53 protein-coding genes (2 of these 53 only partly in view) are annotated in these 56,288 nt (G+C 58.6%); 37 read left to right on the forward strand and 16 right to left on the reverse strand.

Features of this window, described 5'->3' with window-relative positions; genetic code table 11:
• Window positions 1-110: the start of a DUF2231 domain-containing protein gene (locus tag ACTJKV_RS03805; RefSeq protein ID WP_111847695.1), read on the reverse strand. 322 nt of this gene lie to the left of the window's left edge; the window shows 110 of its 432 coding nt (coding positions 1-110); it begins with the start codon at window positions 108-110; the stop codon falls past the left edge of the window.
• Window positions 111-358: 248 nt separating this feature from the next.
• On the opposite strand from ACTJKV_RS03805, the gene ACTJKV_RS03810 reads away from it, so the two are divergent.
• On the forward strand, window positions 359-853 hold the full coding sequence (locus tag ACTJKV_RS03810; RefSeq protein ID WP_274103862.1) for a DUF805 domain-containing protein: 495 nt from the start codon (window positions 359-361) through the stop codon (window positions 851-853).
• 228 nt (window positions 854-1,081) lie between these two features.
• Here the strand turns inward: ACTJKV_RS03810 and ACTJKV_RS03815 are convergent, their stop codons facing one another.
• Window positions 1,082-3,247: a transglycosylase domain-containing protein gene (locus ACTJKV_RS03815; protein WP_440598459.1), complete on the reverse strand. Its 2,166-nt coding sequence runs from the start codon at window positions 3,245-3,247 to the stop codon at window positions 1,082-1,084.
• Window positions 3,248-3,430: 183 nt separating this feature from the next.
• Here ACTJKV_RS03815 and ACTJKV_RS03820 point away from each other — a divergent pair, with 183 nt between their 5' ends.
• From ACTJKV_RS03820 to ACTJKV_RS03845, 6 genes are all read left to right on the forward strand, one after another.
• Window positions 3,431-3,910, forward strand: a complete 480-nt coding sequence (locus ACTJKV_RS03820) for a YcgN family cysteine cluster protein (protein ID WP_062425774.1) — start codon at window positions 3,431-3,433, stop codon at window positions 3,908-3,910.
• A 273-nt stretch (window positions 3,911-4,183) separates the two neighbouring features.
• Window positions 4,184-4,969 (forward strand): class D beta-lactamase, encoded by a 786-nt coding sequence (blaOXA, locus tag ACTJKV_RS03825; RefSeq protein ID WP_440598483.1) that lies wholly within the window; start codon window positions 4,184-4,186, stop codon window positions 4,967-4,969.
• A gap of 8 nt (window positions 4,970-4,977) precedes the next feature.
• Complete coding sequence (locus tag ACTJKV_RS03830) at window positions 4,978-5,589, forward strand: class I SAM-dependent methyltransferase (protein WP_440598460.1); 612 nt, start codon at window positions 4,978-4,980, stop codon at window positions 5,587-5,589.
• Window positions 5,590-5,776: 187 nt separating this feature from the next.
• Complete coding sequence (locus ACTJKV_RS03835; RefSeq protein ID WP_440598461.1) at window positions 5,777-8,305, forward strand: heavy metal translocating P-type ATPase; 2,529 nt, start codon at window positions 5,777-5,779, stop codon at window positions 8,303-8,305.
• Window positions 8,302-8,730, forward strand: coding sequence for a Cu(I)-responsive transcriptional regulator (cueR, locus tag ACTJKV_RS03840; RefSeq protein ID WP_440598462.1), 429 nt, complete (start codon window positions 8,302-8,304; stop codon window positions 8,728-8,730). The genes ACTJKV_RS03835 and cueR overlap by 4 nt, the downstream gene beginning before the upstream one ends.
• Window positions 8,723-8,923 carry a heavy-metal-associated domain-containing protein gene (locus tag ACTJKV_RS03845; RefSeq protein WP_440598463.1) on the forward strand — a complete coding sequence of 67 codons (201 nt, stop codon included), beginning with the start codon at window positions 8,723-8,725 and terminating at the stop codon, window positions 8,921-8,923. The genes cueR and ACTJKV_RS03845 overlap by 8 nt, the downstream gene beginning before the upstream one ends.
• 42 nt (window positions 8,924-8,965) lie before the next feature.
• Here the strand turns inward: ACTJKV_RS03845 and ACTJKV_RS03850 are convergent, their stop codons facing one another.
• From ACTJKV_RS03850 to ACTJKV_RS03860, 3 genes are all read right to left on the reverse strand, one after another.
• Window positions 8,966-9,214: a hypothetical protein gene (locus ACTJKV_RS03850; protein WP_062599547.1), complete on the reverse strand. Its 249-nt coding sequence runs from the start codon at window positions 9,212-9,214 to the stop codon at window positions 8,966-8,968.
• Between the two features lie 29 nt (window positions 9,215-9,243).
• Complete coding sequence (locus ACTJKV_RS03855; protein WP_165456988.1) at window positions 9,244-9,414, reverse strand: hypothetical protein; 171 nt, start codon at window positions 9,412-9,414, stop codon at window positions 9,244-9,246.
• A 65-nt stretch (window positions 9,415-9,479) separates the two neighbouring features.
• On the reverse strand, window positions 9,480-11,195 hold the full coding sequence (locus ACTJKV_RS03860) for a GH32 C-terminal domain-containing protein (RefSeq protein WP_440598464.1): 1,716 nt from the start codon (window positions 11,193-11,195) through the stop codon (window positions 9,480-9,482).
• A 256-nt stretch (window positions 11,196-11,451) separates the two neighbouring features.
• Between ACTJKV_RS03860 and ACTJKV_RS03865 the strand changes: the two genes are divergently transcribed.
• From ACTJKV_RS03865 to ACTJKV_RS03875, 3 genes are all read left to right on the forward strand, one after another.
• Entirely contained in the window at window positions 11,452-12,912 is a 1,461-nt protein-coding gene (locus ACTJKV_RS03865) for a protein adenylyltransferase SelO (protein WP_440598484.1), read from the forward strand.
• Window positions 12,913-13,033: 121 nt separating this feature from the next.
• Entirely contained in the window at window positions 13,034-13,954 is a 921-nt protein-coding gene (locus ACTJKV_RS03870) for a dihydrodipicolinate synthase family protein (RefSeq protein WP_440598465.1), read from the forward strand.
• Between the two features lie 57 nt (window positions 13,955-14,011).
• Window positions 14,012-14,749, forward strand: coding sequence for a polysaccharide deacetylase family protein (locus ACTJKV_RS03875; RefSeq protein WP_440598466.1), 738 nt, complete (start codon window positions 14,012-14,014; stop codon window positions 14,747-14,749).
• A 17-nt stretch (window positions 14,750-14,766) separates the two neighbouring features.
• Here ACTJKV_RS03875 and ACTJKV_RS03880 read toward each other — a convergent pair whose 3' ends face one another.
• Window positions 14,767-15,936, reverse strand: a complete 1,170-nt coding sequence (locus tag ACTJKV_RS03880; RefSeq protein WP_440598467.1) for an AI-2E family transporter — start codon at window positions 15,934-15,936, stop codon at window positions 14,767-14,769.
• 152 nt (window positions 15,937-16,088) lie between these two features.
• On the reverse strand, window positions 16,089-16,949 hold the full coding sequence (locus tag ACTJKV_RS03885) for a VOC family protein (RefSeq protein ID WP_440598468.1): 861 nt from the start codon (window positions 16,947-16,949) through the stop codon (window positions 16,089-16,091).
• Between the two features lie 219 nt (window positions 16,950-17,168).
• Here ACTJKV_RS03885 and ACTJKV_RS03890 point away from each other — a divergent pair, with 219 nt between their 5' ends.
• The 3 genes from ACTJKV_RS03890 (at window position 17,169) to ACTJKV_RS03900 (ending at window position 18,965) form a co-directional block, all read left to right on the forward strand.
• Window positions 17,169-17,579 carry a universal stress protein gene (locus tag ACTJKV_RS03890; RefSeq protein WP_112952257.1) on the forward strand — a complete coding sequence of 137 codons (411 nt, stop codon included), beginning with the start codon at window positions 17,169-17,171 and terminating at the stop codon, window positions 17,577-17,579.
• 116 nt (window positions 17,580-17,695) lie between these two features.
• Entirely contained in the window at window positions 17,696-18,367 is a 672-nt protein-coding gene (gene trhA, locus ACTJKV_RS03895) for a PAQR family membrane homeostasis protein TrhA (RefSeq protein WP_062438134.1), read from the forward strand.
• A gap of 97 nt (window positions 18,368-18,464) precedes the next feature.
• Window positions 18,465-18,965: a GNAT family N-acetyltransferase gene (locus ACTJKV_RS03900; RefSeq protein ID WP_274103850.1), complete on the forward strand. Its 501-nt coding sequence runs from the start codon at window positions 18,465-18,467 to the stop codon at window positions 18,963-18,965.
• Between the two features lie 58 nt (window positions 18,966-19,023).
• Here the strand turns inward: ACTJKV_RS03900 and ftrA are convergent, their stop codons facing one another.
• Window positions 19,024-20,052 (reverse strand): transcriptional regulator FtrA, encoded by a 1,029-nt coding sequence (gene ftrA, locus ACTJKV_RS03905; RefSeq protein WP_274103849.1) that lies wholly within the window; start codon window positions 20,050-20,052, stop codon window positions 19,024-19,026.
• A 90-nt stretch (window positions 20,053-20,142) separates the two neighbouring features.
• Between ftrA and ACTJKV_RS03910 the strand changes: the two genes are divergently transcribed.
• Window positions 20,143-20,538, forward strand: a complete 396-nt coding sequence (locus ACTJKV_RS03910) for a rhodanese-like domain-containing protein (protein WP_274103848.1) — start codon at window positions 20,143-20,145, stop codon at window positions 20,536-20,538.
• A gap of 44 nt (window positions 20,539-20,582) precedes the next feature.
• Here ACTJKV_RS03910 and bioB read toward each other — a convergent pair whose 3' ends face one another.
• The 3 genes from bioB to msrB form a co-directional block, all read right to left on the reverse strand.
• On the reverse strand, window positions 20,583-21,578 hold the full coding sequence (gene bioB / locus ACTJKV_RS03915; protein WP_274103847.1) for a biotin synthase BioB: 996 nt from the start codon (window positions 21,576-21,578) through the stop codon (window positions 20,583-20,585).
• Window positions 21,571-22,146, reverse strand: coding sequence for a biotin transporter BioY (locus tag ACTJKV_RS03920; RefSeq protein WP_113179354.1), 576 nt, complete (start codon window positions 22,144-22,146; stop codon window positions 21,571-21,573). Before ACTJKV_RS03920 ends, bioB begins: the two co-directional genes overlap by 8 nt.
• Before the next feature lie 428 nt (window positions 22,147-22,574).
• Window positions 22,575-22,985 carry a peptide-methionine (R)-S-oxide reductase MsrB gene (gene msrB, locus ACTJKV_RS03925; protein WP_062425754.1) on the reverse strand — a complete coding sequence of 137 codons (411 nt, stop codon included), beginning with the start codon at window positions 22,983-22,985 and terminating at the stop codon, window positions 22,575-22,577.
• Window positions 22,986-23,161: 176 nt separating this feature from the next.
• Between msrB and ACTJKV_RS03930 the strand changes: the two genes are divergently transcribed.
• The 8 genes from ACTJKV_RS03930 (at window position 23,162) to ACTJKV_RS03965 (ending at window position 29,990) form a co-directional block, all read left to right on the forward strand.
• Window positions 23,162-25,546, forward strand: coding sequence for a putative monovalent cation/H+ antiporter subunit A (locus ACTJKV_RS03930; protein WP_440598469.1), 2,385 nt, complete (start codon window positions 23,162-23,164; stop codon window positions 25,544-25,546).
• Window positions 25,543-25,962: a Na(+)/H(+) antiporter subunit B gene (locus ACTJKV_RS03935; protein ID WP_062425752.1), complete on the forward strand. Its 420-nt coding sequence runs from the start codon at window positions 25,543-25,545 to the stop codon at window positions 25,960-25,962. The genes ACTJKV_RS03930 and ACTJKV_RS03935 overlap by 4 nt, the downstream gene beginning before the upstream one ends.
• Window positions 25,962-26,339: a Na+/H+ antiporter subunit C gene (locus ACTJKV_RS03940; protein ID WP_112359495.1), complete on the forward strand. Its 378-nt coding sequence runs from the start codon at window positions 25,962-25,964 to the stop codon at window positions 26,337-26,339. Before ACTJKV_RS03935 ends, ACTJKV_RS03940 begins: the two co-directional genes overlap by 1 nt.
• Window positions 26,340-27,923, forward strand: a complete 1,584-nt coding sequence (locus ACTJKV_RS03945; protein ID WP_274103845.1) for a Na+/H+ antiporter subunit D — start codon at window positions 26,340-26,342, stop codon at window positions 27,921-27,923.
• Window positions 27,920-28,399, forward strand: a complete 480-nt coding sequence (locus ACTJKV_RS03950; RefSeq protein WP_274103844.1) for a Na+/H+ antiporter subunit E — start codon at window positions 27,920-27,922, stop codon at window positions 28,397-28,399. The genes ACTJKV_RS03945 and ACTJKV_RS03950 overlap by 4 nt, the downstream gene beginning before the upstream one ends.
• Complete coding sequence (locus ACTJKV_RS03955) at window positions 28,396-28,812, forward strand: cation:proton antiporter (RefSeq protein ID WP_274103843.1); 417 nt, start codon at window positions 28,396-28,398, stop codon at window positions 28,810-28,812. The genes ACTJKV_RS03950 and ACTJKV_RS03955 overlap by 4 nt, the downstream gene beginning before the upstream one ends.
• The gene (mnhG, locus tag ACTJKV_RS03960; protein ID WP_112952269.1) at window positions 28,809-29,150 is read left to right on the forward strand and encodes a monovalent cation/H(+) antiporter subunit G; all 342 of its coding nucleotides are present in this window, start codon (window positions 28,809-28,811) and stop codon (window positions 29,148-29,150) included. Before ACTJKV_RS03955 ends, mnhG begins: the two co-directional genes overlap by 4 nt.
• Window positions 29,151-29,561: 411 nt before the next feature.
• Window positions 29,562-29,990 (forward strand): MucR family transcriptional regulator, encoded by a 429-nt coding sequence (locus ACTJKV_RS03965; protein WP_062425746.1) that lies wholly within the window; start codon window positions 29,562-29,564, stop codon window positions 29,988-29,990.
• A 179-nt stretch (window positions 29,991-30,169) separates the two neighbouring features.
• Here ACTJKV_RS03965 and ACTJKV_RS03970 read toward each other — a convergent pair whose 3' ends face one another.
• Window positions 30,170-31,270, reverse strand: a complete 1,101-nt coding sequence (locus ACTJKV_RS03970; protein WP_440598470.1) for a saccharopine dehydrogenase NADP-binding domain-containing protein — start codon at window positions 31,268-31,270, stop codon at window positions 30,170-30,172.
• A gap of 122 nt (window positions 31,271-31,392) precedes the next feature.
• On the opposite strand from ACTJKV_RS03970, the gene ACTJKV_RS03975 reads away from it, so the two are divergent.
• Window positions 31,393-31,824, forward strand: coding sequence for an Lrp/AsnC family transcriptional regulator (locus ACTJKV_RS03975; RefSeq protein WP_062425744.1), 432 nt, complete (start codon window positions 31,393-31,395; stop codon window positions 31,822-31,824).
• A gap of 42 nt (window positions 31,825-31,866) precedes the next feature.
• Here the strand turns inward: ACTJKV_RS03975 and ACTJKV_RS03980 are convergent, their stop codons facing one another.
• Window positions 31,867-33,528 carry an alpha/beta hydrolase gene (locus ACTJKV_RS03980; protein WP_274103841.1) on the reverse strand — a complete coding sequence of 554 codons (1,662 nt, stop codon included), beginning with the start codon at window positions 33,526-33,528 and terminating at the stop codon, window positions 31,867-31,869.
• Between the two features lie 747 nt (window positions 33,529-34,275).
• On the opposite strand from ACTJKV_RS03980, the gene ACTJKV_RS03985 reads away from it, so the two are divergent.
• From ACTJKV_RS03985 to ACTJKV_RS04050, 14 genes are all read left to right on the forward strand, one after another.
• Window positions 34,276-34,584, forward strand: coding sequence for a Dabb family protein (locus ACTJKV_RS03985; protein WP_062598356.1), 309 nt, complete (start codon window positions 34,276-34,278; stop codon window positions 34,582-34,584).
• 418 nt (window positions 34,585-35,002) lie between these two features.
• Window positions 35,003-35,272: a hypothetical protein gene (locus tag ACTJKV_RS03990; RefSeq protein WP_062438111.1), complete on the forward strand. Its 270-nt coding sequence runs from the start codon at window positions 35,003-35,005 to the stop codon at window positions 35,270-35,272.
• Between the two features lie 89 nt (window positions 35,273-35,361).
• Window positions 35,362-36,033, forward strand: a complete 672-nt coding sequence (locus ACTJKV_RS03995) for a response regulator transcription factor (protein ID WP_062425741.1) — start codon at window positions 35,362-35,364, stop codon at window positions 36,031-36,033.
• On the forward strand, window positions 36,023-37,423 hold the full coding sequence (locus ACTJKV_RS04000) for an ATP-binding protein (RefSeq protein ID WP_274103840.1): 1,401 nt from the start codon (window positions 36,023-36,025) through the stop codon (window positions 37,421-37,423). Before ACTJKV_RS03995 ends, ACTJKV_RS04000 begins: the two co-directional genes overlap by 11 nt.
• Before the next feature lie 123 nt (window positions 37,424-37,546).
• Window positions 37,547-38,011 carry a hypothetical protein gene (locus tag ACTJKV_RS04005; RefSeq protein ID WP_440598471.1) on the forward strand — a complete coding sequence of 155 codons (465 nt, stop codon included), beginning with the start codon at window positions 37,547-37,549 and terminating at the stop codon, window positions 38,009-38,011.
• Window positions 38,012-38,249: 238 nt separating this feature from the next.
• On the forward strand, window positions 38,250-39,395 hold the full coding sequence (ccmI, locus tag ACTJKV_RS04010) for a c-type cytochrome biogenesis protein CcmI (RefSeq protein WP_274103839.1): 1,146 nt from the start codon (window positions 38,250-38,252) through the stop codon (window positions 39,393-39,395).
• Complete coding sequence (ccmE, locus tag ACTJKV_RS04015; RefSeq protein WP_062425737.1) at window positions 39,392-39,859, forward strand: cytochrome c maturation protein CcmE; 468 nt, start codon at window positions 39,392-39,394, stop codon at window positions 39,857-39,859. Before ccmI ends, ccmE begins: the two co-directional genes overlap by 4 nt.
• Window positions 39,856-41,847 carry a heme lyase CcmF/NrfE family subunit gene (locus tag ACTJKV_RS04020; RefSeq protein ID WP_274103838.1) on the forward strand — a complete coding sequence of 664 codons (1,992 nt, stop codon included), beginning with the start codon at window positions 39,856-39,858 and terminating at the stop codon, window positions 41,845-41,847. Before ccmE ends, ACTJKV_RS04020 begins: the two co-directional genes overlap by 4 nt.
• The gene (locus ACTJKV_RS04025) at window positions 41,844-42,308 is read left to right on the forward strand and encodes a cytochrome c-type biogenesis protein (protein ID WP_274103837.1); all 465 of its coding nucleotides are present in this window, start codon (window positions 41,844-41,846) and stop codon (window positions 42,306-42,308) included. The genes ACTJKV_RS04020 and ACTJKV_RS04025 overlap by 4 nt, the downstream gene beginning before the upstream one ends.
• A gap of 156 nt (window positions 42,309-42,464) precedes the next feature.
• Window positions 42,465-44,015 carry a Do family serine endopeptidase gene (locus ACTJKV_RS04030; protein ID WP_274103836.1) on the forward strand — a complete coding sequence of 517 codons (1,551 nt, stop codon included), beginning with the start codon at window positions 42,465-42,467 and terminating at the stop codon, window positions 44,013-44,015.
• Between the two features lie 205 nt (window positions 44,016-44,220).
• Window positions 44,221-45,003, forward strand: a complete 783-nt coding sequence (locus ACTJKV_RS04035; RefSeq protein WP_274103835.1) for a response regulator transcription factor — start codon at window positions 44,221-44,223, stop codon at window positions 45,001-45,003.
• 3 nt (window positions 45,004-45,006) lie between these two features.
• A complete protein-coding gene (locus tag ACTJKV_RS04040) occupies window positions 45,007-46,419 on the forward strand; it encodes a sensor histidine kinase (protein ID WP_113225312.1) in 1,413 nt (470 codons plus the stop codon).
• A gap of 93 nt (window positions 46,420-46,512) precedes the next feature.
• Entirely contained in the window at window positions 46,513-49,488 is a 2,976-nt protein-coding gene (locus ACTJKV_RS04045) for a bifunctional [glutamine synthetase] adenylyltransferase/[glutamine synthetase]-adenylyl-L-tyrosine phosphorylase (RefSeq protein ID WP_274103834.1), read from the forward strand.
• A 155-nt stretch (window positions 49,489-49,643) separates the two neighbouring features.
• Window positions 49,644-50,759: a metallophosphoesterase gene (locus ACTJKV_RS04050; protein ID WP_274103925.1), complete on the forward strand. Its 1,116-nt coding sequence runs from the start codon at window positions 49,644-49,646 to the stop codon at window positions 50,757-50,759.
• A 45-nt stretch (window positions 50,760-50,804) separates the two neighbouring features.
• Here the strand turns inward: ACTJKV_RS04050 and ACTJKV_RS04055 are convergent, their stop codons facing one another.
• The 3 genes from ACTJKV_RS04055 to pepN all read right to left on the reverse strand — a co-directional run.
• Window positions 50,805-53,201 (reverse strand): PAS domain-containing sensor histidine kinase, encoded by a 2,397-nt coding sequence (locus tag ACTJKV_RS04055; RefSeq protein ID WP_274103833.1) that lies wholly within the window; start codon window positions 53,199-53,201, stop codon window positions 50,805-50,807.
• 175 nt (window positions 53,202-53,376) lie between these two features.
• Window positions 53,377-53,685, reverse strand: coding sequence for a carboxymuconolactone decarboxylase family protein (locus ACTJKV_RS04060; RefSeq protein ID WP_062425731.1), 309 nt, complete (start codon window positions 53,683-53,685; stop codon window positions 53,377-53,379).
• Window positions 53,686-53,805: 120 nt separating this feature from the next.
• Window positions 53,806-56,288 carry the 3' portion of an aminopeptidase N gene (pepN, locus tag ACTJKV_RS04065; protein WP_274103832.1) on the reverse strand. It continues 166 nt past the right edge of the window, so only the last 2,483 of its 2,649 coding nucleotides appear in the window; its start codon lies beyond the right edge, outside the window; the stop codon is at window positions 53,806-53,808.

A 56,288-nucleotide genomic window follows, 5' to 3' on the forward strand; every position in this document is an offset into this window, starting at 1 on the left:
CAATAGGCAATGTCCGTCGCAAGCGTCAGCGAAAAGCAGACAAAGGGAAAAGGCACGAACAGCAACTGAAAAGGATAGGCGGAAGCTTCCCCGTGGGATGCATCACTCATGTCTTGGCTCCAACCGGTATTGAGGGGAGCGCCCAAGTCCCGATGGGCGCTTTTGTGCTCTTGCAAACGGTTGGAGGTGCGATTTGGTTGCAAGAGTTTGGGAGTTAGAAGCGGAAGCAGGTCACGTCATTTAGGTTAGGTGTGGAAAAGGTTTAATCCAGATGCACGCGGAGGAAATATTGTTTTGTTTAGCGCCTGAACAGCCGTAGGTCGTAATCGGGGTTTCTCAGTTACATCCGGGGGTTTGAATGGGTAGTTTTTCTCTTTGGCACTGGTTGATATTGCTTGGCATTTTCGCACCTATCCCGCTCTTCTTCGTGTTTAGGCGCGCGCCTGCGGGCCCTAACCGATTTGCGGGGCTGCCATACGCTATGAGCTTCGGAGAAGCGATATCGAGTTTCTTCAAAAATTATGTGAACTTTTCATCAAGAGCGAGCCGATCAGAGTTTTGGTATTCAATGCTCTTCATATTCCTGACGTCGATTGTGGCCGACCTAATCGATCGATCGGACATTCTCGGCACCATATGGTACCTAGCAACGTTATTGCCGATAATCGCGGTCAACACGCGTCGGCTACACGACCTTAATCGAAGCGGATGGCTTCAGCTTTTTTGGTTTCTCTTTCCCATCGGCTGGCTGATTTTGATTATATGGTACTGCTTCCCGGCTGCCGACGGACCCGCATTGAAAAGAGGGACAGGCCCGCAACTCGGTAAGGATCCAGCTGAAACTTTCCGGTAATCACAGGGTCACCTTCAATGCGCTTATCCTCCAACGCCGAAGCGGCTACGCTTCGGCTGGAGAAGTCTCTTCATTTTCAAAAACTGCTTAAGCTATGCAATAGCGATGGACTTCCGGAAAGAGTTCGAGGGCGAGAATTGCGTTCTAAGTATATCCCCGAGCCGTCAACAGTGAGACAGGGCTTATCGGTCTTGACAATCGAAATGTGGTGACCGGGTGCTCTGCGCGTCAGTTTCCAACATCCGCCACCTTCTGCGGCGACAAGGTCGGCGCAGACGCCTCCTTCAACTGCTGGCCGACTGCGCGAAGAACGCGTGTGGCTTCTGCCGAAAGAGAGCGAGGGCGGGTGAGAGCCGGAAGCGCATTGGCGTCAGCTGAGGCCACCTGAGCGCCATTGGCGGCAGGTTGCGGGCGCGAGCCGGTTGGCAGCGGGTTCTGGATGCCTGGAATAGGACGCAGTTCCATGCCTTGATGGGCATAGTCCATCAGCCGCTTGAAGGTCATAGCGGGAAGGGCGCCGCCGGTCATGTTGTTCATCGAGGTGAAGTCGTCGTTACCGAACCATACCGCCGTTGTGTAGTTACCGGTGAAGCCCACATACCAGGCGTCGCGATAGGCCTGTGACGTTCCCGTCTTGCCGCCGGAAACGATGCCATTGTCCAGCGCTCCACGCCGTGCGGTACCTTCCACCGGGATAGTGACCAGCATGCGGTTCATCTTCGACGTCGCTTCTTCTGAAAGCACACGATGCGCCGGCGGCTCGTCGCGATCGAAGTCGTAGAGCACTTTGCCCTCGTAATCGAGAACCTGCTCGATGCCGTGGCGGCGCGATTGCATGCCGTTTGCCGGGAAGACGGCATAGCCCGTCGCCTGATCCAGCACCGTCAATTCAGAGGTGCCGAGCGGAATGGTCTTGTCGCTGCGAAGCGGCGTGGCAACGCCCATGGCCTTTGCGGTGTCGACGATGATCTGCGTGCCGAGCACATCCTTGGCAAGCCGCACCGGCACGGTGTTATAGGATTTCGCCAGCGCGGTCTGCAGCGTTACCTTGCCGGCATAGGAACGGCCGTAATTCTGCGGCGACCAGCCCCGCCATGTGACAGGCGCGTCGGAAATCAGCGTTTCAGGCTTGTAGCCCTTCTCCATCGCAGCGGAATAGGTGTAGACCTTGAAGGAAGAACCTGGCTGACGAAGGGCTGCCGTTGCGCGGTTGAACTGGCTCTCACCATAGTCACGACCGCCGACCATGGCGCGGATGCCGCCGCCATTTTCGATCATCACCATTGCGCCTTGCTTAACCTTGTAGCCTTCGCCGAATTCACGAAGGCTGCCTTCCATGGCCTGCTCTGCCGCCTGTTGTAGGCCGGTGTCGATGGTGGTGCGCACCACCACGGTGTGATCCTTGATCTTGCCGTCCCTGGCCAGGCGCTGCACTTCGTCGAAGGCCCAGTCGAGGAAGTAATCGGGTGCCTGAACCTCTTCGCGGTCGATGACCGTTGCCGGGTTTCGACGTGCGCCGACCACCTGGCCTTCGGTCATCAAGCCGCCCTGAACGAGGTTGGAGAGAACCGTGTTGGCGCGTGCGCGTGCCGCCGGCAGGTTCACATGCGGCGCGTATTTCGCCGGAGCCTTGAACAGGCCTGCAAGAATGGCGGATTCCGCCAGGGTGACGTCCGTCAGATTCTTGCCGAAATAGAATTGTGCAGCCGCCGCCGCACCGAAGGTGCCACCGCCCATATAGGCGCGGTCGAGATAGAGCGCGAGGATTTCCTTCTTCGACATGTTGGCTTCCAGCCACAATGCCAGGAAGGCTTCCTTGATCTTGCGCTCCAGCGAGCGCTCATTGGTCAGAAACAGGTTCTTGGCAAGCTGCTGCGTCAGCGTCGAGCCGCCCTGGACGACGCCACCTGCACGCGCATTTTCGCTCATGGCGCGGGCAAGGCCGATGAAATCGATGCCGAAATGGTCGAAGAAGCGTCGGTCTTCCGTTGCCAGAACCGCCTTGATGAAGTGATCCGGCATCTGGTCGATTGGAACGGAATCTTCGTGAATGATGCCGCGATGGCCGATCGTGTTGCCGTAGCGATCGAGGAAAGTCACAGCAAAGTCGCCGCGATAGCGCCAGTCCTTCTTGGTTTCCTCGAAGGCGGGCAGCGCCAGCGCCAGCATGACGACGGAGCCGGCCGTACCGACGGTCAGCGCGCTGCAGGTCATGTTGACGAGAAATTTCTTCCAGCCGCGCACATGCAGCTTGCGAGAGGCGATCGTCACCTCTTCCCAGAAATCGAACACACGGGATGCGGCTGTCCACAGGCTCGAATCGATCCAGGAATCGATGCGAAGCAGAATATGGCGTTTACGGCGCGCCGGTTTCTTGTTGTTGTCTTCCTGCACCTGAAACGTATTCCTGTTCGATGTGGTGAGTGAACGCTTGACGCGATAAGCTTGCGCGGGTCATTCCTCACCACCACTCCGCCGGATTTAAGAATTATCTTATAATCCAGCCTATGGCGATACGACAAAACGGGCTTTCCTATTTGATGCCCGAAGATGCAAAATGAAACGGAAATCTTAACGATGAGTGACGCGCCGTTCTGGAAAACCAAATCGCTGGCGCAAATGAGTAACAGCGAATGGGAGAGCCTATGCGATGGCTGTGGCCTCTGCTGTCTCAACAAGCTGGAAGACTGGGATACGGGCGAGGTGGTGTTTACCTCCGTCGCCTGCCAGCTGCTGGACGGCACGAGCTGTCGCTGTTCCGACTATGAAAACCGCCGCGCCACCGTGCCCGACTGTATCCAGCTCGATCTGAAGCTGGTTGATGAGATCGGCTGGTTGCCGCCGACATGCGCCTATGCGCTGGTGCGGGACGGGCAGGATCTCTACTGGTGGCACCATCTGGTGTCGGGTGATCCCGAAACCGTTCACGTGGCGGGCATTTCCGCACGTGGTCGCACCGTCAATGAGAATGACGTCGATGTGGACGACTTTGAGGACTACGTGGTGGACTGGCCGTTGACGGTGGGAGAGCGACCGGAGGCGCAAAAACCGCGTTGAGTACAAACCTGTGCGCTCTCGTCAGCCCGTGCAAAATCCCGTCCTATTCCTGCCGCATGACCTCTGTATCTCGCTACCTTGCTTTTCTTAGGCCCGTTCCCGGCTATGATGATCGGCCAGACAATGAAGGACCCCGCATGCGCCGAAGTCAAAAGCATGGCCAGCGCAAAAACGTGACCCGGTTTTGCGACGGCGTCATGCGACAAAACCAGGAGCTCAAGCGTGAAAAGCGCATCTGAAAGAGTGCGGCGTGCTTTAACGCTTCTTGCGCCGATCTGCGTTCTTTTATCCGGTGTCGGGCCCACGCGCGCTCAGGCCGTGCAGCCTTTCGAATGCACGCTGGTCACATCGGTGGAAACCGGTGCCGTCATCAACCAGCAGGGCGCCTGCGACAGGCGCGTCTCGCCAGCCTCCACCTTCAAGGTGCCGCTTGCGCTGATCGGTTATGACGCCGGAATTCTGCAGGACGAGTTCAATCCGGCCTGGGACTGGCAGAAGGGCATGGATGCAGCCCCGCAAGAGCGCAAGACAGTCGATCCGACGACGTGGCAGAAAGAGTCGATCCGCTGGTATTCGCGCGAAATCACCAGACGTCTCGGAAAGGAGAAATTTGTTTCCTATGTCCGGCGCCTCGGTTTCGGCAATGGTGACGTGGCCGGAGAGCCGGGCAAGGACAATGGGTTGACCGACGCCTGGGTGAACACCTCCCTGGAAATTTCTCCGGTCGAGCAGGTGGGGTTCATGCGCCGACTGCTGGCTAACAACCTGCCTTTTTCTCGTGATGCGCAAAACAAGACCAAGGCCATCGTTCCGGTGTTTGATGGTGCGGAAGCCTGGAGTGCTCATGGCATGACCGGGACCGGCACCATGAAAGGGCCGGATGGTAAGCCAGATCCCAATCGTCCCTTCGGTTGGTTCGTCGGCTGGGCCGAACGCGAAGGTCAGCACATCGTCTTCGTTCGCCTGCGCGTGGGCGACAAGCCCTCGGAGCAGCCAATGGGCGAGGTGGTGCGCGGCGAGTTCCTGCGCGATATTCAGCGTTACGCCACCCATCGGTAGAAGCGGCCATGTCTGCTGATGCGGCAAGCAATATCATCGCGCTGTACCAGACATATGCTGAGGATTTTGATCGGTCGCGCAGCCGCGCGCTGATGGAGAAGCATTGGCTGGACAGGTTTCTCGTATATCTGCCGCCGAAGGCTTCGATACTGGACATTGGCTGCGGAGCCGGGGAGCCCATCGCGCGCTACTGCATCGAAAACGGTCACGAGGCGACTGGCATCGACGCCTCTCCCGCGCTGATTTCGCTTTGCCGTGCGCGCTTTCCCGGCCATCGATGGCTGGTCCGAGATATGCGCGATATGAGATTGGATAGCCGATTTGATGGCCTGATCGCCTGGCACAGCCTCTTTCACCTGACGCCGGACGACCAGCAAATTGTCCTCCAAACATGCATGCGCCTGGCAGCGGAAGAGGCCGTCTTGATGTTTACGGCGGGGCCAGACCGCCGGGAAACGCTTGGACGTTTCTGTGGCCAACCGCTTTATCACGCCAGCCTGGCATTTGAGGAATATCGGGTGATCCTCGCTGGCGGTGGCTTTCAGATCATCGAAAATGCGATCGACGACCAGAGCTGTGGTGGGGCGACGGTCTATTTGGCGAGACAAAGCGGCGCTTAGCTTTTCCGCGAAGAGCGTGCGTATGGGCCGCGGCTGCCGGTTTTGGCGACCATGCCATAAAATGCAATTTCCTCCCTTGACCTTCCCATGATGGGAAGCCCTACATTCGTGTTGTTTCACGTCGGAACTATTTTGAAGTTCCGCCCGTCATAATCATGACAGTGACAGACCTCGAAAGGGGAAAGCGATGAACGAGATGGTCAGACCCAAGCAATTGCAGGAGCCTTTGTCGACTCCCGTCGGAGGCATGACCTGTGCGTCCTGCGTTCGTCGCGTGGAAATGGCGGCGGCGAAGGTTCCGGGTGTCGCCTCCAGCTCCGTCAACTTCGCGACGAAAAAGCTGACGGTGGAGCCTGCAGAAGGCTTTTCTGCCAAGACCTTGGCGGCGGCGGTCAAGAAGATCGGCTATGAAATCGAGCCTACACGAACCGAATTTTTCGTTAATGGCGTGAAAGGTGAGGCGGACGCCTCACGGTTGAAGGGCGTGCTTGAGGCCATCGCCACGGTCGTCAATGCAAAGGTCGAGGCTGACGGCAAGGTCCTCGTCGAAGGTATGGGCGGCTTGCGCCAGCGCGAGATGGTCATCGAAACGGCGAAAGCCGCTGGCTTCCCACCTGCCGCGGCAAAGGCCACGCAGCATGACCACTCTGCTCATCAACATCACGGCGCACATGATCACGCCCACCATATGGGTGACGAAGCGACGTTAAAGCGCGATGTGATCATCGCAGCCGTGCTGACCGCGCCCCTCTTCGTGTTGGAGATGGGCGGGCATATCTATGCGCCGATGCACCACTGGTTGATGGGCGTGATCGATACCCAGAACCTTTACTACGTCTATTTCCTGTTGGCGACGGCGGTAATTTTTGGACCGGGACGACGCTTCCTGAAGAGCGGCTTTCCTGCCCTTTTCCATGGGGCGCCGGAGATGAATTCGCTAGTGGCGCTCGGTGTCAGCGCAGCCTATCTCTATTCCCTGGTCACGACCTTTGCGCCGGGCGTCCTGCCGGAAAATGCCCGCCACGTCTATTACGAAGCGGCCACCGTCATCGTCACGCTCATCCTTATCGGACGGCTGCTTGAGGCCCGCGCCAGCGGCAAAACGGGCGATGCGATCCGAAAGCTCGCAAGCCTTCAGGCCAAGACCGCGCGCATTGAGCGTCATAGTGAGGTCGTCGATTTGGCCGTGGACGAGGTGAGGGCAGGCGACGTTGTCGTCATTCGCCCCGGCGAGCGGTTGCCGGTCGATGGAGAGGTGGTCGACGGTCATTCCTATGTGGACGAATCGATGATCTCGGGAGAGCCTGTTCCGGTGGAAAAGACCGTGGGCACTGGGGTTGTGGGCGGCACGATCAACAAGACCGGCGCATTCAAATATCGGGCGACGAAGGTCGGCGGGGATATGATGCTGTCGCAGATCATCAGGCTGGTGGAGCAAGCGCAAGGGTCGAAGCTTCCCATTCAACTGGTGGTCGACAGGGTCACCGCGCTGTTCGTCCCGGTCGTTATCGGCATCGCGCTCTTGACCTTCATCGTCTGGGCCGTCGTCGGTCCCGATCCAGCCTACACATTTGCATTGATCAACGCCGTTGCCGTGCTCATCATTGCCTGCCCCTGCGCCATGGGGCTCGCAACACCGACTTCCATCATGGTCGGTACCGGCCGTGCCGCAGAACTTGGGGTGCTCTTCCGCAAGGGCGAAGCGCTACAGCAGCTGCGCAATGCCGAGATCGTCGTGGTCGACAAGACCGGCACGGTGACAAAAGGCCGGCCGGAACTGACTGACCTGATCGTCGCGGATGGCTTTGAGCAGGACGACGTTCTGCGTCTGGTCGCTTCAGTCGAAGCACACTCGGAGCATCCGATTGCAGAGGCCATCACCCGTGCGGCGCGGGAGAAAATGGCAGCTCCTGCAGGACTCGAACCGATGAATGCCCGGAACTTCGAAAGCATCACCGGTTATGGCATCCGCGCAGTCGTTGATGGCCGCCAGGTCGATGTCGGTGCGGATCGATATATGGAAAAGCTTGGCCTGTCGGTCGCATCTTTCGCCGACGCCGCGAAGCGCTTGGGCCGTGAAGGCAAGACTCCGATTTATGCCGCGATCGATGGTGTGCTTGCCGCCGTCGTCGCGGTTGCCGATCCTTTGAAACCTTCGAGCGTCGAGGCGATCAGAACGCTTCGTAGCATGGGCATCGAGGTAGTGATGGTAACCGGCGACAATGAGGCGACGGCGCGTGCGATTGCTGATGAGGTCGGCATCGACAGGGTCATCGCCGGCGTCCTGCCGGAAGGCAAGGTGGAGGCCATCCACGACCTCCGCCAGGGCGGGAAAATCCTTGCCTTCATCGGCGATGGCATCAATGACGCGCCAGCGCTTGCCGAGGCCGATATCGGCATCGCCATCGGAACGGGCACGGATGTCGCGATTGAAAGTGCGGATGTGGTGCTGGTCGGTGGCGATCTGATCGGTGCCGTCCACGCAATCGAAATGAGCCGCGCAACGATGAGCAACATTCGCCAGAACCTGTTCTGGGCGTTCGGCTACAACGTCGCGCTGATCCCACTCGCCGCCGGCGTGCTTTACCCGGCTTTCGGCATCACGCTGTCACCAATGATCGGAGCAGGTGCCATGGCGCTGTCCTCGGTTTTCGTCGTGGGCAATGCGCTGCGCCTCAAGACCATAAGCGCCACGGGTGGAAAGGTGACGTCATGAATATCGGCGAAGCCTCAGAGGCATCCGGCGTCTCTGCGAAGATGATCCGCTATTACGAGCAGATCGGCCTGATCTCTCCCGCGACACGGGCGGACAATAATTACCGGCTCTATGGCGATCAGGAAGTCCATAATCTCCGCTTCATCAAGCGCGCCCGCACCCTTGGTTTTTCGCTGGAGGAAACCGAAGCTCTGCTGAAACTCTGGCAGGACAAGGCGCGAGAAAGCGGCGCCGTGAAAGCAATTGCTCTCACCCATATTGCCGACCTGGAGCGCAAGATCGAGGATATGAAGAGCATGGTGAAAACGCTATCACACCTCGCCCATTGCTGCGGCGGCGACCACAGACCGGATTGCCCGATCCTGGATGACCTAGCCGGAAGCCGAACCATCAAAACTAATAAAGAAAGGAAAGACCATGACTGAGACTACATTCACCGTGCCGGACATGACCTGCGGCCACTGCGAGAAAACCATCCGCAATGCATTGAGCGAGGCACTGCCCGGTGCTGAGGTGAGTATCGATCTGTCATCGCACAAGGTCGTGGTAGACGGCGACGCGGAGACGGCGATGGCGGCCATGCAGGAGGTGGGTTATACGCCGGAGCGAGCCGCATAAGTCAGCTCGCTCCGGCACGAAGTTGGCTACAACGGCTTCGCGTCAAACCTCGTCGAAAGCGCCGCCTTCGCGCGATGGATTGCGGTCAATGACGCGCTCCTCCTCATCGTCCGGGAGAGCCTCGTCGCTCTCCTGGTAAGGGTCGTCTTCCGTCTCGAGTTCATCTTCCTCGATTTCGTGCTCCAGCTCCTGCGGGATTTCGCCCTTCGCCGGGAGTTCTTCTACATCCAGGTCTGAAACTGCCTGATCGAGTGCGTCTTCACTTTCCAGAAGTGGTTCGCGCGGGTCCATGGGTTTTCCTCTTCGATATGGGGCTTGATTTAGGATTGGGTCGAGGCAATCAGGATCGCCGCCATGTAGATGACAAAGGCCAGGATGCCGATGCCTGCGATCACCAGCACGATGCCTTTGCCAGCCTTGCGTTTTTCGCCTTTGTTCTCATTCGCCTGCGTAGGAAAATGGACCGGATCTGTTTCTCTAATCTGTGTCATCTGATCGCCCTTTTTGAAAATCTCGTCATTCAGGAAAGGCGCAAAAGCAGCAAAGGTTCCTATATTTACTGTTTGAGACTCCAGATTGTCGCATGCGCGACGGCCCCCTCAAGAGTTTTCAGGTGGGCTGCGCGCACCGGCTTGAAGCTGGCGATACGCTTGGTGCCGACGTAGCGTCCCCGGTCGGCAAATACCTCGATCGATCCGTAATCGATAAAGATGCGCAGGCGATAGGGGCGTGCCCCTTCGGAGACATAACGCGGCGATGCACCGTCTCGACCGTCCTCGTGGCGAATCCACAGACCGGTTTCGTCGCAGACGACACCGAGCCTCACATCTGGATGGTCGAATTCCAGATCGAAGGGCAGGCCAGGCTTGTTGAGTTCGAACAGCAACTCCACCGCACCCGTGGAGAGATCGACCCGGTCGCCAGCCGCCAGTCTCGTGCGGTCCAGAATGCGATGCCGCAGGCTTTCCGCCGCCCCGATCGGCGGTGTGAGAAGTGCGCCGTTGGAAAAATGCAGCCGCCGCGGCAGGGTCATGGAGGTCGGGAAGTCGATCTCGGGTGTCGCATCCGCCCAATTCGCCAACCAGCCAATGCCGACGATGCTGTCACCGTCGAGAAACGCCTGGAAGGCATAATTGTCGGTGCCGAAATCGAGCTCCTGGCCGAATTCCTTGACGAACTTCTTGCCGTCGAACCAGCCGACATCAGCCATCGTCAGGTTCTTCCGTCCCGTGGCGGGATCTTCCGAATGCATCAGGCCATAGGTCAGGACCCAGCGTGTGGAGCGGGCATTGGCCGGTCCATCGAGCGGCAGCAGGCAGGGGCACTCAATCGCTGTGGTCTTGTAGCGGGTCTCCACCCAGAGCTTGCCCACATAGGTCCAGCCGGAAGCGGCTGTCGGGTCCTGCGTTTCATAAAGCAGGATGACGCCGCCGCTGTCGCTCTGGCTGCCGAGCAGCATCTTCCAGAGGCCATCGGGGCCGCGCACCACATAAGGGTCGCGAAAGTCCGGCGTCAGCCCTTGCCCATCAGGCCGGTGGCCGAGGATAACCTCCGCCTGTCCCGCCATGATCAGATCGGAGGAGGTGGCGGTGAGCTGGATCTGTTGCTCGGGCACACGGTCCTGCACCTGTTCGGTGAAAAAGACGCGAATGCCGGTTCCTTCCACAAGCGGGATCGTAGATCCGGAATAGGCACCACCGCGCTTGTCCGGCCGCGTCGTGAGATCTTCGGACGGGAAGAGGAAGATTGGCAGGTGTCGCCAGCGCAGATAATCCGACGAGATCGCATGGCCCCAGTGCATCGTGTTCCAGCGTAGCCCATGAGAGTAGTGCTGGTAGAAGAGATGCGGGTGTCCCTCGAACCGTCCAAACCCGTTTGGGTCATTCATCCAGCCGAAGGGTGGGCGGAAGTGATAGCTGTCCGGCAGATCCGGTGGGGCATTGTCCGGCTTGGTGTGGACGACGGTAATGCCGGTCTCCAGCACGTCGGAGGCGGTGAACCAGTAGATCACCGAGACGGCCGTCGTCATCGTGTCATAGGCGATATCGACGCGCCCGCCGCCAAACACCTGATAGATGCGAAAACTGTACTCTTCCAGATTGGAGGTGGAGACTTCGCCGAACTTCCCATTGGCGTTTGAAAACGAGACAGCGCCTGCAACATCCGGCTTCTTCGCCTTCAGCCAGACATGGAATGTGGCATTGACGGGAAGATCGGTGTGAATGGTGCGGATCGCGCTTTCGCTCTCGGTTGGCGCAGCGATGTCATTCATTCCACTATCCTTTCTTTGCAAACCAGGCTCAGAATAGGAATGAAAATGGCAGGTTAAAGTTCACTGGCAAAAAGGCCGGGCAGTAGTCCCGTGTGATGAAGACCAATCCGTAAGGCCTCGCCGCCATCCCGAAATGGAGGCGCACCAGTGACGGACAGGGGCTGCAGGCTGACCTGTTCGTATCTTGGTATCATCTTGAACACTGGCAAAGCCGGGCTTCAGACCCAATATAGGGGCAAAAGGGAGCAAGCCCGTGATCCGTTTCGACAATTCCTATGCCCGCCTGCCGGAGCGCTTTACCGCTGCCGTTCTTCCTACGCCGGTCAAGGCACCGCAGCTCATCGCCTTCAATCGGCCCTTGGCAGAAGAGCTTGGCCTTGATGTAGAGGGTATTGATGACGAGCGGCTGGCGGCGATCTTCTCCGGCAACGCCGTACCCCAGGGGGCCGAACCTTTGGCGATGGCCTATGCCGGACATCAGTTCGGCAATTTCGTGCCCCAGCTCGGGGACGGCCGCGCCATTCTGTTAGGTGAGGTGATCGACCGCCAAGGCAGGCGGCGTGACATTCAATTGAAAGGTTCTGGTCCGACGCGCTTCTCCCGCAGGGGAGACGGCCGTGCGGCGCTAGGACCGGTTCTTCGCGAATATATCGTTTCTGAGGCAATGTTCGCGCTCGGCATTCCCGCGACCCGTGCTCTGGCAGCGGTGGCGACAGGTGAACGCGTTCAGCGCGAAATTGGTCTGCCAGGCGGCGTCTTCACCCGCGTTGCAGCAAGCCACATCCGCGTCGGCACCTTCCAGTTTTTCGCCGCGCGCGAAGATACCGAAGCCTTGAAGGCGCTATCCGACCACGTCATCGATCGGCACTATCCCGAGGCCCGGCAATCGGAAACGCCCTATCTCGCCATGCTGCAGGCCATTGCCGAGAGGCAATGCGACCTGATCTGCCGCTGGCTGATGGTGGGCTTCATCCATGGTGTGATGAACACCGACAATATGGCCGTATCCGGTGAAACCATCGACTTCGGCCCCTGCGCCTTCATGGATGAGTACCATCCAAACAAAGTGTTTTCCTCAATCGATGCCCAGGGCCGTTACGCCTATAACAACCAGCCCGGCATCGCCCAATGGAATATCGCAAGGCTTGCCGAATGCCTGATCCCACTATTGGATGAGGATCAGGACAAGGCCGTCGATATGGCCAATGGTGTGCTGGCGGATTTCGGCAAGGCGTTTCCGAAACGTTGGATTTCCGGCATGCGCACCAAGCTCGGGCTTCAGACTGAGGCAGAGGGTGACGAGCAGTTGGTGCAGGATCTCCTGGCGCTGATGCAGCGGTCGGAAGTGGACTACACCCTGACCTTTCGCAGGCTCTGTGATGCCGCAAGCGATAACGCCGAGCCGTTCCGCGGCATGTTCATCGACCTCACTGCTGCGGACGAATGGTTGGAGCGCTGGAGGAACCGCGCGGCGCAGGAGAGCCGTTCAGGCCAGGAGCGTGCAGACGCCATGCGCGCCGTCAACCCGGCCATCATTCCGCGAAACCACAGGATCGAGGAAGTGATTGCCGCGGCCGTCGAGGATAATGATTTTGCGCCTTTCCACGAGATGATAAAGGCAACCGCCCGTCCTTTCGAAGAACTGCCGGAATTCTCCGTCTACATGCAAGCGCCGATGAACCATGAGAGGGTCTTCAGAACCTTTTGCGGAACCTGAGAAAGCCCACGGGATAGTAGTTGCTTATCTGCAACCATATCTCAATGATTTCATATCGTTATTGTCGTTCCGTCATTTGCCCCGTAATCCTTCTCGAAGAGGGATTTCGGGGTGACGTCGTATGAGCAGCAGGTTTCATGGCCTTTCGGCATTTCCGCTGACGCCAGCAGATGAGCATGGCCGCGTCGATGTGGAAGCGCTGTCTCGCCTGATCGAGAGGCTGGATGCGGCAGGCGTCGATTCCATCGGACTTCTCGGCAGTACCGGCAGCTATGCTTATCTCAGCCGCGAAGAGCGCCTACGTGCCGTTCAGGCGGCCGTCGAATGCCTGAAAGGCAAACGAACACTCATTGTCGGGGCAGGGGCGCTGCGCACGGATGAGGCTTTTGCACTGGCGCAAGATGCCGAAAAGGCAGGCGCCGATGCGCTTTTGCTGGCACCTGTCTCCTACACACCTCTGACCCAGGAAGAGGCGTATCATCACTTCGCCGCGGTCGCTGGCTCCACGGCGCTGCCGCTCTGTATCTATAACAACCCGTCCACCACACATTTCACCTTTGGTGAAGAGCTGCTGGTGCGGCTTGCCTATATTCCCCATATCCTCTCGGTGAAAATGCCGCTGCCTTCGGACATGCAGTTCAAGGCGGAACTGGAACGACTACGTCCACGCCTCGGAGAGGGTTTTGCCATTGGCTATAGTGGAGACTGGGGCTGCGCCGACGCGTTGCTTCAGGGGGCGGATAGCTGGTATAGCGTCATTGCCGGGCTTCTGCCCGTTCCGGCGCAGCGTCTCTTCACCGCTGCCAAGGCGGGCAACAAGGCGGAGGTGCAGCGCTTGCAGTCGTTCTTTGAACCGCTCTGGGCGCTCTTCAAGACCTTTGGCAGCTACCGCGTGATCTACACGGCTGCAAATCTCCTCTCGCTCACCCACCGCCAGCCGCCACTGCCCATCATGCCGCTTGGTGTCAGCGATACGCAACGCGTGGAGGAAGCGCTGGCGAAGCTCGCCGAACTGGACGCGCTGCCGGCAGCAACGCCATAATTCCGGCGTTTTGAGAGCCGCATTGCCAAGTGAAATTTGATTGAAAGCCCGTCTGATATGTTGAAGCCTATTGCCCTTGCCGCCCTGTTTGCGACCCTTGCCATGCCAGCCTTTGCCGGAACGGGGCTTCTGGAGCCGAGCCTCAAAATGCCTGTTTCGAAAGCGCAGGCAAAGGGTGCGCCGGTGCGCGTCGCCATCACGCTGGATGCCTGCATGGGCAAGACCGATTTTCGTATTCTCAACACGCTGGTGCAGGAAAAGATTCCGGCGACCATCTTCGTTACGGCCCGCTGGCTGAAACACAATAGCGATGCCCTTGCGATCCTGATGGCCCACCCGGATCTTTTCGAACTGGAAAACCACGGCGAAAATCATATCCCAGCGGTGGACAAGCCGGTGTCGATCTATGGCATTGCAGCGGCCGGTTCCGAGCAGGCCGTCGTTCAGGAGGTCGAGGGCGGCAGGCAGGCCATTCTTGCTGCGACCGGCAGGCAGCCGCAATGGTTTCGCGGCGCCACGGCAAAATATACCAACACCTCCATGACCACGATCAATCAGCTCGGCGAGCGCGTCGCCGGCTATTCCATCAATGGCGATGGCGGATCACTTCTTGGAAGCGCGATGACGGCAAAGCATATTGCTGGCGCGAAGGATGGCGATGTGGTGATCTCGCACATCAATCAGCCAACCCATGAGGCAGGCGAGGGTGTGGTGAAAGGTCTGCTGGCTCTGAAAGCGCGCGGAGTCACCTTCATGCGGCTGGACGATCCGGCCTTCAATCCACCTTCCAACTGACCAGGTGGGCTAACGGATCAGTCTGGCAGGTTTGGTACGACCCGACGCGATGGGAAGAGTTCGCGCGCGATCGTCATGCCGATGAGCGACAGCGGCAGTGCGAGCATCGCGCCTGCTGCGCCCCACATCCATGTCCAGAAGATGATGGCGACGAAGACGAGGAATGGGTTGATCTCCATGTTCTTGCCGACGACCGCCGGGAAGACGAGGTTTTCCATCAGCAAGTGGATGGTGAAGAAGACGATGGAGGGAAGCAGCGCGAGAAACAGGTTGTCATGCGTGATGATGCCCGCGATCGCCAGCGCCAACGTCATCGCCGTGATGCCGATAAACGGGACGAAGCTGGAGAGAAACGCGAACAGCCCCCAGAGGAACGGCATGGCGAGACCGCCAAGGAACGCGATCACCACCATGGAAACGCCAAGTGCTGCATAGAGCAGCGAAGCGGTGGCGAAGTAGGAGCCCAGAACGTTTTCGATGGAGGCGATAGTGCGGATGGTTCTAAGCCGCTGATGGCGCTGCGGAAAGGCCATGATGACGGCTTTACGCAGTCGCAGACGACTGTAGAGAAAAAGCAGCAATGCCGCGAAGAACATCAGACCCTGCACGATAGCGGGCGTCAGGTTGGCACCCACCACCGATATGATCTCGCCACTGCGCGAGATCAGCGATTCCATCGAAATGTTGCCGAGGTTGAATGTCGCTGAGGAAATGTTCACCCATCGCCAGCCTTGCAGGTAGGGCAGGAAGCGATCAAGCGTCCGTTCAAGCAGCGCCGGACCTTCATTCGCAAGCGCCGATAGAGGCTCGACCAACGAGTTGATGACAAGAAACAGAACGAGCGCCACCGCCGATGACAGAATGAGGGCGACAGCGAAACCGGGAATGCCGTAGGAGCCGAGCTTTTCCGCTGCGACACCGAGGATCATGCCGACGACGATCGCCATAACGATGGGGATGAGGACGAGAGAAAGCGCGTGGATCACGCTCATCAGAACGATGATGAAGAGGCCGACGACCGACCATGCGACGGCCACATCAAGCGCCTCACGCCCAAGCGGTTGCTGGCTGCGGGCATCGTCCTGCGCCGTGGCGAGCGCACTTTTGAGAACCGGATCGCGATTTTGCTCGATGGGAAGCGCTTCGGCTTTCTTTTTTTTCTTCCGGCTGAAAACGTGGTTGTTCATCTTTTTCCCGACCCCTCATGGAGAGCTATAACTCTCCGTGCGGGTCGCAGTTCCAGAACCGCTAAAATAAGGAAAGGGCACGTGATTTGCGCCCTTTTCAAGCGGTCAGAGCGTGTCGCGATCTCTCGACTCCGCTTCACGCTGACCACGCGTTATGCAGACAGCTTCAAACCGATGCCCCATGGATCTTTTACGGCAATCCCGTCGCTCTGACGCTCGGTCGGAATTTCCAATCGGTCCAGTGCGGCAAGTGCCGTGGCGAGGGTCTCTTTTTCGTTGAATTTCAAAGAGTAGCCCGACAGTCCTGTCATATTCTCTTTGCGCGTTTCGGCGCCCCTGCTGTTCCAGATATTGGCTGCCACATGGTGGTGGTAGGCACCGTAGCCGAAGAAGCTGGCTCCGGGATAACGTGCCATGATCTTCAACCCGAGAACATCCTGATAGAACGCATCCGCTTGCGGTAGTGCGCCGACCTGAAGATGAATATGGCCGATTGCAGTGCCTTCGGCGGCCTGCCGGAATGGGGTTTTGCCGGCGCTCTCATAAAGTGCCTGGAGATCGAGCCTCTTCGTTGCCATCTCCACCGTTCCGTCGGGCTGGTAGTTCCACTCGTCCGGTTGCCGGTCGCGATAGACCTCGATGCCGTTTCCTTCCGGGTCGGACAGATAGATCGCCTCGCTGACGAGGTGATCCGACGCACCCTCAAGCCGGATATTGTTATGCGCCACATGCGCTAGCCAGTCCGCCAAGGCATTGCGGCTTGGCAGGAGGAAGGCGGTATGGAAAAGGCCGGCTGCGGTGGTTGGCGCTTTCGCGGCCTCGTTGGACGTTGTCAGCGTCAAGAGCGGCAAATCATTGACGCCAAGAATCTCACCGCTGGCACTCTTGTCGATAACCGAAAGGCCGATGACGTCCTGATAGAAGCGGGAGACCTGACCGAGATCTTTCACCACCAGATGCGCCTGTCCCACATAGCCGTGGCGGGTGAAGGCAAACTGCTTTTTAGTGTCCATTGGACCGTCTCCATTTCGTTCGCTAGGCCGCGAAGTTGTTGACCTCAATATGGAGACAGTCGATCGTTCCGAGAAGCTCACCATTCGGCGATAAACTGTCTAATAATCGTTGACAGCAACGCGTTCGGACTTGACGTCCGTTATGGCGAAACTTTCCTGGAGAGCCTATAATTACAGGCAGGAAGCATCAGAATTGCTTCCAAACCAAGGGAGCATGCAATGTACGGAAAAATCCTGGTACCTGTCGATCTCAGCAACGCCAACAAGGCAGAGCGCGCGGTGAAAAAGGCCGAGGCGCTTCTCGATCAAGGCGGCCAGATCGTGCTGATGAATGTGGTGGAAGATCTGCCGGGCTATCTGGCAATCGATGTGCCAATGGACATCATCGAAAATGCGGTGAAGGATGCAAAGAGCCAGCTCGCCGTTCTGAAGGCGAAGTCGCCGCATATTTCGTTGACGGAAATTCGAAGCGGTGCTCCAGCCCGTGAAATTCTGGCGTTCGCGGAAGAGATGGGCGTGGATCTCATCATCATCTCCTCGCACACACCGGATTTCACCAACTATTTCATTGGCTCCACCGCAGATCGCGTGGTGCGTCATGCCAAGTGCTCGGTACTGGTGGACCGTTAAACCCGTCTCCGGTTTTGCAACAGGCAGGAACGGAAAGTGAAGTCTGACTCCGCCCGTCGTCTTGTTCCCGTCTCATAATGGCGTCATGATGTGGCGACGACGGACGGGAAAACGAAATGAGCGAGCTTTGGCCTTTTGGCCGCCGGTATGACCTTCATGAAATTGTAGCCGATGGCATCGTGCATGGCGTCGGCATTGCCTTTGCCCTTGTGGGGGCGACTGCGCTCATTTTCTACGTGACCCTTTGGGGCAGCCTCAGCGCAATTGCAGCGGCTTGGATCTACGCGCTCGGGCTTATTCTCTGTCTCTCGATTTCCTTCACCTACAACATCTGGCCGCATTCGCGGGCGAAGTGGCTGCTTCGCAGGCTCGATCATTCGGCAATTTTCATCTTGATTGCCGCCACTTACACGCCGTTTCTCCAGCGCGGCATCGAAGATCCTCTGATTGCGCTGACGCTCGCCGGAATCTGGATGGCGGCTCTCGGCGGTATTTTCCTTAAATGCTTCTACCCCGGACGATATGACCGGCTGGCCATCTTGCTCTATCTCGGGATGGGATGGAGCGGGGTAATGGTGGCAGAGCCTCTGTCGAACCATCTGGCACCGATCACCATGTGGCTGATCGTCATTGGCGGCATGATCTACTCAATGGGCGTGATCTTCCACGTGTGGGAACGCCTGCGGTTTCAGAATGCCATCTGGCATGGCTTCGTGGTGGTGGCCGCTGCGGTCCATTACTCCGCGGTGATGACGAGCTTTAGCCTCACGCCGGTGATCGGCTCCTGATCCTGTCATTCGCTTGAAGCCTTCCGAAAATCGCTTCACACACTCTGCCTTGATCCCTATGGTCGGGGTAGACATTGATACGAAGCGGATATCGAGAATGAGCATTCAACTGCGCGACGCCACCGTCGAAGACCTCGCCGGCATCATGGAAATTTACAATGATGCCGTTGAGAACACGACCGCCATCTGGAACGAAATCCTGGTGGATCTCGATAACCGCAAGGAATGGTTCAAGCTGCGCAAGGAGCGCGGCTTTCCAGTAATCGTGGCGATCAAGGATGGCGCTGTCCTAGGTTACGCCTCGTTTGGCGACTGGCGCGCATTTGACGGTTACCGCCACACGCGCGAACATTCGGTCTATGTGCATAAGGATGCACGCGGCCACGGTATTGGCAGGCTGCTGATGCTGTCACTCATCGAACACGCCAAGGCCAGCGGCGTGCATGTGCTGATCGGGGCCATCGAGTCCGAAAACGTCGCTTCCATTCGTCTTCACGAAAAGCTCGGCTTCCACATTGCAGGTCAATATTCGGAAGTCGGCAAGAAATTCGGCAGATGGCTGGACCTCACCACGATGGAACTCAGGGTGCCCTCATAAGCGGCTAAAGCGCCGTGCGTCCTAACGGACGCACAAAGGACGCTTTCCCTTTTTGAATCTACGCCTCGTGCTTTTCGAAAATCGTGTCCGATTTTCGGGCCGATGCTGTGGAGCTGAACCTGCCGCGATAGGCGGCAGGCGTGGTGGAAAACTGTTCGCGGAAGTGGTGACGCAGATTGGCGGTGGAGCCAAGCCCGCAGCTTTCGGCAATTGCCGCGATCGTCAGCCCCGATGTTTCCAGCAGATCCTTGGCCTTTGAAAGTCGCTGCAGCAAAAGCCACTTTGCCGGCGTGGTGCCTGTTGCCGCCTCGAAGCGGCGCAGCAGAGTCCGCGCACTCATCCCTGCCATATCTGCGAGTTGGGCAACCGTAAAACTCTTGCTGAGATCGGCCTGCATCGCATCGAGCAGTGGCCCAAGCCTTGCCTTTTCATGAAGCTCCGGCACGGCCTTATCGATGAACTGCGCCTGTCCGCCGTCACGATGCGGCGGCACCACCAGGCGACGTGCCACCATATTGGCAGCCTTCGTACCAAAGTCACGACGGATCAGATGCAGGCAGAGATCGATGCCTGCCGCACTTCCGGCGGAGGTTAGCACCGTGCCTTCATCGACATAGAGCACATCCGGCAGAACCGTGATGGCCGGATAACGCTCCTTCAGTGCCTCGGTGTAACGCCAATGGGTGGTCGCGCGTTTAACGTCGAGCAACCCGCTTGCCGCCAGAACGAAGACGCCGGAACAGATGGAAAGCAGCCGCGCGCCCTTCGCATGAGCCCTCTGCAACGCCGCGCAAAGTGCGTCCGGAACGGGCGCATCCATTCCGCGCCAGCCTGGCACAATGATAGTGCCCGCCTGTTCGACAAGCTCCAAGCCGCCATCGGCCGTAAAGCGCACCCCACCTGTCGCGCGCATTTCTCCGTCATCCACCGCGGCCACCGCAAAGCGATACCAGTCGCCTCCCATTTCGGGACGAGCAAGACCGAAGACTTCGACGGCAACGCCGAATTCGAAGGTGCAAAGCCCGTCATAGGCAAGCGCCACGACGAGCCGGTTCGGATTGCTGCTGGTGGTTGGATGGTTTGTCATGATCTTTACGATATATGGCAATCCTGCCATCTGCCAAGGAGGAAAAACACGATCTAAACTTGGGGACGCTTGATAAGAAGGAGACGAACCTTGAGCTATGTCACTGAAATACTAGCGGCTCCCGCTGAGATCGTTATCGACCATTTCTCGAAGCGGCTTTCGGTCGAGACCGATTGCTGGGATGTCTTTGCATCCATGGAGAAGGGCGAACAGGATTTCGTCCTTCTGCATGTCGTCGGTTCGCCGGCGGTATTTGCAAAGCGTCACCTGCCGGGCGCCATCCATCTTCGCCATGTGGATATGACGGCAGAACGCATGCGGGCATGGCCGCAGGACACGCTCTTCGTCGTCTACTGTGCCGGCCCGCATTGCAATGGCGCGGATCGGGCGGCTCTGAACCTCGCCCGGCTCGGGCGCAAGGTGAAGATCATGATCGGTGGAATGACCGGCTGGGCAGATGAAGGTTTTGCCTTCATGACCGCCTGAAGAAGACGGGCAGCAAAAAGGGCTGCCCGTCTCAAATGCTTTGGCTAAGCGGCGGATGCTCGTTCCGCATCATCACTGACCGGCCCGATAGCGGCGAGCAATTCGGCATCCTCACCAATGCCGGCATTCGGCGTCGTCAGCAGCGTATCGCCATAGAAGATCGAGTTGGCGCCCGCCATGAGGCAGAGGATTTGTGCCTCTTGGGTCAGGCTGGAGCGACCGGCCGACAGGCGCACGGTGGATTGCGGCATGACGAGGCGCGCGGTTGCCACCATGCGCACCAGTTCCAGCGGATCGATGCGTTCTCGCTTGGCAAGCGGCGTGCCTTCGACGGGGACCAGCGCGTTGATGGGCACGCTTTCCGGGTGAGGTGCGAAGCCCGCCAGAACCTGCAGCATCGCGGCGCGATCGCGAATGCCTTCGCCCATGCCGATAATCCCGCCGCTACACAGTTCGACGCCTGTGGCGCGAACGGTGGAAAGCGTCTCCAGGCGATCCTGATAGGTTCGGGTGGTGATGATGCGGCTATAAAATTCCGGGCTGGTATCGAGATTGTGGTTATAGGCGGTCAAACCCGCCTTGGCCAGGCGCTCGGCTTGGTGCGGTTTCAGCATGCCGAGCGTGACGCAGGCTTCCATGTCGAGGCGGCGCACGCCTTCCACCATTTCGATGACAGCATCGAACTCCTTGCCGTCACGCACCTGCCGCCAGGCAGCCCCCATACAGAAGCGCTCCGCACCCGCAGCTTTGGCCGTTGCTGCCATCGCCAGCACCTTTTGAGGCTCCATCAGCAGGTCGCGGGTCAGATCCACCTCGCGATGATGGGCCGATTGCGGGCAGTAGGCGCAGTTTTCCGGACAGCCACCCGTCTTGATCGACAGGAGGCTCGCCTTCTGCACCCGGTTCGGGTCGTGATACTGCCGGTGAACCCCATTGGCGCGGCCCACGAGTTCCAGAAGCGGAAGCCGATAGAGCACGGCAATCTCGTCGACGCTCCAGTCGTGCCGGATGACGCCGTCCTGTTTCGCGCCCTCAGTCATTGGCGGCTTTCTCCAATCCCTTGACCTTGGGAAGAAGCATAGAAGCAGCCGCGACAACGCCGATCTTGACGAGGTCGCCAAGGATGAATGGCGCAACGCCGACGGATAGCACCTTTGCGGCAGGAACGAAGGCCAGCAGCCATGCCATGCCGAAGGCATAGACCACGACAAGTCCCGCCAGCATGGCAAACACACGCCGCAATAATGTCCCGTTCTGGGCAAGCCATCCCGTCAGCAAGGATGCCACGAGGAAGCCGGCAAGATATCCGCCGGTCGGCCCGATCATATAGGCAAGGCCGATACCGCGTTCGGGGGAGCCTGAGAAGACCGGCAGTCCTACAGCACCCGTTGCCAGATAGGCGATGAAGATCGCGCAGGCCATGCGAGGCCCAAATGCAACGGCAAAGCCCATCACCGCCAGAGTATGAAGGGTAATCGGCACCGGCCAAAAGGGAACCTGCGTCTTCGCCGCGAGCGTCATTAGCGCCACGCCCGCGACGATCATAAGAGCTTGGCGAGGCAAGCTGCGTGTTGCGGGAAGGGAGGAAGATATATCAGTTCTGATCATGGCACTCTCAAATTATAGATAATTAATCGATGGAATTTAGCTTAATGAGAGTCTCGAAAGAGTCAAGGCGCTAAGAAATGGCTGAAAATGCAAAATTATCTATAAAATTTGATTGACCGAAGAGGTGTGCATTTGAACGGAGACAGAAGGTCCGATCCAGGAGCGTGGCGAACGGAGCTGGGAGTGCTTGAATACGGGAAGAGCAGGATGCCGAGGCGAATACGTCTCGCGGATTGAACGCGAGAGCTCGGCAACTTTCGTTGGGAGACGTCGTCCAAATGGTTTTGATTAAAGCGACGGTGCGCCCCGGAGGAGCATCGGCGACAGAAGTGCGCCTTTTTTGAAGGGATTCCTGTTTGCCTGAAGGCTGGACATTCCCGAGAAAAAGTAAAAGGCCGGCGCTCGCACGCCGGCCCTCACAATCATTCTTACGCTTGTGGCTCGAACACCATGGAGTGGCCGTTGATGCAATAACGCAGGCCGGTCGGTGGTGGGCCGTCAGGGAAGACGTGGCCCAGGTGACCGCCGCAGTTGGCGCAGCGGATTTCCGTGCGCACCATGCCATGGCTGATATCGCGATGCTCTGTGACCGCATCCGGCTTGACGGGCTCGAAATAGCTTGGCCAACCGCAACCGGCATCGAACTTGGTGTCGGAGATGAACAGCGCTTCGTCACAGGCAGCGCAACGGTACAGGCCTTTTTCAGTGCTGTTCCAATAGGGGCCAGTAAAGGCGCGTTCGGTGCCGTGTTCGCGCAGGATTCGATACTGTTCCGGCGTGAGTTGTTCGCGCCATTCGGCATCGGTCTTGGTAATTTTCGGAGATTTGAGATCGCTCATCAGAGGCCCCTTTCTGTTGCCGAAGATATAGGGATGCTGCTTTGCTATTAAAAGAGGGACAAATCGGCGTGTAGTCTGTCGTTTTCGCTACTCAACGGCTTGAGAGGTCTCGACCTTTCCCATAATTCAGTCTGTTCTGATAGAGAGTCAGCTTTTGGCTCTTAAGGGGAGGCCAGATGGCATTCGGTGTCACGTCGCTGACATTCATCGCACTTTTTTCGCCATTCCTGGCGGCGCTGCTCGCGCCCCCGCTGGTTGGAAAACTTGGCGTCAAGGCCGCCTGGCTGCTGGCGCTCATTCCCGCATTTGCCTTTGTCCATTTCTTAGGCTTCCTTCCTGAGATCGCGGCAGGCGAGGTGGTGACCGGTGGTTACGTCTGGGTGCCGAGCTTCAATCTCAGTTTCTCCTGGTTCATCGACGGTCTGTCCCTGACCTTTGCGCTGCTGATCACCGGCATCGGCACTTTGATCGTGCTCTATGCTGGCGGCTACATGGCCGGGCATCCGCAGCAGGGGCGCTTCCTTGCCTTTCTCTTTCTCTTCATGGGAGCGATGCTTGGCATCGTCGTCTCCGACAGCCTGATGATGCTGTTCGTCTATTGGGAACTGACCTCTATCACCTCTTTCCTGCTGATGGGCTTCGATCATGAGAGAGAAGCGTCACGCCGGGCGGCACTTCAGGCGCTCGTCGTTACCGGTGGTGGTGGCCTGGCGCTTCTGGCGGGCCTCATCTTCATCTGGAACATGAGCGGCACGACCCAGCTTTCGCTGCTCGTTCATGGCGGCGATGTCCTGCGCCAAAGCCCGTTCTACTTTGCGGCACTGCTATTGGTCCTCGGCGGCGCCTTCACGAAATCCGCGCAGTTTCCCTTTCACTTCTGGCTCCCCAACGCCATGGAAGCGCCGACACCGGTGTCGGCCTATCTGCATTCCGCCACCATGGTGAAGGCGGGTGTCTATCTCCTGATGCGGCTCAATCCTGTTCTCGGCGACACGGCGGCCTGGCAAATTCTGCTGCCCTTCTTCGGTGGGCTGACAATGCTGATCGGTGCGCTGATGGCCATCCGCCAGACCGACCTCAAGCTGATGCTCGCCTATACGACGGTATCCTCGCTTGGCCTTCTGGTCATGCTGATCGGTTTTGGATCGGAGCATGCCCTCGAAGCGGCGGTGCTTTACCTCGTGGCGCATTCTTTGTTCAAGGGTGCGCTCTTCATGGTCGCTGGCATCATCGATCACGAGACCGGAACCCGGGATGTGCGCCAACTTGGCGGCTTGCGAAAGGCGATGCCGATCACCTTTGTCGCGGCTCTTGCCGCAGCGCTCTCCATGGCCGGACTGCCACCCTTCTTGGGCTTTCTGGCAAAGGAGGAAATCTATTATGCCTTGGCGCATGCCAATCCGCGGGCCATCCTCTTCACCGGCGTAGCGGTCATCGGCAATGCTCTGATGTTGGCGATCGCTCTTGCGGTCGGCCTCAAACCCTTTATCGGCATCACGCCGCGGACACCGAAGATGGCACACGAGGCGCCGGTCCTTCTGTGGCTCGGACCGGCTGTGTTGGCCCTCTCCGGACTTCTCGCGGCGGTGTTTTCCAGTTCGTTTCACTCTGCCGTCTCCACGCCGATGGCAACGGCCATCGCCGACGAGCCACGCATGGTGGACATATCGCTGGTGCCGCATATCGGTATCCCGCTGGCGCTGTCACTCTTCACCATCGGCCTTGGGATCATGATCTTCACGATGCTGGGCACGGCACGCTCTCTGATGGATCGCACCCTGCGGGCCATCGGCCCTGGACCGGACAAGGGGTTCGACGCTTTCATCTCCGCGCTCGTCCGCATCTCTTTCGTCTTGACCCGCGTGCTTCAACCCGGCCGACTGGAATTTTACATCACTGCCACCTGCGCCATGATCGCCGTGGCACTGCTGGTACCACTTTTCGTCTATGGCGAACTGCCTGCAATGCCCACATGGCCACAGGATGCGCAAATCCATGAACTGACCTTCATCGCCATCGCCGTGATAGGCCTCATTGCGGTGCTGATGGCAGCCAGCCGTTTAACGGCGATCATCGCGCTCGGCATCCAGGGCTTCGCAGTTGCCGTTCTTTTCTTGCTGTTTGGTGCTCCGGACCTCTCCTTCACCCAGTTTATGGTGGAGACACTGTCGGTGGTGATCCTGACGCTCGTTATGACGCGGTTGCGTCTATCGCCATCCGATCACCGTGGACTTGGCCAGAAGCTTCTCGATGGAACGATCGCGATTGCATGCGGCACGGGTTTTGCTCTGATGCTGTTGAAATCCACCGAGCAGAGCTTCGACAACAGCCTGACGGCTTTCTTCAACGCCTATTCCAAGATCATCGCGCATGGAAACAATGTCGTGAACATCATCATCGTCGACTTTCGCGGAACAGATACCCTCGGCGAAATCGCAGTGGTGATGATCACCGCACTTGCCGTTCTGGCGCTGATCCGTATTCGTCCGGGAGCGCCGTTGCGCCCTCGCGACAACAATCCGGATGATGAGTATGAACGCGCCGGGAAGGGCAGGGCATGAACACGCTGATCTTCAGAACCGCAGCGCCCGTGATCACCAGCCTGATGACGCTATTTTCCATCTTCGTTCTGCTTCGCGGCCATAACGCGCCAGGCGGTGGCTTCATCGGCGGATTGATCGCAGTCTCGGCACTGGCGATCTACGGTATTGCCTTTGGCGTCGAAACCGTGCGGCGCGCGATCATCTTCCATCCGCTGTCGATTGCCGGTTTTGGCCTGCTGATCGCAACACTTTCCGGTATGATATCCCTCGTCGTCGACGTTCCCTTTATGACCGGCCTTTGGATCTATCCGAGCCTCTTCGGTGTCGAAGTGCCGCTCGCGACCGTCATCTCCTTCGATATCGGCGTCTACCTCGTCGTGGTCGGCGGCTTCACCTCCATCGCACTTGCGCTGGAAGAAAAGGATCGCGACTGATGGAAGCGATATTCTCTATCCTCGTCGGCATCTTCTTCTCGACCGCGATCTATCTCATGCTGTCGCGTCACAGTGTACGCCTTCTGCTTGGCATCGCGATCCTCGGCAACGCCGTCAATCTTCTGCTCTTCACTGCCGGGCGCCTGCATCGCGAGGTGCCACCCATCATTCCCGCTGGCCTTGACGCATTGCCACCGGATACGGCCAATCCATTGCCACAGGCGCTCATCCTGACGGCGATCGTCATCTCCTTCTGCTTCTTCTGTTTCCTGCTGGTGCTGGTCTGGCGGGCCTTCCAGGAGTTGAAGACGGACGACACGGACGAGATGCGCGCAGCCGAACCGCAAACCGAACCGCTTCCGCCGGTGGGGTACTGAATGCCCGCACAATTGCTTCTCACCGCATCCGGCCCAACAGCGAGTGTGGATCTCTCGGCTGCACTCGTCATGCAGCCGACCACTTTTGCCGATTGGCTGATCGTGCTGCCAGTCGCGCTTTGCATCGGTCTTGGTGCGGTGCTGATGATGATCCGCCACCAAACCCGCCTCCACGCACCGATCGCAATTGCAGGACTTGCCATCCTCGTCGGGCTGGATGCCGCACTGGCCTGGCGTGTCGCTTTGAATGGCCCCTTCACCATGGTCATGGGGCGCTGGCTCCCGCCCTTCGGCATCGCCTTTACCGCGGATCTGACGGGAGCATTGTTCGCGTTGGCCGGAGGGATCGTGGCGCTGGTTTGCGCCATTCACGCGGCGCGCGATATTGAAGAATCGGGGAGGCGGTACGGCTTCTACCCATTCCTGATGCTGTTGATGGCGGGTGTTACCGGAGCCTTTCTCACCGGCGACATCTTCAACCTCTATGTCTGGTTTGAGGTGCTGCTCGTCTCCTCCTTCGGCCTCATCGTGCTTGGCTCCACGCGCGAACAGATCGATGGTGCGCTCAAATATGCCATCCTCAATCTTATCGGCACGACGCTGTTCCTGATCGCGGTTGGTTATCTCTATGCCATCTTCGGCACGCTCAACATGGCCGACATCGCCATGAAGTCCACAGCAGTCGGCGAGACCGCGCCGCTGATCACTCTGGCTTCGTTGTTCACGCTGGCCTTCGCCATGAAGGCGGCTGCCTTTCCGGTCAATTTTTGGCTACCCGCGTCCTACCACACGCCGAAAATTGTGGTTTCCGCACTCTTTGGCGGCCTGCTGACGAAGGTCGGCATCTATGCCCTGTTGCGTGTCATGGTCATGCTGTTTCCGGTCCAGCGGGAGGAGCTGAGTTTTGTCATTGCCATCTCAGCTGCCTTGACGATGATCCTCGGCGCCATGGGCGCTCTTGCCCAGAACGATCTGCGTCGCGTGCTCGGCTACATTGTCATTTCCGGCATCGGCTACATGATGGCGGGTATTGCGATCGGCACTCAGGCGGCACTCAGCGGCGTGGTGTTCTATGCGCTGAACTCGATCGTGCTGATGACCGCGCTCTACCTCGCTATCGGCCACACCGCGCGGCTTGGCGGTGCCTGGACACTGTCCGGCCTCGGCGGGCTTTACGCCAGGGCCCCCTGGTTCTCGGCCATGGTGCTGGTACTCTTCTTCGCCGGTGCGGGCTTGCCGCCCTTTTCCGGTTTCTGGCCAAAAGCCATGCTGACGAAATCCGCCATCGATATCGGTGCATGGTGGCTTGCTGCCGCCATTCTCGTCGCAGGCTTCATCTCCACCATCGCCTTGGCAAGGGCGTTTCTTCTCTGTTTCTGGAGACCATCAACAGGCAACGCGCCAGGTGCCGTCGCGGATATGAAAGGGCCGTCCCTGATGCCCGTCGCAGTTCTGACGGGGCTGATCATCGCCGTCGGGCTTTTCCCGGAACCCCTGATGAAACTCAGCGAAGATGCCGCTGCGACAATTGGCGATCCATCCGCCTATATCCGCTCTGTCTTTCCGGAAGGGGCGCTTCGATGAATCTCTTTCTCACAGGCGCGCTTTTTGTCATCATCTGGCTTGCGATTTCGGGCAGCTACACGCTTCCCAATATGCTTCTTGGCGCTGTCATTGCGGCCCTGTCGCTCGGCCTTGTCCGCCATCAGTTGGTCAGGAGCGATAGCAGACGGGTCCATCTCATTCCGCTTCTGGGGCTGATCGTGCTGTTCATCAAAGAACTGGCGCTGTCCGCATGGACCGTCGCGAAGCTGGTCGTTCAGCCAAGGATGGAATTGAAGCCCGGCATCTTTGCCTATCCGCTCGCCGTTCAGGGTGATTTCGAAATCGCTCTTCTGGCTAATCTCATTACCTTAACGCCCGGGACGCTGTCGGTTGATGTGAGTGGGGATCGCAAGGTGCTCTATGTCCACGCGCTCGACTGCAGCGATGTTGAGGCGACGAGAAGGTCGATTGCCGACGGGTTCGAGCGCAAGATCATGGAGGCCTTTACGAGATGACGCCGGAACTCCTCGTCTCCTACGCTTCTTTTGCGGCTCTCCTGATACTGTGCGTCGCTTTCTTGCTCACCGTGTACAGGGTGACTATTGGCCCGACACTGCCGGATCGCGTTGTCGCTCTCGATATGCTGGTGGGAATCGCCATCGGTTTCATTGCAGTCATCGCGATTCGCACCGGCTTCAACCTTTATGTCGACATCGCGGTCGCACTTTGCCTGGTCGGTTTTCTGGCGACAGTGGCTTTTGCACGCTTCATTTTGTCGCGCCAACCTGAAAATGGGCTGAGGAAAAGACAAATTCTCGACGGCACGGACGTTCTTGCAGCGCCTCCGGCACTGCGAAATGTAACGGGTAAAGTCCAAAAGCGGTCGGTCAAAAGTCGAAAAAAAATGACGAAAGGCAAGACGAGATGAATTGGGTAATCGCTTTAGTTGTAGCTGTGCTGTGTATTGGCGGTGCCCTGTTTTCGCTCACCGCCGCGATCGGCCTTAACCGCCTTCCGGATTTCTATACTCGCATGCACGCTGCCTCAAAAGCAGGCACCGTAGGCTCCGGTCTGCTTCTTTTGGCAGTTGGCCTTTATTCCCAAGAGCTTGCGGTATTTGGATGCGCTTTCGTCGGCTTCCTGTTTGTTGTTTTGACTGCTCCAATATCGGCACATTTGCTTGCTAAATCCGCGCATCTCGCTGGATATAAATTGTCTTTTCACGCTGTCAAAGACGACCTGGAAGCAGATCGAAAGTCCAACTAGAAAAACATCTTCGCCCTAAACTTGTATGCTTTTCTTCTACTGAAAAATTTTGTTACCCGTTATTTTTTATATATGAGTTTCTGTGAAACTTGCCTGAGTTGTTCCAAAATAATATCTGGACTTTTTTTGGTTTGGTGCTATCCACGGTACGCAAAGTTGCTGATGTTGATTTGCTTTTCGTTATTGGCGTTCCCCCGTTGCCTACATTGGACTGGAAAGTCTTGCTGGGCGATTTGCCGGAAATACAGTCACGGATGACGTAAATCGCGTCAGTATATTCCATCTTTTCTGCATGAGGCTCGGGGCTGGCTTCGTGTCACAGACACAAGTGCAGTTTCGCTGGCCTACTTTGCTTTACTGGCGCATGTGGCTTTGCCCGTCGCTACGCGTGACATGAACAGGAGACATTAAATGACGGAAACTACATATGGCGGAGCGCAGAATCTGCTCGTTGAGCTGACTGCGGACATTGTTGCCGCATATGTTAGCCACCACGTCGTTCCGGTTGCGGAACTTCCAAGCCTGATTTCCGACGTCCACAACGCGCTGAACGGCACGTCTGCCCCGGCAGTGGCATCGGTCAGCGTCGAAAAGCAGAAGCCTGCGGTTTCTGTTCGCAAGTCGGTGCAGGATGATCAGATCATCTGCCTGGAATGTGGCGGTTCTTTCAAGTCGCTCAAGCGTCATCTGACGACGCATCACAACATCACGCCGGAAGAATACCGCGAAAAGTGGGATCTTGCTGTGGATTATCCAATGGTTGCTCCGGCCTATGCAGAAGCGCGTTCGCGTCTGGCAAAGGAAATGGGCCTCGGCCAGCGCCGCAAGTCCGGCCGCTGATCATTTTTGCAATCAGCATTGGCGAAAACACAAAGCCGACCTCAGGGTCGGCTTTTTGCGTTTCTGGAGCGAGTTTCCGAGTGCGTTCATACGCAATCAAAAAGGCTGGAGCGAAGTTTCGATCGCGCCAGCCTCGGAAATTTGTTCTAACTTTCTACTGAGAGAGGCGAGGATACCTGTCAGCCGACCTTTGCCAGACCTTCTCGCGGCACATAATACTGGCCGAAGCGGTTGGCGAGGAAAGCATCGAGAGCCACATCCTCCTGCTTCACGAAGCCGCGCAGCGGCAGCTTGTCTCCAGCAAGAAGATCGAGAACAGTGCAAATGCCTGCGGCAGTGGTGATCTGGATCGCGCTCATCATGCGCCCGGAGACGGGACCGGCATAGATCTTGTTAGCGTAGGTCTCCTGCATGAAGCGACCGTTCTTGGTGCCGCAGACAGTGACGAACACGATGACCACATCCTGCATAGTGGCGGGAAGGGCATTTTCGAAGAGGTCTTTCAGCACGTCACGACGGTTGCGCAGGTTAAAGTCGTTGAGAAGCGCCTTCATGATCGAAACGTGGCCGGGATAGCGGATCGTCCGATAGTTCATGGTCCGCACTTTGCCTTCCAGCGTGGCGGCGAGCGTGCCGAGCCCGCCGGATGTGTTGAAGGCTTCGTAGGTCATGCCGTCGAGGGAGAACTCCTCGCGCTCTTCCAAGGCCGGAACGGCCGTCAGGCGCCCTTCGACGATCGCCTCGCATGGCTCGATGTATTCGTTGATCAGGCCGCCCGTGCTCCAGGTGAGATTGTAGTTCAAGGCGTTGGACGGGTACTGCGGCAGAGCGCCAACGCGCATGCGCACACTATCCAGATTGTCGAAGCGCGATGCCAGATCGGCAGCGACAATGGAAATGAAGCCCGGTGCCAGGCCGCATTGGGGAATGAGAGCTACCTCCGACGTTTCGGCAAGCTTCTTGACCTTGCGGGTGGATTCCACGTCTTCGGTGAGGTCGAGATAGTGGGTGCCGACCGCAACGGCTGCCTCGGCAATTCCCGCAGTAAGATGATAGGGAGCGGCTGAAAGAACCGCGAACTTGTCCTTCAACAAGGCCTGAAGGCTCAGTCGGTCGGTGATATCCACCACCTCGGTGTCAATCCGCTCATGGGATGGGACATTGGCCAGTTGATCGACCGCGCGGTCGGCAACGGTAATGCGGTAGTCGCCGGTAACCGCAAGCATCCAGGAAATAGCCGAGCCGATATTGCCAGCACCAACGACAGCGATATGTTTCATGATCCGTCCCCTCAAGACATGTGTTGAGGTAACAGAATGCCGCTTCCACGAGACGATTCGTAGCTTCACTTTGTTCACATGGCCGTATAAATTTGTGCATACCGCCAAAGGGAATGCGCATAATGACAATCACCGATAAAGACCGCGCCTTGCTGTCGCTGCTTGGAAGCGATGCCCGCATGCCCGTTGCCGAACTGGCGCGTAAGCTTGGCCTGTCGCGAACAACGGTCCAGGCCCGCATCGAGCGGCTGGAGGCAGAAGGCGTCATCGCCGGCTACGGCCTGAGACTGTCGGAGAACTACTTGTCCGGGCTGGTGCGCGCCCATGTGCTGATCACGATCGGCCCCAAGGCATTGGCAACCGTCACCGTCGCACTGTCCGCCATCAAGGAAGTCACGACACTTCACTCCGTCAGCGGCAGTTTCGACCTGATTGCGATCCTTGCCGCTCCCTCGATCTCCGATCTGGATGGGCTGATCGACAAGATCGGCGCGCTTGATGGAGTGGAACGCACGCTCTCATCGATTATCCTGTCGACGCGCATCTCCCGCTGAGGCGCTACTCCAAGCTGTCTAAAGCCGTTGTTCTCCAAGGTCTTATGCCTCGTCGAGGCTTCCACGGCGCGCCTTGAAGAACACCTTCAGTCGCTGAAGATCGTCTGCGCTCCAGCCTTGCGGTGCTGTCACCTCCATCCATGCATCGATGTAGTGTTCGGGAGCGTAGACATGGCCGTAGCCCATGGGCGCGGTGGTTGCGGCAGCCACGTCCAGCGTCAATTGCAAAAAGGTGACGAGTGGGAACCAGCGGAACGAGGAGGAGACATCACGGCCGCGGGGCTGGTTCATCCATTCGGGTCGCCGATAAACCGATGAGGTTTGAAAGAAGGTGATTGGGTCGCTTGCATATTGCAGATAGACGATCCGCATCGGCCCCCAGGCAACGTTCGGCATCGTCGCTGTTTGATACTGGTCTGCAAATCGGATGACGGACGAATCGCGAAACTTCGGCAACCATTCCGGCGTGCCGGGCACCCGCCCATTGGTCGCCATCCGCCATGTGGGGCTTGCGAAGGGCGGTCCACTCCACAACGCGCCTTGAAACGGATCGGCCAGCACGTCGAAGAGGTCGGACGACTTCTGGCTGTTCAGCGCGCCGAGGCTAAGCCCGTGAAGATAGAGCTTCGGTCTCGTCTCTTTCGGCAGCGTCGTCCAATAGCCGTAGATTTCCTCGAAAAGCGCGCGCGCCGTTTCGACCCCGTAATCCGGTTCGGTCAGAAGAGCGATCCAACTGGAGAGATAGGAATACTGCACCGAAACGCTGGCGATATCGCCATTGTGGAGATACTCGACGGTATCCAGGGCCTCGGGATCGATCCAGCCTGTGCCGGTCGGCACGACGACCAGCAGAGCGTGGCGCTCGAAGCCGCCTGTGCGTTTCAACTCTTCGAGCGCAAGTTTCGCCCGTGCAGCCGGCGTATCGGCGGAATTGAGCCCGGCATAGACACGGATCGGCTCAAGCGCGGCTTTGCCGGTGAAGCTCGAAATCTGCTGCGCTGTAGGGCCCGTCGCCACAAATTCCCGTCCGCGCCGCCCGAGCGATTGCCACGTCATCAGGGACGTGTCGCTGCCGGTCTTCAATTGGTCCGTCGGTTGCGGAACGTCCGGCTCGATCAGGCTATCCACCTGTTTCAGCGAACTGTCAGCAAATCGCAGGCCGATGTCGAAGATCAGCCCGTTCAGTGCCATCCACGCGAGCGCGATCGCCGCAACGGCACTCACGACGTTCGCCAGCCGACGCGGCAGAAAGCGACGACTGCGCAAGGCCAACAGGCGACGAACGAGTTGGAAGAGGCGCCCGAAACCAATCAGGATTGCTGCAACGGCGATTGCGATCGCCCCTGTCCTGAACGGGTGGCTGCTATCGAGCGGGCTCATCTCCATCAAGATTCGGATGGAGTTCTGCCAGGTGGCCGCCTGCCAGAGAAAGCCGACCGCAGCGATGGCGGCGGCAAGCGACAGGACGAAGCGGACACCGCGCCGATCATGCCGGGAAAGCTGCGGCAGCTCCAAATAGAGGTAGACCTCCTTCACCATCACGCCGATGAGGTACCCGATGGCAAAGGAAAAGCCACAGAGAACGCCTTGCATGACGAAGGTGCGCGGGAGAAGCGAGGGCGTCAGCGACGCACAAAACAGCGATGTCCCGAAGACGATGCCGGTGCTGGACAACGGTCCGATAAAGCGCCTGATCCATCGCAATAGTGTGTTCCTCCAAGGAGCTGTGCGCCAAGGGCGAGCGGCCCCAACCGACCGCGTGATTTGCGGTCTAGGCGCCAGTTTAATACGAGCTTTGCGACGGTGGAAAGAATCGGACGCAACAAAAAGCCCGCGACAGACGATCATCATGTCGCGGGCTATTTCCATCTCCCGGAGCACACCCTAAGGCGTGCAAGCGGCGATCACTTTTTTGGAGACTGCGAAGGCTTTGGCTGGCTGCCACCTTCGCGCATCTGCCGCCATTCGCTCTCGAGGCGGTCGTAAATGTTCTGGGGAATTGTCGCTGTCATGGCATTCCTCCTGACTGGGTTGATGCAGCTCCATTTGCGGGCTCTGAAACCAAGTAAGAGGGTGAGAGGTTCCCAGATTCAAGCAATAATTTTCTCTTAAATCGGTTCGCAGATATTAAAATCGATTAAGAAATTTTCAAATCGATTTAACTGGCGCTGCCAGCATGTGGAAAATCCGCAACTTGCCGAAAGTCGCTTTTCCAAAACTCGATCCGCTTATCCGTTGACCCTGATTCCCTTTCATCACAAGCCGTTTTGCCAGCTTCAAACCCGCTCCGAAAAAGGGGACAGTCGCTGGCCTTCTTCGTGTTGAACAGGCCGGTTCAGAAAGGGCGCCGCGTGTCCTCAACCCTGTAAGCTGGATTGAACCCGTTGCGACAGGATGATAGGCGATTGCTCCGGTGTTCTGCCGCGACGTTCAATTGACAGGTGCATGCCCATGATCCGCCACATCGTTTTCTTCACCGTTCCGGAAGCCAATCGAGACGCCGTGCGCAAGGGGCTTTCAGGCCTGACGGCCATTCCCCACGCTTCGAAGCTCGAGATCGGCGAGAACGTCAAGAAGGACCAGTGGGGCAACTCGGTCGACTTCATCGTCTACGGCGAGTTCGAGAGCCAAGAGGCGCTCGCCGCCTATAAGGCCGACCCGGCCTATGATCTATCCACCAGAACCGTAAAGCCTCTCCGCGATACGCGAATTGCAGCGGACTTCGATGCCGATAAAGCGGTGACCTCTCCGATCAGATAAGCCTTGTCTCTGCGAGGTCAACCGCAGGGAATGCTATCTGCCAAGGTCTTAAGTAATTGAGAGATATCGCATTTTTGAGAAAGCATTCCGTCGCTTGGGGTTTTGCTCAACTGGTTTCTCAACGAGGAGATTCAGTCTGTTAAGTCCTGGTCGCAAGTGATTCAGAAGACTCAACGAAATGGCAAAGGAAAGCCGCCGCGGGCTCATGGCTGCCGCGATAAGAACTCTCTTCATTCTACGCGGCAATGGTTACATATCTCTGAAAGGATGATGGTGCCGCAGCTTCGGTCGGGTTGCTATCCCCAGCTTGAACGGACGCAAAAGCCCACATTCATTTGCCATTCAGACGCTTTGGGCTAAATATTGCCTCAACAAACTATTTCGACGTGCATCCGACTTTTTGTGGAAGTTTTTGCAAATGGCATCACCTCTAATCATCGCGACGCTTGCAGCCGGAATGTCCGGCTTCCCCGCGCCGCAGGCTGATTTGCGGGCCGGTGCCGTCGAGGCGCCGATTGTTCGCATTGCGAGCGACTGCACCGGCGCCGTCTCCCGCGTCGTTCGCGAAACCGGTGGACAGCTTCTATCCGTCTATCCGTCCGGCGACGGTCAATCCTGCGTCGTCACAGTTCTGGTGCAGGGCAATGGCGAGCGCCCCCGCAAGGTCACGATGCGCGTGCCGATGTAGTTGAACCTTAATCGAAATCTCCATACATCTGCGATAGACAAGTATCGAATGCCGGCTCTGCTGCCGGTTGGACTGAAAAGGGGCAGACGATGCGCATTCTCGTGGTCGAGGACGATACCAACCTCAACCGACAACTGACCGACGCGCTGAAAGAAGCGGGTTATGTGGTCGATCAGGCGTTCGACGGCGAGGAAGGCCACTACCTCGGCGATACCGAGCCTTATGACGCGATCGTGCTGGATATCGGCCTGCCGCAGATGGATGGTATTACCGTTGTCGAGAAATGGCGCTCTGCCGGCAAGTCCATGCCCGTTTTGATTCTCACGGCACGTGATCGCTGGAGCGACAAGGTGGCCGGTATCGACGCTGGTGCCGACGATTACGTGACAAAGCCCTTCCATGTGGAAGAAGTGCTTGCGCGTGTGCGTGCGCTTATCCGCCGCGCCGCAGGCCACGCGTCCTCCGAGATCGTCTGTGGTCCTGTCAGGCTCGACACCAAGTCATCCAAGGCAACCGTCAACGGCGTGACCTTGAAGCTGACCTCGCACGAATTTCGGCTGCTCTCCTATCTCATGCATCACATGGGTGAGGTCGTTTCGCGCACCGAGCTGGTCGAGCACATGTACGATCAGGATTTCGACCGCGATTCCAACACGATCGAAGTTTTCGTTGGACGCTTGCGCAAGAAGCTGGGTGTTGACCTCATCGAGACCATTCGTGGTCTTGGCTATCGGATGCAAGCGCCGCAAGATGCGAAGTAATTCACTCACCGCCCGCGTTCTGCTATTAGCCTCGGCATGGTCTGTGCTGGCGCTGGTGGTGATCGCGGTGGTGATTTCGACGCTCTACCGCCAGGGTGTCGAGCGCAGCTTTACCGATCTGTTGCGTGCCCAGCTTTACAACGTCATCAATTCCGTGGCGATTTCCAATGAGAACACGCTGGCCGGCAGTCCGCAGCTCGGAGATTTGCGTTTCTCCCAGCCGGATACGGGATGGTACTGGCTCGTGGAGCCGCTCGGCAACTTCCAGACTGCACCGCTGGTCTCCTCATCACTTGGCGCCTCCAAGCTTGCCGTTCCCAGCATTCTCGATGTGCCCTTCGACAACCGCTATGAACGTTATTACACGCTGACCGATCAGGCCGGAAACCGCATTCAGGTGGCCGAGACCGAAGTCGTGCTGGATGGTGAGGGCAGGGCGGCACGGTTTCGTGTGACCGGCAACTTGAACGTTGTCGAGGACGATGTGCGCGATTTTTCCAACAGCCTCTATCTGGCGCTCGCGGTCTTCGGCGTCGGTAGTCTCGTGGTCAACGGTCTTGCCATCCTCTACAGTCTTCGTCCGCTGGACCATGCCCGCGTGGCGCTTGGCAAGATACGCGGCGGCGAAGCCGAGCGGCTGGAGGGTGAATTCCCGCGCGAAATCCAGCCGTTGGCGCATGAGATCAATGCGCTGATTGAAAGCAACCGCCGCATCGTCGAACGCGCGCGCATGCAGGTTGGCAACTTGGCCCACTCGCTGAAGACACCGATCGCAGTGCTGTTGAACGAGGCGCGCACGCTGGACAATCAGCACGGCGATCTGGTGCGATCCCAGGTGGATGCCATGCAGGCGCAGGTCCAGTCCTATCTGTCGCGCGCCCGCATCGCCGCCCAGCGCGGCTCGATCCTGGCGCGAGCCGAAGCCGAACCGGCGCTAGAGCGTCTGATCCGGGTGATGCGCCGCCTCAACCCCGACAAGGCCTTCGAACTGGATCTTCACCAGCCGGGCACGCTGCTGGCCATGGAGCAGCAGGATCTGGAGGAGGTCGTCGGCAACCTTCTCGAGAATGCCGCCCGCTTTGCGGACAAGCGTATCGTCGTTCGCATGACGACCGGCAGCCATCCGTCCTCCGATCCCGATATCACCCGCCGTGCCTGGATCGAATTGACGGTGGAGGATGATGGGCCTGGTCTAGAGCCCGACCAGATCACCGAGGCGCTGAAGCGTGGGCGACGGCTGGATGAAAGCCGGCCTGGCACAGGTCTTGGACTGTCGATCGTCAGCGAAGTGGTTTCCGAGTATCACGGAAAATTCACCCTGTCGCGTAGCGAACTCGGTGGATTGAAGGCCACATTGCTTTTGCCGGGCCTGTCGAAAGAGCTTGCTTAAGACAAGCGAAAAGGCAATTAATTCAAGCCAGAAGAGTGATGACGATGTGCCTGTTGATGCGCGGCATTGCGGCGTTGTTCAGCAGGACTCAGTGGTTAGACGTTGGCAAGGAGTAGTATTTTGATGGAAGCGATGTGCAGTGCAGGTGTGAGAGCAACAGGGTCTCGCTTGGCGCGACCTGCCGTTCTGTCCCTGATTGTCGTTTCCGTTTTAAGCTCCTGCACGACATCCAACACGCGCGGACCTGCAAGCAGCGGAGGCCTTTTCAGCGGTCGCGGATCGTCTTCCGTATCCTATATCGCCAACCTCCAGGGCGGAATCGTGTCGCGCAGCGGCATTCAGTTGAGCCGCGGCGACTACAACAAGGCACTGGAAGCCGAGTATCGCGCGCTCGAGACCGCGCCCGGCGGACAGGCGGTGACTTGGAGCGGCAGTGCAAATGGTGAAGTCATCGCCAACGCGCCCTATCAAGTCGGCAACCAGAATTGCCGTCAATATTCCCACACCATCAACGACAATGGCCGCGAGGCGAAGGTGCGCGGGGCGGCCTGCCGCAACGCTGATGGAACCTGGACGCCGCTTACCTGACATCTGCCCCGCAGAATCATTCCGATAGCGAGCGCTCTCGGGTTTTCGCCTTGCTGTCGGCGCTCGCGACAGGGTGCTGCGTCATCGTCCTGGCGAAAGGGAATTCTTCCATTTGACTTGTGTCAAGGAAGTCGTACGTCTTCCTGTGAGAGAACGTCGCGCGGCCGATGGCCTCAAATTCGTGTCATCCCGTTGCGGCTTGTTTCAAAGCAGCGCGGATTCGAGTAGTTGAGTGGGAATGTTCTGGATTCTCGTTGCCATATTGACGGCGGCTGTCGCCATTATTCTCACCCATCCTCTGATGCGCAGCAAGCAATCTGCCATTGTCGATGGAGAAGGAGAGGTTGCCGTCTATCGCGATCAGCTGGCAGAACTTGAGCGCGAACGCGCATCCGGCCTGATCGGGGAAACGGAGGCGGAATATGCGCGCGCCGAGATCGGGCGACGCCTTCTTGCTGCGGCGTCGGGAAAGAGTGAGCAAGATACTGCCCTGACCGCTCGCCGACATAGTGTGATCGCAAGCCTTGTGACGGCGGCTTTACCGATCACGGGGCTCTGTCTGTACTTATTCATGGGTAGCCCCAATCATCCGGACATGCCGCTGGCAGCACGTCTGGAAAATCCCGGCAGCGATATGAACCTTTTGATCGCCAAGGCGGAACGCCATCTGGCGCAAAACCCTGCGGACGGCGCGGGATGGGATGTGCTGGCGCCGATCTACTTCAAGACGATGCGCTTCGGCGATGCCGAAATGGCTTACCGAAACGCCATCCGCTTGCTGGGCGATAACCCCGAGCGCTTGACCGGATTGGCCGAAACACTTGTCACAGCCAATCAGGGCATCGTCACGCAGGAAGCTCAATCCGCCTTCGCCGATGCGGAGAAATTGCGGCCCGGCAATCCGCGAGCGCGGTTCTATCTGGCGCTTGCGCTGGAGCAAGCTGGCAAGAAGGATGAGGCGCGCGACGCATTCGCGGCGATCTTGAAGGCGTCTCCAGCCGGCGCGCCCTGGATACCGCTCGTTCAGGCCCATCTTGAGGCAACCGGCGGCGATGCGGCAGTTGCTGCCGTGCCGAAGCCCGAAGCACCGGGCAATCCGACGGCTGAGGATATAGAGGCTGCCAACGCCATGGCACCAGAGGATCGCCAGGCGATGATTGCCGGTATGGTCGAAAGTCTGGATGGCAAGCTTCGCGAGCAACCCAACAATTTTGAGGGCTGGATGCGGCTCCTACGCTCCTATGCCATGCTGAACAATGACGGCAAGGCGAAGGAAGCACTGCAAAACGGGCTGAAGGCCTTTCCGCCGGACGGCGAGCAGGGCAAGAAACTGCTGGCCCTGGCGCAGCAACTTGGAATTCCCGCCGACGGAGTGACGCAATGACGCGCAAACAGAAGCGATTGGCGATCATCGGCGGTGGCGTGAGTTTCATCATGCTGGCTGTCTTTCTGGTGATGTTCGCCTTCGGCCAGTCCATCGCTTACTTCTATATGCCGGTTGATCTCGAAAAGACCTCCGTTGCCCCAGGCACGCGCATCCGCCTCGGCGGCCTGGTGGCCGAAGGATCGGTCAAGCGTGGCGAAGGCCGCACCGTCAGCTTCACCGTGACGGACGGCTCTGGAAGCGTTCCAGTCAGCTACACCGGCATCCTGCCGGATCTGTTTCGCGAGGGCCAAGGCGTGGTGACGGAAGGCGTGTTCGATGCTGCGACCCATGCCTTCATGGCAGACAGCGTGCTCGCCAAGCATGACGAGAACTACATGCCGAAGGAAGTGGCCGACCGGTTGAAAGACAAGGGTCTTTGGCAGCAGACACAGGATGGCAACAAGACCGGGGCGACCAAATGATCAGTGAAATCGGTCACTACTGTCTCATCCTCGCGCTCGCAGTTTCCGTCGTCGTCTCCATCCTGCCGGTTATCGGCGTTCGTCGTCACGACCGGGGGCTGATGGATGTCGCGTCCACCGGTTCGCTTCTGATGTTTCTTCTCGTTGGTCTGAGCTTCGGTGCGCTGACGCACGCCTATGCGGTGTCCGACTTCTCGTTGAAAAACGTCTTCGAGAACTCGCACTCCTTGATGCCGATGATCTACAAATTGACCGGTGTCTGGGGCAACCATGAAGGCTCCATGCTTTTGTGGCTGCTGATCCTGGTGTTCTTCAGTGCGCTGGTCTCCGTCTATGGCCGCAATCTGCCCGATACGTTGAAAGCCAATGTGCTCTCGGTCCAGGCCTGGATCAGCACGGCCTTCCTCCTGTTCATCTTGTTAACCTCCAATCCGTTTCTGCGGCTCGACCCTGTGCCGGCTGAGGGACAGGATTTGAATCCTATTCTGCAGGACTTCGGTCTCGCCATTCATCCGCCCCTGCTTTACCTCGGCTATGTGGGCTTTTCCGTCTGTTTTTCCTTCGCCGTAGCCGCCCTCATGGAAGGCCGCATCGATGCCGCCTGGGCGCGCTGGGTGCGTCCATGGACACTGGCTGCCTGGACCTTCCTGACGGCGGGCATCTCTATGGGCTCTTACTGGGCCTATTACGAACTTGGCTGGGGAGGCTGGTGGTTCTGGGACCCGGTCGAAAATGCCTCCTTCATGCCCTGGCTTGCGGGAACGGCGCTTCTGCATTCGGCGCTCGTCATGGAAAAGCGCGAGGCACTGAAGATCTGGACCGTGCTTTTAGCGATCATGACCTTCTCGCTGTCCTTGCTCGGCACTTTCCTTGTCCGCTCCGGCGTGCTGACGTCAGTGCACGCCTTCGCCACCGATCCGAGCCGCGGTATTTTCATTCTCTGCATTCTGATGGTCTTCATCGGCGGCGCCTTTTCGCTCTTTGCATGGCGAGCTCCGACACTGAAGGCGGGCGGACTTTTTGCGCCGATTTCGCGCGAAGGTGCACTGGTTCTCAACAATCTGATCCTGACGGTATCCACCGCCACGGTGTTGATCGGCACGCTCTATCCGCTGGTTCTTGAAACCCTGACAGGCGAGAAGATTTCCGTTGGTGCGCCCTTCTTCAACATTACCTTCGGCCTGTTGATGATCCCGATCCTGATCGTCACCCCCTTCGGGCCGATGCTTGCCTGGAAGCGTGGGGATCTTCTAGGGGCCTTCCAGCGGCTATATGTGGCCGCGGCTCTTGCGGCTCTCGCAGGACTGGCGCTCTGGTACATCCAAAATGGCGGGCCGGTATTGGCAGCGCTTGGCATAGCTGCAGGCTTCTGGCTGATATTCGGCGCGCTTGCCGATCTCTGGTACCGCGCCAATTTCGGCAAGTTGACGCTTGGCGTCGCGTTCCGCCGCCTGAAAGGTCTGCCTCGCTCGGCCTTCGGCACGGCGCTTGCGCATATCGGCCTCGGCATCACGGTGCTTGGCATCGTCACCGTCACCACATTCGAGACGGAAACCGTGGTCGAGATGAAGCAGGGCATGGTGGTGGACGCGGGCGGCTATAGCCTGACCTTTGACGGCATCCGCCATCACGTCGGCCCGAATTACACCGAGGATCGCGGCCACTTCACCGCCCGCAAGGCGGGTGTGGAGGTGGGCGATGTCTGGTCCTCAAAGCGCCTCTATACCGCGCGCCGCATGCCGACGACAGAAGCCGGCATCATGACCTTCGGCCTCTCACAACTCTATGTGTCCCTCGGCGATCCGATGCAGGATGGCGGTATCGTCGTGCGCATCTGGTGGAAGCCCTTCATCCTTTGCATCTGGGGCGGTACGCTGTTCATGATGCTGGGCGGCTTTATCTCGCTCTCCGACCGTCGCCTGCGTGTCGGCGCGCCGAGCCGCAAGTCAAAGCCTGCGAAAGCGCCATGCCTGGAGCCGGCGGAATGAGAGCGATGCTCGCAAGATTATCGTTGCTTATCATTCTGTCGCTCAGCGCCTTTCCCGCCTTCGCTTTCAATCCGGACGAGGTGCTTTCCGATCCTGCGCTGGAAGCACGGGCGCGCAACCTTACTGCCCAATTGCGCTGCATGGTCTGCCAGAACCAGTCGATCGATGACAGCAATGCGGAGCTTGCGCGCGATCTGCGTCTTCTGGTGCGCGATCGTTTGGTCAAGGGCGACAGCGATGATGCGGTAATCAACTATGTCGTCTCGCGCTATGGCGAGTTCGTGCTGTTGAAACCGCGCTTCAGCGCAAGGACTCTGGCTCTATGGGGGGCGCCGATCGGTCTTCTTCTGATCGGCGGACTGGCGGTCTTCGTCTTTTCCCGTCGCCGTGCCGCGCTCTCGGAAGGCCAGAAATTGACGGCGGATGAAGAAGCCAGGATCCGCGACTTGCTGGAACGCTGAAGTTTGCGCCGCCATATCGCTCAATGCGGCAATATTACTAATTTTTCATAAGGCAGACACTTCGCTGTAAGGTGGGAGTTCCTATATCTTTTGTCATCCACCGCTGCTCCGATCCTCCTCGGAGGCTCCAGTCAGATGAAGAAAGAAGGAAATCAAATGTCTCAAATGCAAAACGGACGCTCTTCGTTGAAGACAGTTCTGAAGTCTTCGGCCGTCGGCGGTCTTGCCGCGCTGATGCTGACCACCGGCGCCGCTGGCCCAATCGCCCGTTCCTTTGCAGCACCTGTCGAGGTGAACGCACCCCAGGTACCGAGCTTTGCCAGTGTCGTTGATGCCGTGTCTCCCGCAGTCGTTTCGGTCCGCGTCAAATCCAATGTCGAGCCGGTTTCTGACGACAGCAGCGGTTTTTCCTTCGGCGGTCGCGGTCTGGATCAGCTTCCTGACGATCATCCGCTCAAGCGCTTCTTCAAGGAATTCGGTGGTCCCGGCGCAAACGAAGACAAGCGTGGCCCCAATCGCCACCGCGAAGGTAAAGGCCCGTTGCGCCCTGTCGCTCAGGGCTCCGGCTTCTTCATCTCGGAAGACGGCTACATCGTCACCAACAATCACGTCGTCGATGATGGCTCCGCCTACACGGTGGTGCTCAACGATGGCACCGAATACGACGCCAAGCTCATCGGCCGCGATCGGCGCACCGATCTTGCCGTGCTGAAGGTCGATGTGAATCGCAAGTTCACCTATGTGCAATTCGCCGATGACAGCAAAATCCGCGTCGGTGACTGGGTCGTGGCTGTCGGTAACCCCTTCGGTCTTGGCGGTACGGTCACCTCCGGTATCGTGTCTGCCCGCGGCCGTGATATCGGCTCCGGTCCTTATGACGACTACCTGCAGATCGATGCGGCCGTGAACCGTGGCAACTCCGGTGGCCCCGCCTTCAACCTCAATGGGGAAGTTGTCGGCATCAACACCGCGATCTTCTCGCCTTCCGGTGGCAACGTCGGTATCGCATTCGCGATCCCCGCATCCGTTGCCAAGGATGTCGTTCAGGATCTGATGAAGGACGGCAAGGTCGAGCGCGGCTGGCTTGGCGTACAGATCCAGCCCGTCAGCAAGGATATTGCCGAATCGCTCGGCCTATCCGAAGCCAAGGGTGCGCTCGTCGTGGCTCCGCAGCCGGGTTCTCCCGGTGACAAGGCCGGCATAAAGCAGGGTGATATCATCACCGCGGTCAATGGCGATCCGATCAAGGATGCACGCGAACTGTCCCGCCGTATTGGCGCGCTGGCACCCAACACCAAGGTCGAACTGTCTCTCTGGCGCGATGGCAAGTCGCAGTCGGTCAGCGTCACCTTGGGTGATTTGGCAAATGATGACGCGTCCGCAGGTGCCCAGGGTCAAAACGACAACGAACGCGGCGGGCAGTCCTCCAGCGAGAAGGCTCTTTCGAGCCTCGGCCTGACGGTTGCTCCTGCTGAAGATGGCAAGGGTCTTGCCATCACTGATGTCGATCCGGACTCCGACGCCGCAACCCGCGGGCTCAAGACGGGCGAAAAAATCACTTCGGTCAACAACCAGCAGGTCACATCCGCTGCCGATGTCGAGAAGGTGATCAATCAGGCCAAGAAGGACGGTCGCACCAAGGCCCTGTTCCAGATCGAAACCGAGCAGGGCAGCCGCTTCATCGCCCTCGACATCGATCAGGGTTGATAGGGAAGAGATACGAGAGGGGCGCTTTGCCCCTCTCTTTTTTTAAGCCGTAGAACAGCAAGGAAGCCGCGGATATCTGCGGCGGCTTCTTATTTTACGATCGACAATCCGGTGGCCGGCTCTCGGCCATCCAAGGCCGAAGTCACCTGGAGCGGCACGCCGCTTATTGCAAAGGTGGCAGGCCAGGCAGACAGGAGATATCATCATGGCAGAACTCAGAAGCCAATCCGTGGAAAGTCATCTGCATAATGCTGCGGGCGAACCTCTTTCCAGTTGTGCGCTGGATGATATCGACGTTAATGTTCCCCACATGAAAATACTTGTTATTGAAGATGATTTGGAAGCCGCCGCCTATATGACGAAGGCATTCCGTGAAGCTGGTATTGTTGTCGACCACGCCAGTGATGGCGAAAGCGGCCTGTTTATGGGCTGCGAAAATGTTTACGACGTGATGGTCGTCGACCGCATGTTGCCACGTCGCGACGGCCTTTCCGTTATTTCAGAATTGCGCAGGAAGGGTGTCGAGACGCCCGTGCTTATTCTCTCGGCGCTTGGTCAGGTGGATGACCGCGTAACCGGCCTTCGCGCCGGTGGCGACGATTATCTTCCCAAGCCCTATGCCTTCAACGAGCTTCTTGCCCGGATCGAGGTGCTTGGTCGCCGCAAGGGCAAGCCCGAGCAGGACATGATCTATCGCGTCGGCGATCTCGAGCTCGACCGGCTTTCGCACGACGTGCGCCGTAATGGCAAGGAAATCCTGCTGCAGCCGCGTGAGTTCCGCCTGCTGGAATATCTGATGAAGAATGCCGGCCAAGTGGTGACCCGCACCATGCTCTTGGAAAATGTCTGGGATTATCACTTCGATCCCCAGACCAATGTCATTGACGTTCACGTCTCGCGCTTGCGCTCCAAGATCGAAAAGGATTTCGACAAGCCTTTGCTGAAGACAATCCGCGGTGCTGGCTATATGATGAAGGACGAAGGCTAAACGATGCCTTCGCGCTTGCGCCTTCTTTTCAGCTCCACTGCTGTCCGTCTTTCCGCGCTCTACATTCTGCTGTTTGCGCTTTGCGCGGCGTTTCTCGTCTTCTACGTCACCGCACTTTCGGAACGTCTGCTGAACCAGCAAACGCGCGATGCCGTGCTGCAGGAGGTCAACGATGTTCAGCGCGTCTATGAGCGTGGCGGGATCAATCCGCTTTTGCGGATGATGGAACGACGCGCCCGCCAGCCGGGCGCAAGCCTCTACGTCATCGCCGGACCGAATGGTGAGATCCTCGGCGGCAACGTTGCCTCGGTACAGCCCGGCGTGTTTGACAACGAAGGCTGGACCGAATTTCCTTTCACCTATGAGCGCTACTCCGAAAGCGGCGACAGCGTAAAACACCTTGCCACTGCCAATATCTTCGTCCTCGACAATGGGCTGCGCATTCTCGTCGGACGCGATTTGGGGGAGCCGACGAAGTTCCGGCTGCTGGTGCGCAGCGCGCTGATGGTGGCGCTGGCGATCATGGGCGGCGGTGCGCTCATTATCTGGTTTGCCATCGGGCAAAATGCGCTGAAGCGACTCGATCGCATGTCGGCCGCAACGAAGAAAATCATGGCGGGCGATCTCTCGCAACGGCTTCCAGAGGGCAGGTCCGGCGACGAATTCGATCGGCTTTCCGGTTCGCTGAATGCCATGCTCGGCCGCATCGAAAAGCTGAACGAAGGCCTACGTCAGGTCTCCGACAACATTGCCCATGACCTGAAGACACCGCTGACGCGACTGCGCAACAGGGCCGCTGATGCGCTTGATGATCCCGACGACAACAAGCGGCGAGCGGCGCTGGAAGGCATCATCGCCGAATCCGACCAATTGATCCGCACCTTCAATGCGCTTTTGATGATCTCGCGCGTCGAGGCTGGCTCGATTGCCGCGGAGATGACCGACGTGGACATCTCTGCCATTGCCGAAGACAGCGCCGAACTTTACGAACCCGTGGCCGACGAGGAAGGGTTGACGCTGACTGCGGCCATCGAGCCTGGACTGGTCGTACAGGGCAATCGCGAGCTGATCGGTCAGGCACTGACCAATCTCATCGACAATGCCATCAAATATTCAGCAGGGCATGACGGTGAAAAGCGGCTCGTCGTAAAGCTTGGTCGAAGCGAGGAAGGCATCATCCTTTCAGTTGCCGATACCGGCCCGGGCGTTCCAGCTGAAAAGCGCGCCGAGGTGATCAAACGCTTCGTGCGACTGGATGAAAGCCGTTCCAAGCCCGGAACGGGCCTCGGTCTCTCGCTGGTGGAGGCGGTGATGGAGCTTCACAGCGGTGAACTGCGTCTCTCGGATACCGATCCGGGCAATCCAGCGTCGCCTGGTCTCACCGTGTCCATGGTCTTTCCGGCGTCCAAGCCGTAAGGTTATGTCTCTTTCCCTGAAGCCTGTGGCGTGCACAGTGGTGCAGGGAGAGAAAAAGCCCGTCCAACAGGGTGACATGCAGGAGGAGAGACCATGACAGGTGCGGCATTCGCGGCAACACGGCTTGATGAAGTGCAACCAGGAACGATCCGTGCACTCACCCAAACCGAACTGAAATCCGTTCTCTCGTCTCTGAAAGACATTGCCAAGCGCGAACCCGCAATTGCCGAAATGATGGCGGGCGACAGCCCGCTCAAGGATTTCGTCGCCAACGCCTTCACCTTGTCTCCCCACCTGCGGGATGCGGCGAGCGCCGACGAGGGGCTGCTGACGCTTGCCGTTTCGGAACCGGTCGAGGCATCGCTCGGCAGACTGGTCGAGGAAGCTCGCAATTGCTGGCAACCGGGTGAGGATGGCGCCATTCCGACGGAGGCGGAGGTGATGACGACGCTGCGCGTCGCCAAACGCCGCCTGTCCTTCATTGCAGCCTTGGCCGATCTCGGCCGCATCTTTACCGCCCGCGACACGACGCGATGGCTGAGCGACATGGCCGACGCAGCGCTGTCGGCCGCAATCGATCATCTGCTTCTCGCCAACCATAATAGCGGCAAGCTTACGCTCAAAGATCCGCAAGCACCGAGCGAAGGCTCGGGTCTCATTGTGCTCGGCATGGGCAAGCTCGGCGCGCGCGAGCTCAATTACTCCTCCGACATCGACGCTGTCGTGTTCTTCGAGCCCATGGCTGGCATAGTGCCCGATCCGCTGGATGCGCTGGAAATCTTTGGGCGAATGATGCGGCGGCTGATCCGCATCATGCAGGAGCGTACCGCCGACGGCTATGTGTTCCGAACCGACCTTCGTCTTCGCCCCGACCCCGGCTCAACGCCGCTTGCCATACCGGTCGATGCGGCGCTGCTTTACTATGAGGGCAGGGGGCAGAACTGGGAGCGGGCGGCCTATATCAAGGCGCGACCTGTGGCAGGCGATATCAAGGCGGGCGCGGGCTTCCTGCGCGAACTGACGCCCTTCGTCTTCCGCAAATATCTCGATTACGCTGCAATTGCCGATATCCATTCCATCAAGCGACAAATTCATGCGCATAAGGGCCACGGGGCGATCGCGGTGAAGGGGCATAACGTCAAGCTTGGACGCGGCGGCATTCGTGAGATCGAATTCTTTGCCCAGACGCAGCAATTGATCGCAGGCGGGCGCATGGCTCCCTTGCGTGTCCGCTCAACCGAAGAAGCGCTTGCGGCGCTGACGGATGCCAAATGGATCGACGCGGAGACGCGGGACAGTCTGACCGAAGCCTATTGGTTCCTGCGCGAGGTCGAGCATCGCATCCAGATGGTTCGCGACGAGCAGACGCATATCCTGCCGGATACGGAAACCGAATTGAAGCGCATCGCCTTCATGCTCGGCTTTGCCGACACCAAAGCATTTTCCGAGAAACTGGAGGACGTGCTGCGTCTGGTAGAGCGCCAGTATTCCGCTCTCTTCGAGCAGGAAACGAAGCTGTCCGGCGAGAGCGGCAACCTTGTCTTCACTGGACAGAAGGATGACCCCGACACATTGAAGACGCTGGAGCGGCTCGGCTTTGAACGTCCTGAAGACATGTCACGGGTGATCCGCACCTGGCACAATGGCCGCTACCGCGCCACACAATCGGTCGAGGCGCGCGAAAGGCTGACCGAGTTGACGCCGGACCTGCTGAAGGCCTTCGGTAAGAGCAAACGCGCCGACGAGGCGCTGCTCCGCTTCGACAACTTCCTTTCCGGGCTGCCGGCGGGCATCCAGCTCTTCTCCCTCCTCGGTAACAATCCGGCGCTCCTGTCGCTGCTGGTCACGATCATGTCGTCTGCCCCGAGACTGGCCGAAATCATCGCGGCACGACCGCATGTCTTCGACGGCATGCTCGACCCGGCGCTGATGACCGAGATCCCGACTCGTGATTATCTTTCCCAGCGCATGAAGGGCTTCCTCTTGCCTGCGCGCCACTACGAGGACATTCTCGACCGGCTGCGCATTTTCGCTGCCGAGCAGCGCTTCCTGATCGGCGTTCGGCTCTTGACCGGTGCGATCACCGGCGAGGTGGCGGGCCGCGCCTTTACCCACCTTGCCGATCTCGTGATCGAAGCCGCTTTGAATGCCGTCCTGGTCGAAATGGCGACGACGCATGGCGCCTATCCGGGCGGGCGCGTCGCCGTCATCGGCATGGGCAAGCTCGGCTCCTTCGAGCTGACCGCCGGCTCCGACGTCGATCTCATTCTGCTTTATGATTACGACGACGGGGGTGCCGAATCCGACGGCCCCAAGCCGCTCGATGCGGTGCGCTACTTCACTCGGGTCACCCAGCGACTGATCGCGGCTCTTTCCGCCCCGACAGCCGAAGGCGTGCTCTATGAGGTCGACATGCGCCTAAGACCTTCCGGCAACAAAGGACCGGTGGCGACCCGCATCTCGACCTTCGAAAAATACCAGCGCGAAGAAGCCTGGACGTGGGAGCATCTCGCGCTCTCCAGAGCCCGACTGATCTGCGGTGACGCAACCTTGATCGCCGATGCCGATCGGATCATTGCCTCGGTGCTGTCGCAAAAGCGAGACGTCGCCAAGGTCGCCGCCGACGCTCGCGAGATGCGCCAGTTGATCGACAAGGAAAAGCCTGCCGAAAGCCTCTGGGATTTCAAGCTCATCCCCGGCGGACTGGTCGATCTGGAATTCATCGCGCAATATCTGACACTGGTTGCGCCGGCAAAGGGTCTGCCTCTGCATGAGCCGGGAGAGAGCACGTCCGATGCGCTCAAACGCATGGCCTCAGAAGCGATAGAGCGCCAGACACATGACGATTGCATCGAAGCAATGCGGCTCTTCACCGAACTATCGCAGATCATAAGGCTTTGCATCGATACGGATTTCGATCCAAAACAGGCGCCTGCGGGTTTGATCGATCTCGTGTGCAGGGCAGGGGATTGCCCCGATATCGCGACGCTGGAGGGCGAGATAAAGCGTCTGTCGAAAGCCGTCCGCAAGGCTTTCCTGTCATTGGTGTCCTCAAAAGGGGATTCGTGAAGCCAGCGCATGATCGATAGGCGCAAGGAGATAATCCGTTCTTTGTGCTTCAAAAGAATGCGGGAGCGCTCAAGGCGGTGGAACGGATTTTGCCGGGCTGGATTGATGAAGGCGGCATCCCCACCTATGGCGAAAGCCAAAACGAAAGCGTCTTGATGTTTCACCTTATTTTCGGAATTCCATGGCTAGTGGTCGCTGTCCGCTTCATTCAGCCACTGCCCTGGGTTTGGCCGTTGAAGCTCGCCCTTGCGCTGCTGCTTCTCGCCGCTTCGCAATATCACCTTTTCAGTCGCCTCTCGTCCGGTTCGGTGTTCTCGCCTGAATTTCCAAGACCGCTGATCATCTGCTTTAACCTGCTTTTCGGCTTCATGCTGCTGCTTGCCGTCTTCCAGATTGCGCTGGATGTGGTGTCTTTGGTCTCGATGCTGTTCAAGGGGCACTTCCCGCTGGTACCTGCCGGTGTCCGCTATGGAATGGCCGCTGTTGCTCTGGCTCTCTCCGCCTTTGCCGTTAGCCAGGCGATCCGTGTGCCGCCGCTGAAGGACATCGAGATTGCCGTTCCGGGTCTCGATCCGGCTTTCGACGGCTATCAGATCGTGCAGCTGACGGACCTGCATATCAGTCGCCTCTTTCCAGCCTCCTGGACCCGGGCTGTGGTCGAAAAGACCAACGCGCTGAATGCCGACCTGATCGTTATCACTGGTGATCTCATCGACGGCAAGGTTGAAGCGAGAAGCAGCGACATTGCGTCCTTGGCAGAGCTGAAGGCTCGCGATGGCGTCTACACCATTCCCGGAAACCACGAATACTTCTTCGGCTACAAGGAGTGGATGGCCTATTACCAGAGCCTCAACATGACGACACTTGCCAACAGCAACGCGGTCATCGAGCGCGGCGACGCCAAGCTTGTAATCGCTGGCGTCACCGATCTTTCATCGACGAGAACGGCGTTTCCAGCGCATGACACGGCGGCAGCGCTCATAGGCGCGCCTGCCGGTGCACCTGTGATCCTGCTCGATCACCAGCCCGGTCAGGCGGCAGCTAATGCGGCACTGGGTGTCGCGGTTCAGCTTTCCGGGCATACGCATGGGGGCATGGTCGTTGGGCTTGATCGCGTGGTGGCACGGCCCAATAACGGCTTCGTCTCCGGTTTCTACGATGTCGGGGGCATGAAGCTTTACGTTAACAACGGAACAGCACTCTGGCCAGGCTTCGCGCTGCGGCTCGGCATTCCCTCCGAACTGACCAGGATAACCTTGCGGTCGCGCTAAGCCGTTCGGCGGCTTTACGAACCCAACTGGGTTAAGCGAAAGCCGTTAGTTCAGCTTATGCGAGCGCAGGAGCTCCAGCTTGTTTCTCGCCTGATAAGCGAGATAGGGCATATCCTTGGCAACATGCACATGCGGAATGAGAATGGTGACCACCGTTCCCTTCCCCTCGCAGGAGCGGATCTTCATTTTCCCGCCGTGGAGCCTGACCAGCGAGCGGGAAATGGCAAGACCAAGGCCCGAGCCGCCTTTGCTCTTGGCATACTGGCTCTGCACCTGCTCGAAAGGCTGACCGATCTTGTTGATCGCCGCTGTCGGAATACCGATGCCGGTATCGGCAATCGTCATCATCAAGCCGTTCTCGTGCACATGGGTGCGAAGCTCGACGCGGCCACCTTCGTCGGTGAACTTGACGGCGTTGGACAGCAGGTTGAGCATGATTTGCTTCATGGCACGGCGGTCGCCGCTCATATACATATTCCTGCATAGCCGCTGCTGGATGGTGATGTTCTTCTGCGCTGCCTGAATGGCAGTCAGGCGCAGTGTCTCTTCCACCAACGGCGCAAGATCGACCTTCTCGCGGTTGATGCGCATATGGCCTGCCTCGATCTTCGACATATCAAGAATGTCGTTGATGACGTTCAGCAGATGCTGGCCGCTATCATGGATGTCGCGGGCATATTCGCTGTATTTCGGCGAGCCGACCGGGCCGAACATCTCGGCGACCAGAATTTCGGAAAAACCGAGAATGGCGTTGAGCGGCGTGCGCAACTCGTGGCTCATATTGGCAAGGAATTCGGACTTCGCCTTGTTGGCGGCTTCCGCGCGTTCCTTTTCCGCCTGATAGAGTGCGTTCGCATCCGAAAGTTCGGTCTTCTGCCGCTCGAGCTTGTGGCGGGAGGCGGAGAGATCGCCGATCGTTGCCATCAGGCGGCGCTCGGATTCGCGCAGGCGATCCTGATGGCGCTTCAGAAGCGTAATGTCCGTACCGACAGAGACCAGACCGCCGTCGCGGGTGCGGCGTTCGGTGATCTGCAGCCAGCGCTCATCGGCGAGCTGCACTTCCGTGGTGCGCGACAGTCCAGATTGATCGGAGTCCGCCACGCGGCGCTCGACGATCGGGCGGGCTGCAGCACTATAGACGACGGAGCGTTCCGTGCCGGGCACCAGCGCGCTGTCGGGAAGACCATAGGCCTGCTGGAAGTGCGTGTTGCACATCACGAGGCGGTCGTTCTTGTCCCACAGGACAAAGGCTTCGGACGTGCATTCGATGGCGTCGGCAAGGCGCTGATCGGCCTCGGCATAACGCTGTGCCAAACGGTGCTGCTCGGTCACGTCCATGGCGATGCCGATGACGCGCGGGCCGTTTGCCGTGTGGATCACCTGCGCACGGGCGCGCAGCCAGACATAATGGCCATGGGTGTGGCGCATGCGGAAAATCTGATCGATCTGGCGCAGATCACCGCAGCCGACCGAGCGTGCCAACTCATAGAGGTTTCCGTCTTCGGAATGCATCATGCGCGCCGCATCGCTGAAGGAGAGCGGTTCGGTACGCGGCGGAAGACCGAGGATTTCGTAAAGCGAGGTGGACCAGAACATGCGGCGCGTGGAAAGATCGAAGTCCCACAGGCCGCAACGGCCGCGAGACAGGGCCGTCTCGACGCGAAGGTTGGATTCGACAAAAACCTCGTCGGCGGTGCGCGCCCGCTTCACCTGCATGTAGTAGGCATAGAGAATGACGAGCAGGATGGAGGAGATGCCGGCGAAGAGTGTGACATTCATCGCCACTTCGCTGCGCCAGAACGCGCGCATCGGCTCCAAAGACCGCGCCGTGATGATCATGCCGCCATCGGAACCAAGCGGCAGCATCGTGGCGTAATGCGGGGTGTTGTCAATATTCGTCTCGATCGTTCCTGGCGCACCGGGGAATCTGCGAACGATCGCGATTTCAGGAAGGAGGGCAGTCAGCGACGTGCCGACATAGGATGCGGCATGCAGGCCGACGCCACCGAAGACGCGGCCATTTATGCCGGCCACCAACACCACGGTGTCGTCATCCATGCTGCCGACGGGAAAGGATTGATTGAGGCGACGCTCGACGGCTGCCCGGTCCTGCGTGGCTGCCAGGGTCTCGACGCCGGAAAGGGCTGCACGCGCGGTCAGCGCGGAAAGCGCCGTCGTCTGCCGGGCGGCATTCTCCATGCGGCCATATTCCGCGGTAATGCCGAACATGCGCGATGCTGCGATGACGACCAGAAATGCCAGAATGAGAATGGGAATGAGACGCTTGAGCAGTGTCTCAAGCCTGCGGACCTGCCACAGCCTTGCGAGCAGATTTCCGGCTGAAGAGAAGCTCTCCGCCGTTCTGTGAACCAACGCCGCCATTTCAGCAAATCTGGCATACGGTCGCTCATCGCCCGCAGTCGCCCGCCGCACGTTCGTCATTGTCCCGCCTTGATGTCCCTCGTGTAAATTCGAAGCGCCGCTGCTCGAATCTGCGTCTAATGAATCAAAGCTGATTCGCCTTGTCCAGAGCTGAAAGTTAAAAGATTTTTAACCCTTTGAACCGACTCGCGCTTTTTTTCGAACCTCCAAAAAGACGGTTTTGACTGCCCTTACGTCAGTTGTCGTCGAAGGCGTCAAGCGCGATGGGCAGGGCTTGCACAACGCAGTTTCCGACAGCCGGGAGGCCGGCAAGAACGGCGCTGATAATCTCGTCTCGCGAGGCGCCATGCACCTTGGCTTCCTGAACGTGGAAGGCAAGGCCGCTCTCCAGCCGCGCGGCTGCGAGAATGCCAATATAGACGAGACTCTGGGTTTTGTCGTCGAGGGCTGACGCGGTGCCAAGCCCGGCGACGGCCTGTAGCCAGGCTGCGTGGTGGACGGGCGCTTGCCTGGCAAAACTCTGAAATGCTGGGCTGATGGTCATGTCGCGTCTCCTCTATGCCGATCGATCAGGCAAATCTACGAGAAGAGGGCGATTCCGTTCTTGATCTAAAACAAGAAAAGGCCGGACGTCCGGCCTTTTCACATAGAGGAGGGGAGGCTTTCAACCCTTCAGCATGCGCTCGACAATGTCGCGAACATCGGTAGAGAGCCCAGCGCTGCGCTCGATCGTGGTGAGGGCCTCGCGCGCGTGATCGGCGCGCACTGCCTCAAGCGACCGCCAGGAGCGCATGGATGTCAAAATGCGCGCTGCCAGTTGCGGATTGCGCTTGTCGATGGCGATGATCTGCTCGGCCAGGAAGTCGTAGGCCTTGCCATCCGCACGATTGAAGCCGGTGGGGTTCCCGAAGGCAAAGGTGCCGATCAGCGAACGCACACGGTTCGGGTTGGTGGCGATGAAGTGCTTGGACGCCATCAAAGACGTGATGCGTGCCAATGCTCCGTCACCTGGGATGGCAGCCTGAAGCGTAAACCACTTGTCCATCACCAGCGCATTATCGGCAAAGCGCGTCTCGAATGTCGCCAGCGCGTCGGACGCCTCGGCAGAGTCGGGGAAACGCTGTGTCAGGACACTGAGCGAATAGGCCATGTCTGTCATGTTGGAGGCGTTGGCAAAGGCCTGTGCAGCGCGCTCGGGTGTCTCTTCCGCATAGGACAGATAGCTCATGGCAATATTGCGCAGCGAACGGCGTCCGGCACTTGCCGCATCCGGCGAATAGTCGTCGTTCTCTTCGAAGCTTGAGAAGAGGCTCTTGAAGGTTTCGATACCGGCTTTGGCGACCGCACGCATGACGGCATTGCGCGCTTTGTGGATGGCGTCTGGATCATTGTCCTTGCCCATCTCGCGCGCGACGTCCGCCTCGCTCGGCAGAGTCAGCGCCTGGGCGCGGAAGGCCGGCTCGAACTCATCATTGCCAGCGATCTCGATCAGGGTCGAGATGAAGGCTGGATCGACGCTCAGCTCGTTGCCCGACCGCACGGCCTGTGTTGCCGCAATCAGGTTGGGCAGGGCAAGGGCCGTCAGTGCCTGCCAGCGCGAGAAGAGGTCTGTCTCGTGACGGGCGATCTGGATGAGGTCGTCCGACGATTGCTCCATATGCAGGTTGATCGGGGCAGAGAAACTGCGGTTGATCGACAGAACCGGTCGCGACGAAATGCCAGTGAAGGTGAAGCTCTGACTGCGTTCTGTCAGATGCAGGACACCATCCTTGAACTCACCACCTTCAACCTTGATTGGCGTGGCGATCTGACCATTATCCAGAATGAGCGCGGTCGAAAGCGGAATGTGCAGCGGCTCCTTGCGGCTCTGGCCGGGCGTCGGTGCAACCGTCTGCTCCAGCGACAGGGTGAAGGTCGCGGATGCCGAATCATAAGCGGTAGAGGCGCTGACAAGCGGCGTTCCGGCCTGGATATACCAGCGGAAGAACTGCGTCAGATCGCGTCCGGTCGCATCCTCGAAGCATTTGACGAAATCCTCAACCGTCGCCGCATCACCATCGTGACGCTCGAAATAGAGGTCGGTTCCTTTGCGAAAGCCGTCTTCTCCCAGGATCGTTGCGATCATACCGGTGATTTCGGCGCCCTTCTCATAGACGGTCGTCGTATAGAAGTTGTTGATTTCGCGATATTTATCCGGACGAGGTGGGTGCGCCAGCGGGCCGCCATCTTCGGGAAACTGTTCCGACTTCAAGTGGCGAACGTCTGCGATGCGCTTGACCGCGCGAGAGCGCATGTCGGAGGAAAATTCCTGATCGCGATAGACGGTCAGACCTTCCTTCAGGCAAAGCTGGAACCAGTCGCGGCAGGTGATGCGGTTGCCGGTCCAGTTATGAAAATATTCATGCGCGATGATGCGCTCGATATTGGCGTAGTCGGCATCGGTCGCGGTTTCCGGATCGGCCAGAACATATTTGTCATTGAAGACGTTGAGGCCCTTATTCTCCATAGCGCCCATGTTGAAGTCGGATACGGCGACGATCATGAAGATGTCGAGATCGTATTCGCGGCCGAAGCGCTCCTCATCCCATTTCATGGAACGTTTGAGCGCATCCATGGCGTAGGCCGCGCGCGGCTCCTTGCCATGCTCGACATAGATCTTCAGCGCGACTTCGCGGCCCGACATGGTCGTGAAGCTGTCTTCGACAACGCCAAGATCGCCAGCGACCAGTGCGAAAAGGTAGCTCGGCTTCGGATGAGGATCGAACCAGGCAGCGAAATGGCGGCCTTCATCATAATTGCCGCCGCCGAGGAAATTACCGTTCGACAGGAGGAGGGGATTGCCTTCCTTGGCCGCGATGATGGTGATCGTGTAAGGCGCCAACACATCCGGCCGGTCCGGGAAATAGGTGATGCGGCGGAAGCCTTCTGCCTCGCACTGCGTGCAATAGACGCCATTGGTGCGATAGAGACCCATCAGCTGGGTATTGCTTTCCGGATTGATGTAATTGGTGACGCAGATTTCGAAGGGGATCTCTTCAGGAAGATCGCGGATCGTCAGTCGCTCTGGCGTCACGTCATATTGTGCCGTCGGCATCTCGATCTGGTCGAGAAGCAGGCTCGAAAGCGTCAGTTCGTCGCCGTCGAGAA

This window comes from Agrobacterium sp. 22117 (assembly GCF_052045735.1).
Lineage (GTDB): Bacteria > Pseudomonadota > Alphaproteobacteria > Rhizobiales > Rhizobiaceae > Agrobacterium > Agrobacterium cavarae.

What these genes read in the sequence shown, in the direction of transcription:
- ACTJKV_RS03935 (WP_062425752.1), top strand. Translation starts at nt 25,543, where the DNA reads ATGAACACGCTGATCTTCAGAACCGCAGCGCCCGTGATCACCAGCCTG.
- ACTJKV_RS04055 (WP_274103833.1), bottom strand. Translation starts at nt 53,201, where the DNA reads ATGACGAACGTGCGGCGGGCGACTGCGGGCGATGAGCGACCGTATGCC.
- ACTJKV_RS04040 (WP_113225312.1), top strand. Translation starts at nt 45,007, where the DNA reads ATGCCTTCGCGCTTGCGCCTTCTTTTCAGCTCCACTGCTGTCCGTCTT.
- ACTJKV_RS03965 (WP_062425746.1), top strand. Translation starts at nt 29,562, where the DNA reads ATGACGGAAACTACATATGGCGGAGCGCAGAATCTGCTCGTTGAGCTG.
- ACTJKV_RS03930 (WP_440598469.1), top strand. Translation starts at nt 23,162, where the DNA reads ATGGCATTCGGTGTCACGTCGCTGACATTCATCGCACTTTTTTCGCCA.
- ACTJKV_RS03835 (WP_440598461.1), top strand. Translation starts at nt 5,777, where the DNA reads ATGAACGAGATGGTCAGACCCAAGCAATTGCAGGAGCCTTTGTCGACT.
- ACTJKV_RS04060 (WP_062425731.1), bottom strand. Translation starts at nt 53,685, where the DNA reads ATGACCATCAGCCCAGCATTTCAGAGTTTTGCCAGGCAAGCGCCCGTC.
- ACTJKV_RS03940 (WP_112359495.1), top strand. Translation starts at nt 25,962, where the DNA reads ATGGAAGCGATATTCTCTATCCTCGTCGGCATCTTCTTCTCGACCGCG.
- ccmI (WP_274103839.1), top strand. Translation starts at nt 38,250, where the DNA reads ATGTTCTGGATTCTCGTTGCCATATTGACGGCGGCTGTCGCCATTATT.
- ACTJKV_RS04035 (WP_274103835.1), top strand. Translation starts at nt 44,221, where the DNA reads ATGGCAGAACTCAGAAGCCAATCCGTGGAAAGTCATCTGCATAATGCT.
- ACTJKV_RS03890 (WP_112952257.1), top strand. Translation starts at nt 17,169, where the DNA reads ATGTACGGAAAAATCCTGGTACCTGTCGATCTCAGCAACGCCAACAAG.
- ACTJKV_RS03945 (WP_274103845.1), top strand. Translation starts at nt 26,340, where the DNA reads ATGCCCGCACAATTGCTTCTCACCGCATCCGGCCCAACAGCGAGTGTG.
- ACTJKV_RS03950 (WP_274103844.1), top strand. Translation starts at nt 27,920, where the DNA reads ATGAATCTCTTTCTCACAGGCGCGCTTTTTGTCATCATCTGGCTTGCG.
- ACTJKV_RS04025 (WP_274103837.1), top strand. Translation starts at nt 41,844, where the DNA reads ATGAGAGCGATGCTCGCAAGATTATCGTTGCTTATCATTCTGTCGCTC.
- ACTJKV_RS04005 (WP_440598471.1), top strand. Translation starts at nt 37,547, where the DNA reads ATGGAAGCGATGTGCAGTGCAGGTGTGAGAGCAACAGGGTCTCGCTTG.
- ACTJKV_RS03995 (WP_062425741.1), top strand. Translation starts at nt 35,362, where the DNA reads ATGCGCATTCTCGTGGTCGAGGACGATACCAACCTCAACCGACAACTG.
- ACTJKV_RS03885 (WP_440598468.1), bottom strand. Translation starts at nt 16,949, where the DNA reads ATGGACACTAAAAAGCAGTTTGCCTTCACCCGCCACGGCTATGTGGGA.
- ACTJKV_RS03830 (WP_440598460.1), top strand. Translation starts at nt 4,978, where the DNA reads ATGTCTGCTGATGCGGCAAGCAATATCATCGCGCTGTACCAGACATAT.
- trhA (WP_062438134.1), top strand. Translation starts at nt 17,696, where the DNA reads ATGAGCGAGCTTTGGCCTTTTGGCCGCCGGTATGACCTTCATGAAATT.
- ACTJKV_RS03900 (WP_274103850.1), top strand. Translation starts at nt 18,465, where the DNA reads ATGAGCATTCAACTGCGCGACGCCACCGTCGAAGACCTCGCCGGCATC.
- ACTJKV_RS03970 (WP_440598470.1), bottom strand. Translation starts at nt 31,270, where the DNA reads ATGAAACATATCGCTGTCGTTGGTGCTGGCAATATCGGCTCGGCTATT.
- ACTJKV_RS04045 (WP_274103834.1), top strand. Translation starts at nt 46,513, where the DNA reads ATGACAGGTGCGGCATTCGCGGCAACACGGCTTGATGAAGTGCAACCA.
- ACTJKV_RS03975 (WP_062425744.1), top strand. Translation starts at nt 31,393, where the DNA reads ATGACAATCACCGATAAAGACCGCGCCTTGCTGTCGCTGCTTGGAAGC.
- ACTJKV_RS03880 (WP_440598467.1), bottom strand. Translation starts at nt 15,936, where the DNA reads ATGAACAACCACGTTTTCAGCCGGAAGAAAAAAAAGAAAGCCGAAGCG.
- ACTJKV_RS03920 (WP_113179354.1), bottom strand. Translation starts at nt 22,146, where the DNA reads ATGATCAGAACTGATATATCTTCCTCCCTTCCCGCAACACGCAGCTTG.
- ftrA (WP_274103849.1), bottom strand. Translation starts at nt 20,052, where the DNA reads ATGACAAACCATCCAACCACCAGCAGCAATCCGAACCGGCTCGTCGTG.
- ACTJKV_RS04000 (WP_274103840.1), top strand. Translation starts at nt 36,023, where the DNA reads ATGCGAAGTAATTCACTCACCGCCCGCGTTCTGCTATTAGCCTCGGCA.
- ACTJKV_RS04030 (WP_274103836.1), top strand. Translation starts at nt 42,465, where the DNA reads ATGTCTCAAATGCAAAACGGACGCTCTTCGTTGAAGACAGTTCTGAAG.
- ACTJKV_RS03990 (WP_062438111.1), top strand. Translation starts at nt 35,003, where the DNA reads ATGGCATCACCTCTAATCATCGCGACGCTTGCAGCCGGAATGTCCGGC.
- ACTJKV_RS04050 (WP_274103925.1), top strand. Translation starts at nt 49,644, where the DNA reads ATGTTTCACCTTATTTTCGGAATTCCATGGCTAGTGGTCGCTGTCCGC.
- ACTJKV_RS03850 (WP_062599547.1), bottom strand. Translation starts at nt 9,214, where the DNA reads ATGGACCCGCGCGAACCACTTCTGGAAAGTGAAGACGCACTCGATCAG.
- ccmE (WP_062425737.1), top strand. Translation starts at nt 39,392, where the DNA reads ATGACGCGCAAACAGAAGCGATTGGCGATCATCGGCGGTGGCGTGAGT.
- ACTJKV_RS03985 (WP_062598356.1), top strand. Translation starts at nt 34,276, where the DNA reads ATGATCCGCCACATCGTTTTCTTCACCGTTCCGGAAGCCAATCGAGAC.
- ACTJKV_RS03860 (WP_440598464.1), bottom strand. Translation starts at nt 11,195, where the DNA reads ATGAATGACATCGCTGCGCCAACCGAGAGCGAAAGCGCGATCCGCACC.
- ACTJKV_RS03820 (WP_062425774.1), top strand. Translation starts at nt 3,431, where the DNA reads ATGAGTGACGCGCCGTTCTGGAAAACCAAATCGCTGGCGCAAATGAGT.
- ACTJKV_RS03810 (WP_274103862.1), top strand. Translation starts at nt 359, where the DNA reads ATGGGTAGTTTTTCTCTTTGGCACTGGTTGATATTGCTTGGCATTTTC.
- ACTJKV_RS03955 (WP_274103843.1), top strand. Translation starts at nt 28,396, where the DNA reads ATGACGCCGGAACTCCTCGTCTCCTACGCTTCTTTTGCGGCTCTCCTG.
- msrB (WP_062425754.1), bottom strand. Translation starts at nt 22,985, where the DNA reads ATGAGCGATCTCAAATCTCCGAAAATTACCAAGACCGATGCCGAATGG.
- ACTJKV_RS03855 (WP_165456988.1), bottom strand. Translation starts at nt 9,414, where the DNA reads ATGACACAGATTAGAGAAACAGATCCGGTCCATTTTCCTACGCAGGCG.
- mnhG (WP_112952269.1), top strand. Translation starts at nt 28,809, where the DNA reads ATGAATTGGGTAATCGCTTTAGTTGTAGCTGTGCTGTGTATTGGCGGT.
- ACTJKV_RS04020 (WP_274103838.1), top strand. Translation starts at nt 39,856, where the DNA reads ATGATCAGTGAAATCGGTCACTACTGTCTCATCCTCGCGCTCGCAGTT.
- bioB (WP_274103847.1), bottom strand. Translation starts at nt 21,578, where the DNA reads ATGACTGAGGGCGCGAAACAGGACGGCGTCATCCGGCACGACTGGAGC.
- ACTJKV_RS03845 (WP_440598463.1), top strand. Translation starts at nt 8,723, where the DNA reads ATGACTGAGACTACATTCACCGTGCCGGACATGACCTGCGGCCACTGC.
- ACTJKV_RS03870 (WP_440598465.1), top strand. Translation starts at nt 13,034, where the DNA reads ATGAGCAGCAGGTTTCATGGCCTTTCGGCATTTCCGCTGACGCCAGCA.
- ACTJKV_RS03875 (WP_440598466.1), top strand. Translation starts at nt 14,012, where the DNA reads ATGTTGAAGCCTATTGCCCTTGCCGCCCTGTTTGCGACCCTTGCCATG.
- cueR (WP_440598462.1), top strand. Translation starts at nt 8,302, where the DNA reads ATGAATATCGGCGAAGCCTCAGAGGCATCCGGCGTCTCTGCGAAGATG.